This is a genomic window from Paenibacillus elgii NBRC 100335 (genome assembly GCF_004000865.1).
Taxonomy (GTDB): Bacteria; Bacillota; Bacilli; order Paenibacillales; family NBRC-103111; genus Paenibacillus_G; species Paenibacillus_G elgii.
The window spans coordinates 1-57671 of sequence record NZ_BIMB01000034.1 but is presented as its reverse complement, the minus strand read 5'-3'; the positions used below and the strand labels follow the sequence as shown (position 1 = coordinate 57671).

Below are 57671 nucleotides of genomic sequence, written 5' to 3'. Positions count from 1 at the left end.
TACGCACAGGAAATCCTGGGTAAAGTCCTCGTTACGCATCAAACCGGTCCGGAAGGCAAAGAAGTGAAGCGCCTCCTGATCGAGCAAGGCTGCGACATTAAGAAAGAATATTACATCGGTCTCGTAGTCGACCGCGCTACGGGCCGCGTCGTCATGATGGCTTCCGAAGAAGGCGGAACGGAGATCGAAGAAGTAGCCGCCCACACTCCGGAGAAAATCTTCAAAGAAGTAATCGATCCGGCTGTCGGTCTGCAAGCGTTTCAAGCGCGCAAGCTGGCTTATGCCATCAATATTCCGGGCGAGCTCGTAAGCAAAGCCGTTAAATTCATGACCGCTTTGTATACTGCTTTCGTCGAAAAAGATTGCTCCATCGCCGAAATCAACCCGCTCGTCGTTACGGGTGACGGCAACGTTATGGCGCTTGACGCGAAGCTGAACTTCGACTCCAACGCGCTGTTCCGTCATAAAGACATCCTTGAGCTGCGCGACTTGGACGAAGAGGATGCAAAAGAAATCGAAGCTTCCAAATTCGACCTGAGCTACATCGCGCTCGACGGCAATATCGGCTGCATGGTTAACGGTGCAGGTCTGGCTATGGCGACGATGGATATCATCAAATACTATGGCGGCGAACCGGCCAACTTCCTCGATGTAGGGGGCGGCGCTACGAAAGAGAAAGTAACCGAAGCGTTCAAAATCATCCTGTCCGACGAGAATGTAAAAGGAATTTTCGTTAACATTTTCGGCGGCATCATGAAGTGCGACATTATCGCTGAAGGCGTTGTAGCTGCAGCGAAGGAACTGGGTCTGGACCGTCCGCTTGTCGTACGTCTGGAAGGCACGAACGTGGATCTCGGCAAAAAGATTTTGAACGAATCCGGTTTGAACATCGTAGCAGCCGATTCGATGGCCGACGGCGCGCAAAAAATCGTTGCGCTGGTGAAGTAATTTCTCTTTCCGAAGCAGCACCTTTCTTCTTCCATACTATTAGAGGATGTGAATTTTAACCATGTCTATTTTGGTTGATAAAAATACAAAGGTCATCACTCAGAACATGACAGGTAAGACAGGCATGTTCCATACGCTGGGTGGCCTGGAATACGGCACGCAAATGGTAGCCGGCGCGGTTCCGGGCAAAGGCGGCACGAATGTTGATTTCACGCTGGAAAACGGTACGACTGTAACTCTTCCGGTATACAACACCGTACTGGAAGCAAAAAATGCGACCGGCGCTACCGCTTCGGTTATCTACGTTCCGCCGGCTTTCGCTGCGGATTCGATCATGGAAGCCGTTGACGCTGAGCTCGATCTCGTTATCTGCATCACGGAAGGCATTCCGGTGTTGGATATGGTCAAAGTCAGCCGTTACATGGAAGGTAAAAAGACCCGTTTGATTGGGCCGAACTGCCCAGGCGTCATCACTCCGGGCGAATGCAAAATCGGCATCATGCCGGGCTACATCCATACGCCGGGTCATGTTGGCGTCGTATCCCGAAGCGGAACGCTGACTTACGAAGCGGTACATCAGCTGACGACTCGCGGCATCGGCCAATCGTCTGCCGTAGGTATCGGCGGCGACCCGGTAAAAGGCTCCGAGTTTATCGATATCTTGAAGCTGTTTAACGAAGACCCGGATACTTATGCCGTCATCATGATCGGTGAAATCGGCGGTTCCGCGGAAGAAGAAGCGGCAGAGTGGATCGCAGCGAACATGACGAAGCCGGTTGTCGGCTTCATCGGCGGTCAAACGGCGCCTCCAGGAAAACGGATGGGCCACGCGGGCGCCATCATTTCCGGCGGCAAAGGAACGGCAGCGGAGAAAGTCGCAACGATGGAACGCTGCGGTATCAAAGTAGCGCCGACACCTTCCGAAATGGGCTCCACTCTGGTGAGCGTATTGGAAGAAAAAGGCCTGCTCGAAAAGTGCATCACCAAGAAGTAAGACGCCTTTCGCATCAATGATGAGATGGCAAGCAGCCTCTCAAATCCGTATGGAGTACGGGTTTGAGAGGCTTTTTTGTTTTTTGGCTATACCTTACAAATGAAGAAAGTTGTTTCTGACTAAAGGAGTGAGCTATACTATATGGACAACCGAAGCATGCTATTTGCCTTGCATCATATGGAAGGTGTCGGTTCCAGGACGATTGGCCGGCTGGTGCGGCAGTTTCCGCAGTTATGCGATATCATTTCGCTCAGCTATGCCGATTGGCTTGAATTTGGCCTGACCCCGGTCCGGGCCGAACAAATGGTTAGAGGACTCGGCCAGTTAACCGAAGCTCAATTGGCCGCCAAGCGATCCCGTTACGAGGAGCTTCATATCGAGTGGGTGGTCCTTGGGGATGACCGTTATCCGGAAATGCTCTTGGAGACGGCCGACCCGCCTTGGATTTTGTATTACCGGGGGCAACTGGATATCGTAAACCGCCCGTGCATTGCCATGGTCGGCACGCGCACTCCGACCGCTTACGGAAAAATGACGGCCGAGCGTCTGGCCGAATCGTTATCCGCAGCAGGCGTATGCGTGGTAAGCGGGCTCGCCCGGGGCATTGACAGCGCAGCCCACGAAGGAGCTTTGCGCAGTCACGGAAGCACAGCAGCCGTGCTGGGCTGCAGTATCGAGACGGTGTATCCGCCCGAAAACAAAGCTTTATACCGTAAAATTTCCGAATGCGGGCTGCTTCTTTCCGAATATCCGCTCGGCACCAGGCCGCATCCCGGCTTGTTTCCGCAGCGCAACCGCATTATTGCCGGCCTTAGCCTCGGAGTTGTCGTGGTTGAAGCGGCGCTGAGAAGCGGCTCCCTGATTACGGTGGACCAAGCGCTGGAAGCTTCGCGCGACGTGTTTGCCGTTCCCGGCCCGATCTCCTCTCCCAAGAGCGAAGGCACGCTATCCCTGCTGAAGCAGGGCGCCAAGCTGATCACCGGAGCGGCAGACATCTTGGAGGAATACGCAGGCCGGATATCCTTGGAGCAAAAGGCATACATTATGAATACAACGGAAGCAAAGCCTGTCCTGTCTGAAGACGAGCAAAAAATAGTTGACATGCTTCAGTTCCGTCCGCTTACGATCGACGAATTGCTTACGCAAAGCCAATTTACCTTTGGACATTTGCATTCAGTTCTGATAAATTTACTAATGACGCGCAGGATCGTCGAACTACCGGGTTCGGTATACGCCGTACCTTGATGGTCATACATATTTCCATTGTCGAAGGGGGCAAGACCCTATGGCCGATTCGTTAGTCATTGTGGAGTCACCCGCAAAAGCCAAAACGATCAGCAAATATTTAGGAAGCAAATATATTGTAAAAGCATCGATGGGGCACATTCGGGATTTGCCGAAAAGCCAGATCGGAGTCGAAGTCAAGAAAAACTTTGAACCGAAATATATTACGATCCGGGGCAAAGGCTCCGTACTCAAAGAGCTTAAAGACGCAAGCAAGCGCGTAAAAAAAGTATATCTCGCAGCGGACCCTGATCGCGAAGGCGAGGCGATTGCCTGGCATTTGGCTCATTATCTTGAGCTCTCCGATCAGGACGCGTGCCGCGTCGTATTTAACGAGATCACGAAACAGGCGGTCAAGGATGCTTTTAAGACCCCTCGCAAAATCAATCAGGATCTGGTCAACGCGCAGCAGGCCCGGCGCATATTAGACCGGCTGGTAGGCTACAAAATCAGCCCGCTGCTCTGGAAGAAGGTCAAGAAAGGGCTATCCGCCGGCCGGGTGCAATCCGTGGCTGTAAAGCTGATCTATGACCGCGAGAATGAGATAAAAGCGTTCGTCCCTGAAGAGTATTGGACCATCACGGCCAAGCTGTCCTCGGGAAAAGCGGATTTTGAAGCGAAGTTTTACAGCGTAGACGGCGAAAAGAAAGAGCTGAAGAACGAAGCGGAAGTGAACGAGGTCCTGGCTGCGCTTCAGAAGGCCGAATTTATTGTAAGCGAAGTCAAGGAAAAGGAACGTCTCCGCAATCCGTCCCCTCCGTTCATTACGAGCTCGCTTCAGCAGGAGGCGGCCCGGAAATTAAACTTTCGTGCGGCCAAGACGATGTCCGTTGCACAGCAATTATATGAAGGAATCGATCTGGGCAGCGAAGGCACGGTCGGCTTGATCACGTATATGCGTACCGATTCGACCCGGATTTCCCCTGTAGCTCAGGAAGAAGCGAAAGACTATATCGTGCAAAAATTCGGGGAGTCCTTTTATCCCGAGACGCCGCGCGTTTATGTGAAGAAGAATTCGAACGCGCAGGATGCGCACGAAGCGATTCGTCCGAGCTCGGTGCTGCGCGAGCCGGATCAGATCAAGGAGCACTTGAGCCGCGATCAATTTCGCCTCTACAAGCTCGTTTGGGAGCGCTTCGTTGCGAGCCAGATGGCTTCCGCGGTACTGGATACGATGACTGTCGATTTAACGGCCGCCAGCACGATTTTCCGGGCCGTCGGTTCGAAGGTGAAGTTCCACGGCTTTATGAAGGTATATGTGGAAGGGAACGACGATGCTGCGGCAGATACAGGGGATGACGATAAGCTGCTCCCGCCTCTGAAAGAAGGGGACAAGGTAAAAAAGCAGCAGATCGATCCGAAGCAGCATTTTACGCAGCCTCCGCCGCGTTTTACGGAAGCGCGTCTGGTTAAAGCGTTGGAAGAGATGGGCATTGGACGTCCGAGCACCTACGCTCCGACCCTCGAAACGATCCAAAAGCGCGGTTATGTGGCGATTGAGGAAAAGAAATTTGTGCCGACCGAGCTTGGCGAGCTGGTTATACAGCTGATGATCGAATTTTTTCCGGAAATTCTGGACGTCGATTTCACCGCCCACATGGAAGAGGGACTGGACCACATCGAGGAAGGGAAAGAAGATTGGGTCCGCGTGCTGAGCGAGTTTTACGAGTCGTTCGAGAAACGGCTTGAAGTGGCTGAGGAAGAGATGGAGAAAGTCGAGATTCAGGACGAGGTTTCCGATGAGATTTGCGAGAAATGCGGCCGTCACTTCGTCTATAAGATGGGACGCTTCGGCAAGTTTCTGGCCTGCTCCGGTTTCCCGGATTGTCGCAATACGAAGCCGATTGTCAAAGATACCGGCGTCACCTGTCCGAATTGTCACGAAGGGAAAATCATCGAACGGCGAAGCAAAAAAGGGCGCATCTTCTATGGATGCGACCGCTATCCGGAATGCGATTTCGTCTCGTGGGATAAACCTGTGGGGCATCCGTGTCCGAAGTGCGGCGCAATGCTCGTCGAAAAGCGTAACAAATCAGGAACGTTCACCCAATGCGTATCCTGCGACTTTAGAGAAGAAGCGAAAGAAGAGCAAGATCAGGACTAACTTGTCATCTGGCTTCATATAGGAGGAACGGAAGTTGACTGTTTTACCGAAAGTGACTGTCATCGGCGCGGGCTTGGCTGGCAGCGAAGCTGCGTGGCAAATCGCAAGCCAAGGCGTGCCGGTTGTTTTATATGAAATGCGTCCCGTGAAAAAAACGCCGGCGCACATTTCCGATCAATTTGCCGAGCTTGTTTGCAGCAATTCGCTGCGGGCGAACGGATTGACGAATGCAGTAGGCGTATTAAAGGAAGAAATGCGCATCCTGAACTCGTTAATATTGCGCGCAGCCGACAAGCATGCCGTTCCGGCCGGCGGGGCGCTTGCCGTCGACCGGGACGGCTTCTCGGGCGAAGTGACGTCCCTGCTGCGCAACCATCCGCTGATCGAGGTGCGCAACGAGGAGCTGGAGTCGCTTCCCGAAGGAATTGTCGTCGTTGCGACCGGACCGCTGACTTCGCCTGCGCTTTCCAAGCATTTGCAGGAGCTGACGGGCGAGGAGTACCTATACTTCTATGATGCGGCAGCGCCGATTGTGGAAAAAGAATCGATCGATATGAGCAAGGTTTACCTTGCCTCCCGTTATGATAAGGGGGAGGCGGCCTATTTGAACTGTCCGATGACCGAAGAGGAATTCACGACGTTCTATGAGGCCCTAATCTCTGCGGAAACGGCGCCGATGAAGGAGTTCGAGAAAGAGATTTATTTCGAAGGCTGCATGCCGATCGAAGTGATGGTGAAGCGCGGCCGGCAAACCGTTTTATTCGGTCCGATGAAGCCGGTTGGTCTAATCAATCCGCATACCGGCGAATTGCCTTATGCAGTCGTTCAGCTGCGTCAGGATAACGCGGCGGGCACGCTTTATAATTTAGTAGGCTTTCAGACCCACTTGAAGTGGGGCGAACAGAAGCGGGTCTTTTCCCTTATTCCCGGATTGGAAAACGCGGAGTTTGTCCGGTACGGGGTTATGCACCGCAATACGTTCATCAATTCGCCGAGGCTGCTGCGCCCTACGTACCAGTTCAGAGACCGGGACAGCCTGTTCTTTGCGGGACAGATGACCGGCGTCGAAGGATACGTCGAATCGGCCGCTTCGGGCCTCCTTGCAGGGATAAACGCGGCGCGTTACGCCAAAGGCGAAGAATTGGTCGTACTGCCACCGGATACCGCGCTCGGCAGCATGGCGCAATACATCACGACGGCCGATTTCAAGCATTTTCAGCCGATGAACGCCAATTTCGGGCTGTTTGCGCCGCTTGATGAGAAGATCAAGAACAAGAAGCTCAAATACGAAAAAATCGCTATGCGAGCAATTGAGAAAATTCAGAATTTTTCACAAAACCTATACAATTCGCCTTGTAAATAAAACATGTACTGTGTTACGATAGATCACGAATATAATCTTGCTCCGTCACAGCGCGGAGCCTTCGCCAAACTAAGCTTGAAACAGCTTAGTTTTCGTCTTGTTGACAACTAATTTATGCAGCATCTGCGAAGTTCCGGAAGCCCGCAGCAAGTGCTATTGTGGGCGGAAAAGCGCTTAATCCGAAGCTTTTCTTTACAATGAGGAGGATATCGGGCCCATGGAGCAATTTCACGCCACGACGATTTTTGCCGTCCGCCATCAAGGCAAGGGTGCTATTGCGGGGGACGGACAAGTGACCTTCGGCAACAGCATGGTCATGAAAAGTCAAGCCAAAAAAGTGAGAAGATTGTATCGCGGCAATGTCATAGCCGGGTTTGCCGGTTCAGTCGCCGATGCGATTACATTATTCGAGAAGTTCGAGGCGAAGCTGGAAGAGCATCATGGCAATTTGCAGCGGTCTGCCGTCGAACTGACCAAAGATTGGCGCCAGGATCGCGTGCTGCGCAGACTGGAAGCGATGATGATCGTGATGGACCGAAGCGGTCTGCTGCTTTTATCCGGTAACGGGGAAATCATCGAGCCGGATGACGGCATCCTGGCGATCGGTTCCGGGGGCAGCTTTGCGCTCGCCGCCGGCCGGGCGTTGCACCGTTATGCGCCGCAGATGAGTGCGAAGGAAATCGCCCATGCCGCGCTTACGATGGCGGCCGAGATTTGCGTGTTTACGAATCATAATATCATTGTTGAAGAAATCGAATGATCCAGGAGGTTATGACGTTGAAGCAAATAGCCTTAACCCCCAGAGAAATCGTAGCCGAATTGGATAAGTATATCGTCGGACAGAAGCAGGCCAAGAAGTCCGTCGCTGTCGCGCTGCGCAACCGGTACCGCCGAAGCCTGCTTGAAGAATCGCTCCGCGACGAGATCGCGCCGAAGAACCTGTTAATGATCGGGCCAACTGGCGTCGGCAAAACGGAAATCGCGCGCCGCATGGCTAAGCTGGTCAATGCGCCGTTTATCAAAGTCGAGGCGACCAAATTTACGGAAGTCGGATATGTCGGACGCGATGTCGAGTCGATGGTCCGGGACTTGGTGGAAACGTCGATCCGCATGGTAAAAGCAGAGAAAACCGATAAGCTTAAGGACCGTGCGGAGCAAATGGTGCACGACCGGATCGTATCCATCCTTGTACCTAGTCCTTCCAAGCACCGGGGTCAGCGCAATCCGCTGGAAATGCTGTTTGGCCAGCAGAACGCGGGCCATACGGATACGGAGCCGGAAACGGATTCGTCGATTGCGTCCCAGAGGCAGGAAGTTAAGGAACGCCTTCTGCGCGGCGAGCTTGAGAATCAAGTGATCGAAATTGAGGTGGAGGATAGCTCTCCTTCGATGTTCGATATGCTGGCGGGACAGGGCAACGATCAAGCGGGCATGAATATGCAGGAGCTGTTCGGAAGCCTGATGCCGAAGCGCACGAAAAAGCGCAAGCTCCCGATCAAAGAAGCGCGCAAAGTGCTGCTTCAAGAGGAAGCCCAAAAGCTTCTGGATATGGACGAAGTGATTCAGGAAGCGGTGAAGCGGGCCGAGCAGGGGGGCATCATTTTCATCGACGAGATCGATAAGATATGCAGCTCCAGCCGCGGCAGTGGGCCGGACGTCTCACGTGAAGGTGTGCAGCGGGACATTTTACCTATTGTCGAGGGATCGACCGTCATGACCAAGTACGGCCCTGTAAAAACGGATTATATCCTGTTTGTGGCGGCAGGGGCATTCCATATCGCGAAACCGTCGGATTTGATTCCCGAGCTTCAGGGGCGTTTTCCCATTCGGGTCGAGCTGAGCAGTTTATCGGAGCAGGACTTTGTGCTCATATTAAAAGAGCCGAAAAATGCTTTGACAAAACAATATACGGCACTACTGGAAACTGAAGGAATACGTGTCGAGTTTTCTGACGAAGCGATTCTGGAAATTGCCCGGATTGCCGCTGACGTGAATCAGAATACAGACAACATCGGCGCCCGCCGTTTGCATACCATTTTAGAGAAATTACTGGAAGATTTGTCCTTCGAGGCCCCGGAAATCACGCTTGAGCAAATCATAATCTCACCGGAGTATGTCAGGGAAAAGCTGTCCGGTATCGTGCAGAACCGGGATCTCAGCCAATACATTTTGTAATCGTCAACTTTGGAGGCAAGACTAATGACACTTTTGATGAAAACGAGAAGGCTGAATAAACTGCTGCAAAAGGAAGCGGGGAACCCGGTCAGTTTTATGGACATGGCCGCGGTGCTGAGCGATATTTTGCAGGCGGATATATTTGTCGTCAGTCGGAGAGGAAAGGTGCTGGGGAGCGCGTTCACAACGCACGTATTCGAGGCTGGCGTGAACGAAACGGTGTTACAGGAAAACCGGTTTCCGTCCGAATATAACCAGCTTTTACTCAAGGTAGAGGAGACGTCCTCCAACCTGGAGCCAGGCAGCGAATTCGATATCTTTCAACAAATTTCGCATGATTCAGGCTTTTACATGACGATTGTTCCGATTATCGGCGGCGGCGAACGTTTGGGAACGCTTGTTCTCACAAAACGCAACGGCATGTTTATCGATGACGATCTAATTTTGGCGGAATATGGTTCTACTGTTGTGGCAATGGAGATTTTGCGTGAAAAAGCGGAGCAGATTGAGATCGAAGCCCGGGGGAAAGCAGTCGTTCAGGTGGCGGTCGGTTCGTTATCCTTCAGCGAGCTGGAAGCAGTCGAACATATATTCGAGCAGCTTGAAGGGTCGGAAGGCCTACTTGTGGCCAGCAAAATTGCGGATCGCGTAGGGATTACCCGTTCGGTGATTGTCAATGCCCTGCGTAAGCTGGAAAGCGCCGGTGTCATTGAAACGCGTTCGCTTGGCATGAAGGGAACATACATTCGTGTTTTGAACGATCAATTGATGGCTGGAATCCAAAGTGTGAAAGCGTAGTCAACATTCTCAAAAACGTGAAATATTTAACATTTAGGGCTCTATATGCAAATATAGGGCTTTTTTCATATTGTATTCACTTCCAAGATCTCTCAATATAGATGTAGTTCTCGTTTACTACATTTTACGACAAACTGTATTGTATTTTTTTTATGTTTAGATGTCGAAGGAAGGAGGATATTACGTTATCTTGTTGAATAACTAGATTCAGAATCATCCATCTGGAAAGTGGGAGTCAACGCATGAATATTTTAAGCAAACCCTCATTTCAAACGCTGGAGCGTGCCCTGGATGCCGCCGCACTTAGGCAAAAAGTGATTGCCGACAATGTGGCAAATGTCGACACGCCCTTTTTCAAACGGTCGGAAGTTCGTTTTGAAGAACTGCTGCAGCAGGAAATGAACGGAGCCGGGATTGAAGGGTATCGGACCGACCCGAGACATTTTTATATCGGCCGCCCGCCAAAGCCGGAACCGCAAATCGTTCGTGACAACCAGTCGATGATTAACAACAACTTGAATAACGTCGATATCGATTACGAAATGGCGCTCATGGCCAAAAACCAGCTTCGATACAACGTAATGGTCCAACAAGTTAGCGGCGATATCAAAAAAATCAGAACAGCTATCGGCGGGAGAGTGTAACGGATGAAACTTACAAACGGATTTGACATCAGTTCTTCCGCACTAACGGCGCAGCGCTTTCGGATGGACGTCATTTCGTCCAACATCGCCAATGCGGATTCGACAAGAGCGCGAATGGTAAACGGCAAATGGGTTCCGTATTCGCGCAAATTGGTGTCTTTCGAACCAAAACAGCAAAATTTCGCCGATTCGCTTGCCAATGCCATGTCCGGTAAAAATTCGGGAGCCGGTGACGGCGTACGGGTAACTCAAGTGATAGATGATCCTTCTCCTTTTAGGCAGCATTACGACCCGACGCATCCGGATGCGGACGAGAACGGCATGGTACTTTTGCCCAACGTGGACGTTTTGAAAGAAATGGTCGATATGATCTCGGCTACCCGGTCCTACGAAGCCAACGTCACCGCATTGAACGCTTCCAAAGCTTTGATCGGGAAAGCGTTGGAAATCGGGAAATAGTTAACGAAAAGGAGTAATAATTATGATCGAATCCCTGAAATTGCAGCAGCCGCAGCAGATTGCCGGCGCCGTTCAGCCTAAAGTAACAAGCGCAGCTGAAGTTACGGACCAGTTCGGAAAATTTTTGAGCGATGCGATCGCCGACCTGAATACCCAACAGTCCACTTCCGATGTCATGAAGGAACAGTTTGTCAAAGGAGAAATTTCCGACGTGCATCAACTGATGATCGCCTCTGAAAAAGCGTCCTTGGGATTAGAGCTCACGGTTCAAGTGCGAAACAAAGTCATCGAGGCTTATCAAGAAATCATGAGAACGCAAATCTAATCTTCAAACGTACCTGACGAGGGTTCATCAGATGGGGTGAAAGAGTGAACGAAAATGTGCTCCAATATTGGAACCGAACGAAGCAATATTGGAATCAATTCAGCAAAACGCAAAAGTGGACTGTTATCGCAACTGTGATTTTAGTCATACTGACGGTAGGTATTATTAGTTATAATTTTTCTAAAACCGAGTACGCCTTGGCTTACACGAACTTGCAGCCAAGCGATGCAGCGGCCATCAAAACGTACTTGGACGGCGCCAAAATCCCGTACCAGCTCAGCGAAGACGGAAAAAGCATCGGCGTACCGCGCAGTCAAGTCGCCAGCGTCAAGCTTGCCGTCGAATCGCAAGGCTTGAACAAAAACGGCAACGTCGGCTATGGCGCCTTCAGCCAAAGCAGCACCTTCGGCACCACGGACAGAGAGTTCGATGTCAAATACGTGAACGCTGTTCAAGGCGAGCTGCAGCAGCTCATTAACTCGAACAATGCGATTGCAAGCTCGAAAGTATTGATCAGCTTGCCACAGGAAAGCTTGTTCTTGCGGAAGGGGGAGCAACCGGAGAAAGCATCGGCCTCCGTCGTGCTTGATGTCAAGCCAGGCTACACGCTTGATCAGGCCAAGGTCGATACGATGTATAACTTGGTTTCCCACAGCATCAAAGGGCTGCCGGTCGAGAACATTACGATTTCCGATCAAAACGGTGATCTGCTTGAGTACTCCAAGGCGAGCGGTAAAGTGAACGGAGCTTCCAATCTCGCTTTGCAGCAGTTCGAAATCAACAACAAGTTCAGAAACGACGTGCAGCGTAACGTGCAGCAAATGCTCGGCTCCATTCTCGGCCGGGACAAAGTGATCGTAAGTGTGTTCTCTACAATGAACTTCGATCAGACGAGACGCAAAGAGCAGCTGGTGACTGCGCCGAATACGGTAGACCAAACCGGACTCGATATTTCGATTCAAGAGATCCAAAAGAACTATACGAGCGACGGCAGCGGAGGGACGTCCGGCGTACCGGGAACGGGCGCGACGGATGTGCCAGGATACCCGGGAAGCAGCAACAACGGAAAGACGAATTCCGAAGAGGTGCAAAAAACGGTAAACCGGGAAGTCAACCGGATCACGAACGAAATTGAGATGACGCCCTACATAGTAAAAGATTTAAGCATTAACGTCGGCATTGAACCACCCGATCCGCAAAATCCGGCCTCGCTTACGCCAGAGACGGTGAATGAGATCCGGAACATGCTCGTCAACGTAGTGCGTGCAGGCTTGGCCGATAACAAGCCACAGATAACGGACGCGGAGCTACTTAAAAAAGTAACTGTGTTTCCGCACACGTTCGCTAGAACGAACGAAAGCCAGGGAACGAGCACGAATTCGATGCTGCTCTACGGTGCGCTCGGCGGACTGGCCCTTGCATTGCTTGGCGGAGGCGCCTACTGGTTTATGCGCAGACGCAAGGCGCAGCAAGAGGAAGAAGAAGAAATTCTGGACGAGTCGCCGCGAGTGGAATTCCCGACCATCGATATCGATAACTTGAACAATGAAAATCAAGTGCGCAAGCAGCTGGAACAGCTTGCTAAGAAAAAGCCGGAAGAGTTTGTTAATCTGCTCCGCACTTGGTTAGTAGACGAATAGAGGTGTGCAACACTTGGCTAAAGTACAGCAACCGGGTTTAACGGGGCGACAAAAAGCCGCAATACTTTTGATTAGTTTGGGTCCGGAAGTGTCCGCTCAAATTTTTAAACATCTGCGTGACGAAGAAATTGAGCAGCTCACTTTGGAAATAGCCAATGTCAGGAAAGTTGACAACGCCGAAAAAGAAGCGATCTTGGCAGAGTTCCATCAAATTTGCTTAGCCCAAGAATTCATATCGCAAGGCGGTATCACTTATGCGAAAGAGATTTTGGAGAAAGCGCTCGGATCTCAAAAAGCATTGGATATCATCAATCGGTTGACGGCGACGCTTCAAGTGAGACCTTTCGATTTTGCCCGGAAAGCCGATCCTGCTCAAATCTTGAACTTTATTCAGAATGAAAATTCACAAACCATTGCTCTGGTTCTCGCGTACCTGCAGCCGGAGCAAGCCTCCATCATCCTGTCTTCGCTTCCTCAGGAGAAGCAGGCGGATGTGGCGAAACGGGTTGCCTTGATGGACAGCACGTCGCCGGAGGTCATCAGCCAAGTCGAGCGGGTACTTGAGCAGAAGCTTTCCGCCACAGTTACGCAGGACTATACGAATGCCGGCGGGATTTCGGCCGTCGTTCAAATTTTGAACGGCGTCGACCGCGGGACAGAGCGTACGATCCTCGACTCGCTCGAGATTCAGGATCCTGAGCTTGCCGAGGAAATCAAGAAGCGGATGTTCGTATTTGAAGACATCGTCAACATCGACAACCGTTCGATCCAACGGATTATCCGCGACATCGAGAATGCCGACCTCCAACTGGCGCTTAAAGTGGCCAGCGAAGAAGTTCGGGAAGCCATTTTCAAAAACATGTCCAAGCGGATGGCCGAAACGTTCCGGGAAGAAATGGAATACATGGGTCCGGTTCGACTGCGTGACGTCGAAGAAGCACAAACACGCATCGTAGCTACGATCAGGCGTTTGGAAGAAGCCGGTGAAATCATCATCGCCCGTGGCGGAGGAGATGATATTATTGTCTAATGTCATCAAATCGTTTCAATATGTAGCTATGGAAGACAGCAAGCTTGTCGAGCTTCCGGCCCCTCCCGTTCTTAAACAAGAACAGCTGCAAGACGGCGAACTGACGGAGGAACAACAGCTTGAGCTCGACAATCTGATGCAGATGAAGGACCAGATTCTTCAAGACGCCGAATCGTTTGCTGAAGAACAAGTACGCGCCGCCATGGATGAGGCCGCAGCCATCAGACAGCAGACCCAAGCCGAGATTGAAGCTTGGTGGGACGAGCGTAGACAATTGGATCAGGAAACGATCGAGCAAGCGATGGACCGGGGCTTCGAGCAAGGCTACCAGGAAGGGTTGGCCAGAGCCGAAGCGGAGCTTCGCCAGCAGTACGACAGCATGCTGCAGGAAGCGTCGCAAATCTTGGAACAATCGTACGTACTAAAGCAGCAGATCATTCAAGAATCCGAACCGTTCTTAATCGAGCTCAGCTGCTCGATTGCCGAGAAAATCGTCGACCGCCAGCTGACGCTGGAATCCGAATGGGTCATCGAACTGATCCAAAAGGTACTTTCGCGGCGAAGAGAAAAGGGAATTATTGCGCTTTGCGTATCGCCTTCTCAATTCTCCTATATACAAGACGCACGAGAAGAACTTTTGTTGCACTTAGATTCGCAAGCGGAGCTACAAATTATTCCGGATGCTTCGGTACAAGATCGCGGATGCGTCATTCGGTCCTCCTTCGGAAGCATCGACGCCCGCATCGACACGCAGCTGAACGAAATCAAGAATGCGCTTCGGCAAGTGGCGCTGCGAAGCGAGGGATCTTAGATCATGCAGGTGCCATCCGCGCAGAAATACATAGAACATTTAAGTCAAGTCGACCCGGTGCGCGTAAACGGAAAAGTCACTCAGGTCATTGGATTAACGGTCGAATCGGAGGGACCGGATGCGAGCATCGGCGACGTATGCTACATCTATCCGCTCAAATCGAACCAGCCGCTCAAAGCGGAAGTTGTCGGCTTTAAGAACAACAAGGTTATTCTTATGCCGCTCGGTGAACTTCATGCGATCGGTCCGGGCTGCGATGTAGTCGGAACGGGCAAGCCGTTGACGGTGCAGGTGGGGCACGAACTGCTCGGCAAAGTGCTGGACGGGCTCGGGCAACCGCTCGACGGGACGTTTTTGCCATCGCGCATGACACAATATTCTACTAATAATATACCTAACAATCCGTTAAAACGGCCGCGCGTTCTAGAGCCGATAAGCGTCGGCGTACGATGCATCGACGGTCTGCTGACGATAGGCAAGGGACAGCGCGTAGGTATTTTCGCCGGGTCCGGCGTCGGCAAAAGTACGCTGATGGGAATGGTCGCCCGCAACACGTCAGCTGATGTGAATGTAATTGCGCTAATCGGAGAACGCGGCAGAGAGGTACTCGATTTTATCGAACGCGATCTCGGTCCCGAAGGGCTGGCCCGTTCGGTTGTCATTGTGGCAACATCGGATCAACCGGCGCTCATCCGGATCAAGGGCGCGTTAATCGCTACGACGATCGCCGAATTTTTTCGCGATCGCGGGATGAACGTGATGATGATGATGGACTCGGTGACCCGGTTTGCCATGGCACAGCGTGAAGTTGGCTTGGCGGTAGGTGAGCCTCCTGCAACTCGCGGCTATACGCCTTCCGTATTTGCAACGCTTCCCAAGCTATTGGAGCGGTCGGGCACCGGACCTAAGGGTTCTATTACGGCCTTTTACACGGTTCTTGTCGACGGGGATGATATGAATGAGCCGATTGCGGATGCTGTACGGGGAATACTGGATGGTCATATCGTGTTGAACCGTAACATAGCTAACCGCGGGCACTACCCCGCTATCGACGTTCTTGCTAGCGTTAGCCGGGTGATGAAAGAAATTGTTCCTAACGAGCAACAGCTTGCGGCCGAGAACATGAAAAGATTGCTATCTGTGTATAAAGATTCGGAGGATCTGATCAATATCGGGGCGTACCAGCGAGGATCAAATTCCGAAATTGATCAATCTCTCGACTCGATACAAGCGATATGGGATTATACGCGACAGCGCGTCACGGAGAAGCTGACATACGCGGAAGCGCAGGAAAGGCTAATTCGAGAATTTTACAGGGGATGAGAAGGAGCATGCGGTTTCGATACGCTTTTCAAAAAATCGTTGATTTGAAGATGAACGAGAAAACGCAAGCGGAATGGATGCTGTCCGAAGCCATTGGTAAAATGCATGCGGAGGAATCCTCTCTGGCCGAGCTGGAGAAAGCCAAGCATGAGATGCAGGAGGAGCTGCATAAGTCTTCGAGCCAAGTGACAACGGTATCCAACCTGCTCATGATGCAAAGTTACGTGAACCATATTGACGGCCGCATTCAGCTCAAGCATCGGGATGTGCAAGCAGCCAAAACGATCGTGCAGCTCAAGCAGGATGATTTAACCGGTAAGATGATTGAAGAAAAGGTTTGGACGAAGGCAAAGGAAAGAGCGTTTCAGCAATTTTCCAGCGAAGTTTTGAAGAAAGAACAAAATCAATTGGACGAAATGGCGACGAATCGTTTTAAACGGCTGTCGTAATTCATGAACATGCGGGGAGGTGAGGAAGTGGCAAACACAGATACGGAGCAGTCCTCCTCTTACGGAGCTATGGAGCGGTTTCTAATATGGTTCCTGATCCCTTTTGTTTTTACAGCTGTACTGCTCGGCGTTCTGTTGACGATTTTCGATTATGACGTGATGAACAACGTCCTTCGGGCGGCCAATAAAATTCCTATCGTGAACAGCATCATCCCTGATCCGAAAACGAAGGAAACGGCAAACAAGCCGGAAACGGCTCAACCCGCCGGGACCGAGTCGTCCGCTCCGGCACAGGATAATGCGAATGCCGGCACGACGGCCAAGCTTCAGGAAATGGAGCAGGCGCTGAAAAAGGCGGAAGCCTCGCTGCAGCAGCGGGATGAGACGATTAAGGAATTGCAGCTCAAGAACAGTACATTGGAAGAAAGCGCAAAAAGCAAGACTTTGAGCGACGAGGAGTATGCGCATCAAATTCAACAGCTTGCTACCATGTATGCGAAGATGTCGCCGAGCAAATCGGCGCCGATTATGGAGAACTTAACCTCCAAAGAATTGGTTCTGGTGCTGGGGATGATGAAGCCGGACGAGCGCGTCAAGGTGCTGGAGAAAATGGACCCGAAGAAGGCTGCTGACGCCTCGATTCTGCTGAAGGACCAAACGAACGTAAGGGATACGGAAATTGCAGCCCTGCAGGAACGCTTGAAAGAATTGGCGTCGCAGAGCAAGCAGCCTGCAGATAAGCTGAGCAAAGACGATTTGGGCAGCACGTTTTCGAATATGACGCCCAAAAGTGCGGCTACTGTCCTGATGGAAATGCAGAAATCGAATCCCGACAAAGTGATCTCCATCTTGAGTTCTATGGATAGCGGCGGGCGTTCCAGAATTTTAGCGGCTATATCGGATCAGTCCAAAGAAACCGCAGCACTGATTTCGGCCCGACTGGTTCAATAATCATAATGGAAAGGAGGTGAAAAAAGATGGAAATTTCGACACAAACTTCTGTGGCCGCATCTGCCGGAACATCCGTTGCCGGATCGAACGCTTCAGGCAGTACGGGGAACGCGGCCGGAGGGACTGGATCCTTCTCGTCGGCGCTAACCGGTATGATGACTGGCGATGCTTCTGGATCTGGGGCTACCACTGCAGGAAACGCCGGTTTGTCGGCACTTGCTCAGCTGATTGCTCCTTTAATTGCTGCGCTTCCGCAGACGGCGGATCAGGCGCAGGCTCAAACGGCTCAACAAATCGACGGCTTAATCCAACTGCTCGACTCGGCTAAGGGCGAGGATGCGAATGCGCTGATGAACAATCCGGATTTGCAAGCTTGGTTGCTGCAGCTTCAAGCGCTGCTGGCGGCACTTCCCTTGAATCAGGCGGAAACCGGTCAGGCGACTGCTCCAACAGGCGAAGGAAACAAACCGGAAGAGCATGTAGATGCGCTTAATCCGCTGCTGTTTATTCCTTTGACACCTGCTGTGGATCCAACTGCGGAGACGAAAAACGATGAGCTTGGTGCGATTCAGCAGCCCAAAGCGCTGACGGCGCAGGAAGCCGCCGCAATTTTGAAGCAGTTGAAGGATCTGGTAGCGGAAGGGAAAGTTGATGCGAAGCTTCAGCAAACCGTGAAAGAGTTGCCGGCTGTTCTGATGTCGGCTGCGTCCAAATTAAGCGAGTTGCAAAAGCCTGGCGCCGATCAACGACGTGTTTCTTCTACTATACAGACTGCAGCGACAGCGGAAGCAGCTCCGTCTTCGGATGCCGGGAAGCTTGTCCAAGTGGTCTCCAGCCCGGTGCAAAAGCTCGAAGCGCTTACAGCCAAGGCTGCGATGGTTCAGCTTCATCTGGACCCGCCGAAAGCAGACGAAGGGCCTCTGTTTGAACCGCTGAACGCGGGAATGGCAGACGGAACGGAAGGCCAGCCGATGCCGCTGCAGGAATACATCAAGCAGCAGGGCAATCATGCGCAGATAAAAGCGCCTGTTGTGCAGATGCAGGCAGCTACGTTTTCGGAGGACATGACGCAGTTTGTCGTTCGTTCCATATTTATGGGAACTTCGGCAGACGGGATGACCGAGGCTAAAATTTCGTTGTACCCTCAGCATCTCGGACATGTCGAAGTTAAATTGACCATGCATAACGGACAACTGATTGCCCAGTTCGTAGCGGACAGCTTGGCCGGTAAGGAAATGCTGGAGAGTCAGTTATCGCAGTTGAGAACGACACTGCAAAGTCAGGGCATCCAGGTGGAGAAGCTTGAAGTAAGCCAAAGCCAGAACTACCAGTCCGGCATGTTCCAGGAAGGACGCCAACAGCAGCAGTCCGGACAATCCTCCAAGCAGCAGAAAGCCGCCAGCGGCCGAATTGCCGCGATGGAAGATGAGCTGAAGGAAGAAGCGAAGGCTTCGAGCACCGCAGACAGTCTGGGAACCGGATCGATTGACGTTACGGCCTAAGTAAGCTTACACCGATGGAGCAGGGGGTGAAACCGTGCCCGATTCAAATGTCAGCACCAGGAATATATGGCCGTATTACGCCAAAGGAAATATTCAGAACGCCGGCAAAGCCGAGGAAAAAGGGAAATTGGGACAAGACGAATTCCTTAAAATTCTGATGACCCAATTGCAAAACCAGGATCCGACGCAGCCGCTGCAGGATAAAGAATTCATCGCTCAAATGGCTCAATTTACATCTGTGGAGCAATTGACCAAAATGAGCTCGGAAATGAAAATGCTTCGGCAGTCGCTAGGATTTGCATCCAGTTTGATTGGTAAAAAGGTTACCTACACCTACGTTGACAAGAACAATAAGTCTATCGTCAAAACCGGAACTGTGGAGTCCATCCTTATGAAGAAGGACGAGCAGTACGCAAAAATTAACGGCGACGAAGTGAAGATGGATCAGATCAGCCAGATTTCCAATCCGGAGGTAACTCCATGACGGATCGAATAACGGTTGGTCGTCTGTTTCCCAATCCCGTATCGCCGCAGCCCGTACGACGAACGGACCCGGAACCGCGGGCCCAGACAACCTCGTTCGATGCGATGCTGCAAAATCAACTCGTGCGCTTCAGTCATCACGCGGAAGAACGTTTGCGGCAGCGAGGCATTCAGCTGGCGCCCGAGCAGCTTGTCAAGCTCAACACTGCGATTGACAAAGCCGCGAGCAAAGGGGCAAAGGACTCGTTGATGCTGATCAACGATACCGCTCTGATCGTCAACATCAAGAACCGCACGGTAGTTACAGCCATGGACGGAGCATCGATGAAGGATAACGTATTTACCCAAATCGATTCGGCCATGATTATTTCGTAGCGATAGGCCGGCCCGAATTTCGGAGGCCGAGGTTGTGGACCGACTGAAACAACCGAAGAACGAATGCATTTTAGATTGCTGTAACTGACCCCATTCGAAAGCCCAATTACACATCATCATTGACAACTGTTTTCATCCATCGATGCGCAGTTGCAATATGGGAGGATAACTATCGATGTTAAGATCGCTTTATTCCGGCGTTTCGGGTATGAGAGGCTTTCAAACGAAGCTTGACGTCATCGGCAACAACATTGCAAACGTGAATACGTACGGCTTCAAAGCCGGACGGGTAGCGTTCAAAGACATCATGAGCCAAAAGATTTCAGGCGTAACGGCACCGACGGATACTGTGGGCGGCGTTAATGCCAAACAAATCGGACTTGGCGTGACAGTTGGCGCTATCGATACTCTCCACACACCGGGCAGCGCCCAGACGACGAATAAAATAACGGATTTGCGTATTGACGGAGACGGGTTCTTCCTTATATCTCCGACTCCAGATGTAAACGGGCAGCCGCTTCTTACACGTGCCGGCAATTTTGATCTGGATGCCCAACGTCGTCTCGTTACGGCGGACGGCATGTTCGTTCTGAATACTACCGGTGTAGGTGTGCAGTTGGACGAAGCTGTTACCGCATTCTCGATTTCGCAGTCTGGTGAAATTATCGCGATCGGAGCTGACGGAGCTGCAACGCCGACCAATCAATTCATCGCTGTCGCCAAAGTAACAAATCCGGGCGGATTGGAGAAAATTGGCGGAAACCTGTACCGGACGACGCCAAACTCGAATACGGAAGAAATCACTCCCGATACGTCCTTGGCCAACAACCCGACTACGGGAACCGGCGCTATCGTTTCCGGACAGCTTGAAATGTCCAACGTAGATTTAACGTCCGAGTTTACGGAAATGATCATCGCACAGCGCGGATTCCAGTCCAACTCGAGAATTATTACCACATCTGACGAAGTGCTTCAAGAAGTCGTCAATCTGAAACGATAGTTTGATTCAAGGGGGAGAAGTTCTCCCCCGACTTTATCCTTTCGGAGGTAACCGATGGTCCGCCTGACACGGCTTAATGGGAAAGCAATCGTTCTGAACGCGCTTTTGATCGAATCAATTGAAGAAACGCCGGACACGATGATCACGCTGGTGACCGGTAAAAAAATCATGGTGCTCGAGCCGGTGACGGAAGTAATGGACACCGTACATCGCTTTTTGCAAACCGTAGGTCTTGTCGGCGGTACGGTTAAGAGCCTGAATTCGGAGGGGTCGTAAGTTGTTTAAAAGCAGAATTTTCATAATGGTTGTTGCTATTCTTATTGCGATTACATTGATATTGACGGCTGCATTCGTCCTGTGGAACTATATGGATAAAGCCAATCAGAACCCTCAAGAGCAGGCGCAAAGTTCTGCCCGCGACGTAAAACAAGCCAAAAAGCTGACCCCGGATGAGGTCAAGCAAAATACAGTCATCATGAAAGACGTGCTTACCAATTTGGCCGGGGGCAATGGCAAATTCGTTAAATTGAGCTTTGCCTTTGAACTGGAAAATAAGAAGGCCAAGGAAGAGTTTGAGAAGCTGGACAGCCAAATGAAGGCCATTGTCATTCAAACGCTATCCGATATGACACCGGAGCAAGTATCGGGAAGCAAAGGCTTCGACAATCTTACTTCCGCCCTTATGAATAAAATGAACCCGCTTCTCCAATCGGGAAAAATGAATCAAATCTTGATTACGGATTTCGTACTCCAATAACTACATAAGCATACTGCAGCAGTTCAAAGGAGGTGACGCTAATGGTTGATGTTCTTTCACAGAATGAGATTGACGCCCTGCTAGCGGCGCTTTCTTCAGGGGAAATGGATGCGGAGGAGCTTAAAAAGGAAGAGACGCAGAAAAAAATACGGGTGTACGACTTTAAACGTGCCGTGCGTTTCTCCAAGGATCATATCCGAAGCTTAACCCGAATTCATGAAAACTTTGCCCGATATTTGACGACATATTTTTCCGCTCAGCTTAGAACCTTTGTCCAGATTAACGTAGTGCAGGTCGAACAGCTGCCTTATGATGAATTCATCCGCTCCATTCCGAAGATGACGATTCTCAACATCTTCGAAGCGGAGCCGCTGGAAGGCCGCATGGTGCTTGAGGTTCACCCGAACGTAGCCTTTGCGATGCTGGATCGGCTGTTAGGCGGAGCGGGGACATCGCCAACGAAGATCAATGCGTTGACCGAGATCGAGACCATTGTCATCGAACGGATTTTCAGCCGGGCCTTCGACAGTTTGCAAGAGGCTTGGAAGACGATTATCGATTTGTCTCCGCGGCTGGAGGCGTTAGAGACGAATCCGCAGTTTATGCAGATCGTATCGCCTAACGAAACGATCGCGTTAATCTCGCTCAGCACCAAAATCGGCGACACGACCGGGATGATCAACCTGTGTATCCCGCATGTCGTCATCGAACCGATTATGCCGAGATTGTCAGTGCACCATTGGTTCGTTTCCCAGAAAAAAACAAGCGCGCCGGAGGAACTGACGGCTCTGCAGTCCAGGCTGCATAAAGCGAAACTGCCGATTATCGCGGAGCTGGGCTCTTCCCAAATTTCCGTGAGGGAGTTTTTGAACCTCAACGCCGGGGATGTCATTACGCTTGGCAAATCCGTGAATGAGCCGTTGGATATTCGTATAGGGGAAAAGTTGAAGTTTTACGGCAGTCCCGGAACGACGCGAGGCAAGCTGGCTGTCCAAATCAGCGAGATTGTCCAAGAAGAAGGAGTGGAAGAGAATGACGAATAACAAGGATTATTTGTCTCAAGAAGAGATCGATGCGCTATTGAGACAATCGGGCGATGGCGAATCCTCCGCTATTTCCGAGTTTGTTCCTCAAGTAGAAGATTATTTGTCTTCTTTGGAGCAAGATGCGCTTGGCGAAATCGGAAACATTACATTCGGGAGCGCGGCTACTGCACTTTCCACCCTGCTTGGCAAAAAGGTGGATATTACGACTCCGAAAGTATCCATTATCGCTCATTCTGAACTCGCCGACGAGTTTCCAAAGCCACACGTGGCTGTCCATGTAAACTACGTCGACGGCTTTCATGGGATCAACCTTCTGGTGATCAAAACCCGGGATGCCCAGGTCATCGCCGATTTGATGATGGGCGGAGACGGAACGGGACAAACGGAAGAACTCAGCGAAATTCACATCAGCGCGGTTCAGGAAGCGATGAACCAAATGATGGGCTCGTCCGCTACATCGATGTCGACGATCTTCAACCGGTTTGTCAATATCTCGCCGCCGGGAATCGACATATTAAATTTAGCGTCTGGGGAAGGAACTGCCTCCCTGCCTCGAGAAGATGTATTTATCAAAATCTCTTTCCGACTGACGATCGGCGACCTGATTGATTCGACAATCATGCAGCTGCTGCCGGTCCCTTTCGCCCGAGAGATGGTGTCTACTTTAATGGGAGGTGGAGACGCAATAGAGGAACCTGCACCGGCGCCTGCACAATCCGCGCCCGTTTCCCAACCGGTATTGGAGCAGCCAGCCCATACCGCGCCAAGCGCTTACGGACAAGATCCTTATTCGCAGCCTCCTGTAGGGCATCAAGCGCCGCCGCAGCACGGTTATCAGCAGCCGCCGATGGCTCCGCCTGCAGCGCAAGCTTATCCGCCGCAGCCGGCCAACTACGGTGTTCCGACGGCACGGGGAGTGAACGTCCAGCCGGCTCAATTTGCCAATTTCAGTCACCCGCAGCTGTCTCCTGCAGAAGATACGAACTTGAATCTGCTGCTCGATATCCCGCTTAAAGTGACGGTTGAGCTGGGGCGTACGCATAAGGTCATTAAGGACATTCTCGAATTGTCTCAAGGATCGATCATCGAACTGGACAAGCTGGCCGGGGAACCTGTCGATATTTTAGTCAATAACAAATTGATCGCCAAAGGCGAAGTCGTCGTCATTGACGAAAACTTCGGTGTCCGCGTGACGGATATTGTGAATCAATGGGATCGGATTCAAAAATTACAATAAGAAAATAACCAACAAGATTACTTAAGCACCCTATAGGAGGAATGGTTACCCATGGCAAACCGTATTTTGATTGTAGATGACGCAGCATTTATGAGAATGATGATTCGCGATATTTTATCGAAAAATGGCTATGAAGTTGTCGGAGAAGCGAACGACGGCGCACAAGCGATTGAAAAATTTAAAGAGCTCCGCCCCGATCTGGTTACGATGGATATCACGATGCCGGAAATGGACGGTATCCATGCACTTAAAGAAATTAAGAAGCTTGATGGAAATGCCAAGGTCATTATGTGCTCCGCTATGGGGCAGCAGGCTATGGTTATCGATGCGATCCAGGCAGGCGCCAAAGATTTCATCGTGAAGCCGTTTCAGGCGGATCGTGTTATTGAAGCGATTAAGAAAACCTTGGGATAATTTCAACCAGGGGTTAAACGATGGGTCTTGCGCAAATTGAAAGGAAAGTGAAAAGTTGAGAAGACTCATAGCCATGTTATCGTCCGGTGTTGCTATGGTTTGGATGCAAACAGCAGTATGGCCTGCTGCTGTTTGTTTCGCGGAATCGGAAAAACCAGCCCCTTCCGGGGCGGGAATGCTGGGAACACCGGATCGGCTTGTAACGGAAGGCAGTTCAGGGGGCACGTTCTGGATGATCTTCCAAGTCCTTTTTTTTCTTTTACTTATTATCGGAATTTTTCTGTTCATCGTGAAGATGATTTCGCAGAAAAATAAATTTTTATCCGGGCGGTCAATTCGATCCTTAGGCGGATTACCGCTCGGACAAAATAAATCGATTCAAGTAGTCGAAATCGGCCGTTCGCTTTATATCGTCGGAGTAGGGGAGAACATTCAGCTGCTCGAAAAGATCGAGGATGAAACCGAGGTCGCTTTGATTACGGAACTGATGTCCTCCGGTCCGACGTTTGCAGGTCCAACCTTCGATTCTATCGGAGGCTGGCTCAAAAAGCTTCGCAATAAGCCGGCAGTCGAAGAAGACATGGAAGTGACAGCCTCGTTCCAAGAGGTGTTTCACACGAAAATCCAGCATATGTCGGATCAGAAGAAACAAATGGAGCAGCTGCTCAAGCAAGACACTAATTCAGATCGGTTGAATGATAAATGATGAAATTCAATAAGAGGCTCATTTTCCTGCTGATTCTTCTTGTTCTGTGCGGTTCGTTCGCAAGCTCTGCCTATGCGGCCGATCCGATTCCCGGAATCAATATCGATATCGGGACATCCGACAACCCGCAGGGGGCTTCGAGCGCCATTACCATCGTGCTGCTGATTACCATTCTCAGCATCGCTCCGGCCATTCTGATTCTGATGACCAGCTTTACCCGAATCGTCATCGTGCTCGGCTTTGTCCGGACGTCGCTCGGTACGCAGCAAATGCCGCCGAACCAAATGCTGATCGGTCTTGCGTTATTTCTGACCTTTTTCATCATGGCGCCAACGCTTGGGGACATTAACCAAACGGCTTTGCAGCCATATCTTAAGGGAGAGCTGACCCAGACGGCAGCGCTGGAGAAAGCATCCGTTTCGATCAAGAAGTTCATGTTTCAGCATACCCGGGAAAAAGACTTAAAGCTGTTCCTGGACTACACCAAGGCGCCAAGGCCCAGCGGAGTGGAAGATACGCCGATTACGGCACTTGTTCCCGCTTATGCGATTAGCGAGTTAAAGACGGCGTTTCAGATGGGCTTTATGATCTTTATTCCGTTTTTGGTCATTGATATGGTCATTGCCAGTACGCTGATGGCGATGGGGATGATGATGCTGCCGCCGGTAATGATTTCGTTGCCGTTCAAAATATTGCTGTTCATTCTTGTGGACGGTTGGTATCTCGTCGTTCGTTCGCTTCTGCTCAGTTACAATACATAGATGGACCAGCCGGGAGGAGAGCGCATTGAGCTCGGAATTTGTAATCAAATTGGCCGGAGAAGCGGTATACACCACGCTTAAAGCCAGCGCTCCGATGATGGTGCTGGCGCTGACGGTCGGCTTGATCATCAGTGTGTTTCAAGCGACGACGCAAATCCAGGAGCAGACCCTGGCCTTTGTTCCGAAAATCGTCGTTGTGCTGCTTGCGATACTTATATTCGGTCCTTGGATACTGACGACACTCGTTGATTTTACCTATAATCTTTTGAATAACCTGTATAAATACGTGGGATAGGTTGTGGGTGAAATGGAGTGGGTTTTGCAGTATCTTCCCGGATTTTTGTTGTTTTTTTGTCGGATTTCTTCGTTTTTTGTCGTCGCACCCGTATTTGCGGCTCGTAATGTGCCGATGCAGTTCAAGGTGGGGCTCTCGTTTTTCGTTGCTTTTATAACGTTCTTCAGCATCGGGCTGACGACGCCGGTGGCTATGGATTCGCTGTATATTCTTTCCGTTTTCCGGGAAGTGTTTGTGGGACTAAGCCTCGGTTTCATAGCGTATATGTTCTTTCAGGTCGTTCAAATCTCCGGTGCGTTCATCGACCTTCAAATGGGGTTCGGTATAGCGAACGTCATCGATCCGCTGACAGGAGCGCAAAGTCCGATTCTGGGCAACCTGAAGTACATGATCGCCATGTTGTTATTTTTAAGTTTCAACGGCCATCATTACCTGCTCGAAGGAATTATGCGAAGCTACGAATGGATTCCTTTGAATAACGAATTGTTTGTTAAAAATTATAACGGTCAGCTTTCGGACTTTATGCTGAAGACGTTCTCTCAAGTCTTTGCCATAAGCTTTCAAATGGCGGCGCCGCTTGTCGTCGCGATGTTTCTGACCGATGTCGGTCTTGGGCTTCTCGCTCGGGTAGCCCCGCAGTTCAACATTTTCGTCATTGGAATTCCGGTGAAGATTATCGTTGGTTTTATTCTGCTGCTTCTCTTGTTTCCAGGATACGAATTGATCTACAAAGAGAAATTCTCAACCATGCTGGAAACGATGGCCAAGTTTTTCGGATTGTTCGCTGGCAGTTAGCGTGTGAGGAGGCAGGCCGTGGCTGCACTACGTTTAAAGCTGGATTTGCAATTGTTCTCGGGAGAGAAAACGGAAGCGGCGACGCCTAAGAAAAAACAAGAAGCCCGCAAAAAAGGGCAAGTGGCCAAAAGCATGGAAGTGCCGGCCGCCTTCATCTTGTTTTTCTCCTTCTTATCGTTTTTCTTATTCGGAGGCTACATGAAAGAGCGACTCGTCGGTTTGTTTCGCTCGATCTTCATCGACTTTCTCAATATGAACGTCACCATGGATAACAGTATGGTGTTATTCGAAAAGATCGCTACACAGATGTTTTTGATTCTCGGTCCGATTTTTTTAATCTCGATGGTCATTGGCGTTGTCGGAAATTATGTGCAGATCGGCTTTTTGTTTACGGGCGAGCCGCTCATGATGAAGTTTAGCAAAATTAACCCTCTCGAAGGGGCAAAGCGGTTGTTCTCTATGCGGGCCGTCGTCGATTTTCTCAAATCGGTGCTCAAGATGACGGTCATCGGCGTTGTTGTGTATTCGACGCTAATGGCGGAAAAGGACAACATACTGCAGCTCGCGCGGCTGCCGCTCGAAGAAATCATCGCTTTCACGGCCTCCTTGACACTGCAGTTGGGGATAAAAATCGGATTGATTTTGATCGTCATGGCAATTTTGGATTATATATATCAGCGTTACGAGCATGAGAAGAGCTTGCGGATGTCCAAGCAGGATATTAAAGACGAATATAAGAAAACGGAAGGGGATCCGCTGATTAAAGGGAAAATCCGCGAGAAGCAGCGCCGCATGGCACTGCAGCGGATGATGCAGGACGTTCCTAAAGCGGACGTCGTCATCACGAACCCGACGCACTTTGCCGTCGCGCTTCAATACGATGCCTCCAAAATGCAGGCGCCTACCGTTATCGCCAAGGGGACCGATTACATCGCCTTGAAGATAAGGCAGATTGCCAAGGATAACGGCATCATAACGATGGAAAACAAACCGCTCGCCCGCGCGTTATACGCACAGGTTGAGATCGGAGAATCGATACCGGCCGATATGTTTCAGGCCGTAGCCGAGGTGCTGGCATACGTATACAAAGTTAAAGGAAAAGCGAACTAATTCCGGAAGGGAGGACACCCTGCAATGAAAGCAAAAGACCTGGTCGTGCTGATCGGCGTGATCGGCATCGTTCTGATGATGGTCGTCCCGCTGCCGATATGGTTGCTGGATGTCCTGCTGATTATTAACATATCGGCGGCTCTCATGATCATTTTGATCGGCATGAACACACAGGACGCGCTTCAGTTCTCCATCTTTCCGTCGCTCCTGCTCATCACCACCTTGTTCCGGCTTGCGCTGAACGTATCGACGACCAGAAACATTTTGGCCCATGGGGACGCGGGCAACGTAGTCAGCACCTTCGGGTCGTTCGTTGCTCAGGGCAACATTGTCGTCGGCTTCGTAGTCTTTATCATTTTGGTGCTGGTACAGTTTATCGTCATTACCAAAGGTTCCGAGCGGGTTGCTGAGGTGGCCGCACGGTTTACGCTCGATGCGATGCCGGGGAAACAGATGAGTATCGACGCGGATTTAAACGCAGGGCTAATTAACGAACAGCAGGCCCGAGAACGACGCGAGAAAATTTCGCGCGAGGCGGACTTTTACGGCGCGATGGACGGTGCGAGTAAATTCGTCAAAGGCGATGCGATCGCCGGCATTATCATGCTGCTGATCAATATCATCGGCGGCTTAATTATCGGAATGGCGATGAAAGGGATGTCGCTTAAGGACGCGGGATCGCTGTATTCGATCCTGACGATCGGGGACGGTCTCGTCAGCCAAATTCCGGCGCTGCTGATCTCTACCGCAGCGGGGATTATCGTGACGAGGGCGGCGTCCGAAGGAAACTTGGCGCACGACTTGACATCGCAAATCTTTTCGTATCCAAAGCTGCTTTATATTGTAGCGGGAACGATTACGGCGCTGGGCATTTTCACGCCGATCCATCTGATCACTACATTGCCGATCGCTGCCGTACTGGCATTCGCGGCTTATAAGATGCAGCAGACGATGAACCGCAAGCAAGCCGCTGAAGTCCAGCTCGAGGAGGAACAGCAAATCGAAGAAGTACGAAGCCCCGAAAGCGTTATCGGCTTGCTGCAGGTCGATCCGATCGAGTTCGAATTCGGCTACGGGCTCATCCCGCTGGCCGATACGCAGCAGGGCGGCGACTTGCTCGATCGCGTCATTCTCATCCGCAGACAGTGTGCACTTGAGCTCGGAATCGTCGTGCCGGTAATCCGGATTCGCGATAACATTCAACTGCGCCCGAACGAATATGTCATTAAGATTAAAGGCAACACGGTCGCACGCGGCGACTTGCTTCTCGGCCATTATTTGGCAATGAGCCCGGGAATCGACGACGATTCGATTACGGGAATCGATACGCTGGAGCCGGCCTTCGGGCTGCCGGCGCTATGGATTGACGAACAGACCAAGGAACGGGCCGAGCTTTCCGGCTACACGGTCGTCGATCCGCCATCCGTCGTCGCGACGCATTTGACGGAAATTATTAAGAAGCATGCTCACGAGCTGCTGGGCCGCCAGGAAACGAAGGCGCTTATCGAGAACGTCAAGGAGCATCACCCGGCGCTGGTCGACGATTTAATCCCGAACGTACTGTCGATCGGCGACGTGCAAAAAGTGCTGGTCAAGCTGCTTCGCGAAAAAATATCCGTCCGCGATCTCGTCACCATTCTGGAGACGCTGGCCGATTACGGCACATATACGAAGGACCCGGAAGTGCTGACGGAATATGTCCGACAGGGCTTATCCAGACAAATTACGCAGCAGTATACGATCGGCGGCGAGTCGCTGAAAGTCATTACCGTCGGGCCGACGCTCGAGAAAAAAATTGCGGAATCGGTACAGCAATCGGATCAGGGCAGCTATCTCGCACTCGATCCGACGTCCAGCCAAGTGATCTATCAGAAGGTAACCGATCAAGTAACCAAGCTGCTTCAAGCCGGTCAGCAGCCGATCGTTCTCACCTCGCCCACCATTCGGATGTACTTGAGGCAGCTGCTTGAACGTACGATGCAGGATATTCCGGTTTTATCTTACAGCGAGCTTGAACCGAGCGTTGAAATTCAGAGCATGGGGGTTGTTAATCTGTGAGAGTGAAGCGGTATGTCGTAGACTCCATGCCGGATGCCCTGCAAAAAATTCGCACGGACCTCGGGAAAGACGCTGTCATCATCAATACGAAAGAAATTCGTTCCGGCGGATTTCTCGGCATGTTTTCGAAGAAAAAGATCGAAGTGATCGCTGCCACAGATTCCGCAGCCGGAAGCGGACAGCCGGCTTCCGGCAAGTCGGCGACCGCTACGTTAGCGAAGCCGGTCGCCCCGGCGGCGACTTCGCTTGTGAACAGTCCGGCTGCGGCTACCGCTTACGGGATGCAGCGGGACCGGGAGCGGGAAGCGCAGCCGGCGCTGTCGTTTCCCGAAGTGCCGGACGTGCTCCCGCCAAGCCCGCCTCCTCAGGCTGCTGCACCTGCTGGGGCACAGCCGGCTTCCGTAAGCGGCAGAGCGAAGGAAGACACGCTTCTTGAAGAGATCAAGCAGATGAAGGAAATGATGCAGAAGCTTTCTTCACAGCGTATGCCGGAGGCAGCCCAAGATCCGGTCTTCATGGAACTGGAGCGGCGGCTGCTCGATCAGGAGATCGACTCGCAGATGGTCCAAGAGCTTTTGGCCCGGGTAGCGGAGGAAGCCGAAGCCGAAGACGTACCGGTCACGGAAGAATTCGCACTTCAATCTCTCCGGGCGCAGCTTTTAACGCTCCTTCAGCCGCAGGACGGCAAAGGGATCGCTTCCGATACCCGAATCGCTCATTTTGTCGGGCCTACGGGCGTTGGCAAGACGACGACGATTGCAAAACTGGCTGCCGAACAAGTGCTGAAGCACCGTCGCAAGGTCGGGTTCATCACCTCGGATACGTACCGCATCGCGGCGGTGGAGCAGCTCAAGACGTACGCTACCATTTTGAACGTGCCGCTTGAGGTTGTCTTTTCTCCGCTGGATTTGAACAAAGCGCTTGAAAATTTGAAAGACTGCGATCTTATTTTTATGGATACGGCCGGTCGAAACTTCCGCAACGAGATGTATGTTTCGGAGCTGAATGCGCTGCTTCAATCCGAAGGGAAGAGCGAGACGTTTCTGGTGCTCAGCTTAACGACCAAGTATAAAGATATGAAGGCCATTACATACAACTTCAGCAAGTTCAAATTAGATAAAGTATTGTTTACGAAAAAGGACGAGACCGATTCGTACGGCGCCGTCGTTAACCTAATCCGCGATTTCGGATTGCAGACTTCTTATATCGCCAACGGGCAGAGCGTTCCCGACGATATCGAGGAGTTGAACGAGGGGCAGCTGATCGATTGGATTCTGGAGGATAACAACCATGAATGATCAGGCACAAGAGCTTCGGAATCTGATCAGGCATCGAGCCAACTCCGCAGAAAAGCCGACACGCATCCTCGCCGTTACGAGCGGTAAGGGCGGGGTCGGCAAATCGAACTTTACACTTAATTTTGCTCTTACGCTTCAAAAAAAAGGCTTTAAGGTACTCGTTTTCGACGCCGATATCGGTCTGGCCAATATCGACGTGCTCATGGGTATTTCACCGAAGTACAATTTGTATCATTTGTTGAAAAAAGAAAAGACGATTTGGGACATTATTCATAAGGGCTATAACGATTTGCAATTTATTGCAGGAGGCTCGGGTTTCAACGACCTGATCCGGCTGTCCGAGGAACAATTGGATTATTTTCAAGAGCAAATCGGCCAGTTGAACGGACATGCGGACTTTATCATTTTCGATACGGGGGCCGGGTTGTCCAAAGAAACGCTCAAATTTATCGTTGCCGCACAAGAAACGATCGTGGTGACGACGCCGGAGCCGACCTCGATTACCGATGCGTATGCCATTATAAAAATGGTCAATTCGATGGATTATGACATTCGTTTCCGGCTGGTCGTCAACCGGGTGACCGATTGGCGGGAGGGCAGGCAAACCGCCGAGAAGATCAGTATGGTCGCCAAGCAATTTTTGAATCTGGACATTCCAACCATCGGCTACGTGCTTGATGATGCTGCGGTGTCCAAAGCCGTAAAAAAGCAGGTGCCTTTTACCGTAGCTTTTCCGTCGAGCGGCGCATCGAAATCGATCTATGATCTGACCGATGATTTTATTGCGAACCAAAGGCCGGCGGATATGAGCTCGGGGGCGGTCAAAGGCTTCTTGAACCGAATGATTAAGCTGCTTAAATAAAAGGGAACGTCCTCCGACCTTCAGAATCAGACACAACGCAGAGGAGTGAAACGTATGCAGCCTTACGATGTGCTTGTGGTGGATGATTCGGTCTTTATGAGAAAAATCATCACCGACCTAATATCGGGGGACCCGGCGCTGCGGGTAGTAGGAACCGCAAAAAACGGCAAGGAAGCCGTCGAGCTGGTCAAAAAATTGAACCCCCATGCTGTCACCATGGACATTGAGATGCCGGAAATGAACGGGTTGGATGCGCTTCGCGCGATCATGAATGAGCACCCTGTTCCGGTCATTATGTTAAGTAGTCTGACCCAGGAAGGCGCGGTGGAGACCATCAAAGCGCTCGAATGGGGGGCTGTCGATTTCGTCGGAAAACCGTCGGGTTCGATTTCACTCGATTTGCATAAAGTCAAGCATTTACTGCTCGAAAAACTGCACATCGCGGTAAAAACGAACATGCGCAAGCTGTCTCGTTCCGCGTTGAGCAAACCGTCGCCTAAAGCGCCGGAGGTGCCGAAAGATCCGCGGCCGTTCTCGGAACCGGCCTCAAGAATGGAACGGCGCCCCGCTACAGGTGCGGCTGGATTCGAACATATCGTCGCCATCGGCACCTCAACTGGGGGGCCTCGGGCGCTGCATCAGGTGTTGTCCGATTTCCCGGAGTACTTTCCCGCTCCCGTCGTTATCGTCCAGCATATGCCTCCTAACTTTACCAAGTCGCTGGCACAGCGGCTAGATTCCGTTTCGAGGCTGCGGGTGGTTGAGGCGGAAGCCGGCATGATTCTGGAGAGCGGTACCGCTTATGTGGCCCCTGGCGGCTATCATATGACCGTAGCCCGCAATGGGAACCATTCTTACAAGATCCATCTGACAAAGGAAGATCCGCGTGGCGGACACCGGCCGTCGGTGGACGTGCTTTTCGAATCGCTGCTGCCGATGAGGGAGCTTAAACGCCACATCGTGCTCATGACCGGAATGGGCTCCGACGGAGCCAAAGGGATGCTGGCGCTAAAGCAATCCGGAGCCGTAACGACGATTGCCGAATCGGAGGATACCTGCATCGTTTACGGGATGCCCCGTGCGGCGGTGGAGCTGAAATGCGTAACGCATGTGCTCCCCCAGCAGGAAATTACCGCGAAGCTGGTACAAGCCGTCGCCCGCGAGCCCTGACTTCCGGGTAAGCCTTGATAGAGCAATTACCATGATGGAGGTGTAGATATGGAAATGAATCAATACCTCTCGATGTTTATCGATGAGTCGAGAGATCACTTGCAAGCGATGAACGAACAGATCCTCAGTCTGGAGAGCAGCCCGGAAGACATTACGATCGTGCAAAATATTTTTCGGTCGGCGCATACGTTGAAAGGCATGTCGGCGACGATGGGATTCGAGGATCTGGCGTCGCTGACTCACGAGATGGAGAATGTGTTGGACCTCGTCCGCAACCATAAGCTGAAGATGGATTCGTTTATTTTCGACTGCCTGTTCAAAAGTTTGGATTCCTTGGAATCCATGGTGGAGGACATCATTCAAGGCGGCACAGGTCAAGCGGACGTAACCGAAATCGTCACTGCGCTGAAGTCCATCGTTTCCGGCGATTACACCAAGGGTGGTGCAGCCAGAGGCACGACGGCGAAAGCGGCGCAGGTAACTGTCGCCGGGGGAGAGCTTGACGAATTTCAATATTCGATTCTTCAACAGTCCATCGAAGCGGGCATTCCAGTGCTCCGCCTCGAAGTAACCGTTCGCCAAGATTGCGTGTTAAAAGCGGCGCGCGCTTATATGGTATTCAACGTGCTCGAGCAGAACGGGGAGGTCATCAAATCGAACCCTTCTGTGGAAGATATCGAGCAGGAGCGATTCGATCAATCGTTTGTCGTTTATTACATATCTCAAATCGATACCGACGAGTTGCATAAGCAAGTCGCGAGCGTATCCGAAATCGATAAAGTGGACGTTATCGTTTTGGATCAGGCCAAGCTGACGGAGCTCATGAGTCCGCCTTCCGGGTCTGGCGCAGCGGCCGCACAGGCACAGGCTCAAGCCGAGACAGCAGTCGCATCGACGCAGGAAGCGCCGAAGCAGGAAGCTAAAAAAGCGCCTGCCGCTGGCGGTGCTCCTGTTGCCGGACGAACGATCCGCGTCGACATCGAGCGGCTTGATACGCTAATGAACCTGTTCAGCGAGCTGCTGATCGATCGGGTACGATTGGAGCAGCTTGCGAGTGAAATTCGCCGCAGCGAGCTGACGGAAACCGTCGAGCATATGTCCAGGGTCAGCAGCGATTTGCAAAATATCGTACTAAAGCTGCGCATGGTCCCAATCGATACCGTCTTCAACCGTTTCCCGCGCATGATCCGGGATGTCGCGAAGACGCTGGATAAAAAGGTAGATCTGATTATTACCGGCGCCGATACCGAATTGGATCGGACGGTCATCGACGAAATCGGCGATCCTTTGGTGCATTTGCTTCGGAATGCCGTCGACCACGGCGTGGAGCCGTCTGCCGAGCGCCTTGCCCTCGGAAAGCCCGAGACCGGAACGATTCATCTTCGCGCGTATCATAGCGGAAATCATGTATTTATCGAGATCGAGGAAGACGGACGTGGCATTAACCGGGACAAAGTCCTGAAAAAGGCTCTGGAAAACAACGTTTTGACCAAGGAGCAAGCCGCACGCATTACGGATGACGAGGTCAATCAGTTGATTTTTGCCTCCGGCTTCAGCACGGCGGATAAAATATCGGACATTTCCGGGCGCGGGGTCGGACTTGATGTCGTGAAGACGAAGATTCAAAGTCTCGGCGGACAAGTCCAAGTCGATTCGGCATGGGGGAGAGGCTCTAAATTTTCCGTTCAGCTGCCGTTGACGCTGTCGATTATCTCGGCGATGCTGATCCGGCTCAATAACGAGAAATATGCTATTCCGCTTTCTTCCATTGTGGAAACGATGGCTGTCCGTCAAGAACAGATCCGCTCGGTTCACGGCAATCGCATGGTCGAGTACCGTACCGGGGTCATCCCGCTCGTATCCTTGGCCGATCTGTTCGATGTGCCGGGAGGAACGAATATTTCCGAGAACGAAACGCAAGTGGTCATCATACGCAAAGGCGACAAAATGGCCGCGCTCGTCGTCGACGAATTTATCGGCCAGCAGGAAATCGTGCTGAAGACGCTCGGCAAATATTTGACCAAGCTGTTTGCGATTTCCGGCGCAACCATTCTAGGAGACGGACAAGTCGCGTTAATTATCGATACGAATGCCTTGATTAAATAGCGGGACGCAAAGACGGCTACATTCACGCGATAACTTAAGGAGGCTGCGAGCATGGGAGAAGAATTGAAAGTCATCGTGTTTACTTTAGGAAAGGAAGAATACGGGGTAGAGGTCGAGAAGGTCCGCACCATTGAACGGATGCAGCCGATGACCCGGGTTCCGAAAACGCCTGAATTTGTCAAAGGCGTTATCAATTTGCGCGGCGTTGTTACGCCCGTCATCGATCTGCGCGGCCGCTTCGGATTTCCGGAGAGCGAGTATACCGACAACTCGCGGATCATTATCGTTGCCGTCGGCGACATCGAAGTCGGCCTGATCGTCGATTCGGCCAACGACGTCATCGATGTGGATTCGGACCATATCGACGATCCGCCGGAAATCGTAGGCGGCATTAAGGCCAAGTACCTTCGCGGGATTGCCAAAGTAGGCGAAAGCCGGCTGCTTGTGCTGCTGAACCTGCAGGAAGTATTGAGCAAGAGCGAGATCATTCAACTGGAGAATGTAGAGGAGTAGGCCTAGTGGAAGCATTTAATTCTTTTGCCGATTTTCAAATGGACGTGCTGAAGGAAGTCGGAAATATCGGTGCCGGACATGCGGCTACTGCGCTCTCGCAACTGCTCGATAAACCTGTAGATATGCTTGTGCCGAAAGTACGAATGGTTCCTTTCGAAGAAATCGCCGACAGCGTAGGAGGAGCCGAGCAAGCCGTTATCGCTATATTTCTGAGGGTCGAAGGGGAAACGCCGGGAAATTTATTCTTTATTCTGAAGTTCGAGCCGGCCAAGAAGCTTCTTCGCAACTTGGTTGGAATGGACGCGGTGGAGGGCGAAGAGTACTCCGAAATGGAGTTGTCCGCACTTAACGAGATCGGGAACATTCTGGCGGGCTCGTACTTATCGTCGCTGGCGGATTTCACACAGCTGAACATGCAGCCCACCGTTCCGTCGCTTGCGATTGATATGGCGGGAGCGATTCTGAGCTACGGCCTGCTCCAATTCGGTCAAATGGGAGACCAGGCGCTCTTGATCGACACGAAGTTTCTCGACGGAAGCGACGAGGTGGAAGGGCATTTCTTCCTCATCCCGGACCCGGAATCCTTCGAACGTATTTTCGTTGCTTTGGGAGTGCATACTCCATGATCCAAGACAACCTGATTAAAGTAGGAATGGCCGACCTGAACGTCGCTCACTTGACCGGTGTGCTCAAAACGACGGGGCTCGGTTCTTGCGTGGGCGTTACCTTGTTCGATGCCAGGGCCAAAGTAGCCGGAATGGCCCACGTCATGCTGCCGACCTCGGATATTGCCAGAGAAGGAAAGCTGAACATCGCGAAATATGCCGATACGGCAATCCCCGAAATGATTCGCCTGATGGAGGATCTTGGGGCTCAAGTGAAGCACATGGTTGCCAAAATGGCCGGAGGCGCACAAATGTTCGCGTTCGGCTCCCAATCGGACACGATGCGGATCGGACCGCGGAATGTCGAGTCCTGCAAGGAAATGCTCGGCCGTTACAAGATCCCGATTATTGCTGAAGATACCGGCGGCAATTACGGACGAACCATCGAATTCGACTGCGAATCCGGTATGCTTATGATTCGCAGCGTACAACACGGAGTGAAGGAATTGTAAACCTATGATCGGATCGATACGTTGGAACTTTATTGTAGGAGCCGCGGCTTTCGTCATTACCTTTGCCTTGTCGATAACCGACAATATTTGGCTGACTACCTTGATTCGCAGCTTCTACAGCTTTGTCCTGATATTTGTAATCGTATTTTTGTTCCGTTGGCTGCTTGGCACGGTTGCCGGATTCGCGGGCGCTCCGATTCCTGAGCATTCGGAAGAAGAGGATGAGCTTAAAGGGACGGCGGTCGATGTTGTAACGCCCGATCAGGATGCGGAGCTGCATCAGATGTTGAAACCGTCGCCGGGTCCGAAGGACGCTGCTGATACCGATTTTTCCCCGCTGAATCCGCCGAAGCTGTCAACGAAGATCCAAGGGAGTCCTGACGAATTGGCACAGGCGGTTCGCCGAATGTCTGAAGAATAAGGATGGTGACTATCTGTCATGATCGCGCAAAAATCCCATTTGGCGAATATCGATGTTTGGAAGCAATGGAGAGAAGACAGACAGTTGAAAGCGAAGCAGGCACTCATCGAAACGTATTTGCCGCTCGTAGATTACGTTTCGGGTCGTCTTTCCATTGGTCTGCCTAAAAACGTTTCGAAAGAAGATTTATCCAGCTGCGGTATTATGGGCTTGATCGATGCCATCGAAAAGTTCGACTACGAGCGGGGACTGCAATTTGAAACGTATGCCTCCTGGCGCATTCGCGGGGCGATGATCGACGGGCTCCGTCAAGGGGACTGGGTTCCCCGTTCCGTAAGGGAAAAGGCCAAGAAGATCGAGGACGCTTATCAAAAGCTCGAACAGCAATACTTGCGTTCCGTAACCGATAGCGAAATCAGCTCTTATCTGGATGTCAGCGAGCAGGAGTTTCAACAGATGGTCCAGGAAATCGCGGTGACGACCGTCTGTTCAATCGACGATCCTATCCGGGAGGAAGATTCGGAGACACGGCTTTCCTTGTTAATTGACGAAAAGGCGAAAAGTCCGGAATCCAAAGTAAATGAAGTCTATTTAAAGGAAACGTTAGCTAAAGCTATCGAACGGTTGACGGAAAAAGAGCGGACTGTCGTATCCCTCTTTTACTACGAAGAATTGTCTTTAAGCGAGATCGCCGAAGTCATGAATCTTTCCCCATCCAGAATATCACAGCTGCACTCAAAAGCGATTCTGCGGTTAAAAGGTTCTTTGAGCCGTCATAAGTCGCAGCTATTTTATGACTAAGGGGTCGGAAAGTGGGGAGAATGATGGCCGATCTGGCGATGCCGCTCAGCTATTATATGGATATTTCGTTGTCCGACGACAAGCAGTTCGCTTACCTCAAGTTTGCGAATTGCGAGGATTCGTTCCGCGTCTCCAAAGGACAGCTTATGGAATTGATCGCCTCGTATCACATCGTATACGGTATAGATGAGGAGAAAATCGCCGCGATCGTAGACGATCCGAAGGCGTTCTTTTTCGCTCAGACGGTAATCGCCAAAGGTGATGCGCCGAAGAACGGCCAGGACGGGCGTGTCCAGTTGATGTATGATTTGGACGATAAATCCAAACGCCCCGCTGAGCTGGAGGACGGCAAGGTCGATTATAAAGAAGTGACAACGATCCATAACGTGAAAAAGGGACAGTTGATCGCCCAAAAAATTCCGGCCGCTTTAGGCGTCCCGGGACGCGCGGTAACCGGAGAAACGCTTTTTGCGAAGGACGGGAAGGATGCGCGTTTGAAGCTCGGCAAAAATGTCGTGACCGATCCGGAGCAGACGGCCATTTATGCTGCCATTGACGGAATGGTTACCAAGACGGACCGGGATAAAATCAATGTTTTTCCGATCTTTGAAGTGAACGGGGATGTCGACTATAATGTCGGAAATATTGATTTTGTCGGGTCCGTCGTCATTCGCGGCAACGTTCTGCCGGGCTTTCGCATCAAAGCGGCGGGAGATATCCGCATTACGGGCAGCGTGGACGCCGCAGACCTGGAGGCAGATGGTTCCATCGAGATCAGTGCAGGGATCCTTGGGCATAACAAAGGAACGATCCGTGCCGGAAAACGGGTAAAAAGCTCTTTTATCCAAGATGCCAACATCTATGCGGGTGAGGAAGTGCTGGTCAGCCAGAGCATTATGCACTCCCAGGTGCGTGCCGGCAAACAAGTTGTATGCAAAGGCACCAAGGGACTGATTGTCGGAGGAATGATTCAAGCGGGCGACGTGGTTATTGCCCGAACGATCGGCAACTCCATGTCGACGGCCACGGTCATCGAAGTCGGCGTCCTGCCGGAGCTCCGCAACGAGCTTCAGCAACTTCGCATCCAACAAAGAGCCTTGAGCGAGAACTTGGACAAAACGGACAAAGCGCTCGTGCTGCTCGACCAATTGGCGGCTGCCGGGCAGCTTGGGCCGGACAAAGTGGCGATGCGGGTTAAGCTGAACCACACCAAGAAACAGGTGACGGAAGAAATTGCGAGCTCCAGAGAGCGCATGCTGGAAATTGAGAAATCGCTGGAGGACTCGGAAAAAGCAAAGGTCGAAGTCATTTCCAACGCCTACAGCGGAACGAAAATCGTGATCGGCCGATATACCAAATTCATAAAAGATACTTCTCCCCGCGTTAGGTTTCAATTGATTGACGGAGATATCGCGATGCTTCCTATCGTATAAAGGCTGACGTACGCGTATAGCTCGAAGGAGGGGATGCCGGTGAGCATGAAACCGGTTGAAATGCAGTTTGCGCTTCATAAGAACGACGAAGCAGGTCTGAAGCAGCATCAAATGGTGCAAAAGCGAGTGGAAGACCAGGCCATGCTGAACAGCTCCAACGAGAAGTCGACGATAAAAGAACGTCAGGTCAGCGCCAAAACGGAGGAGGCCAGTCAAGCTTCGATCAAAGACGATCAGTCGGGCCGTTCGGGCGAAAGGGAACCCCGAGGCAACGGCGGGGCGAAAAAGTCGGCCGAAGAAGCCAAACAGGCTCCCGGCGACACCGCACCGGAGCATCCGTTCAAAGGGCATCATATCGACTTGACCCTATAACTATTTTGCTGTGAAACTAGGTGAATGCAATTGGACCAACCTTGGGTATACATCGTGCTGGTCGGGCTTCTAATCGTGGTCTATGCAAAGATTATCCCGCGAAAATCCGAAGGAGCGGCCAAGCCCGAAGGCGCCATCGTAAAAGAGATGGAGCAGGCGATGGATCACTTGGCCATGGAGCTTGAGGAGCAGAACAAAGCGCTGATCGAGCTGTTCTCCGGGACGAAACAAACTTACGAGGAGCATACGGCTAAACTGACCTCGCGTGTGGAAACGCTTGAAAAGCAATGTCAGGAGCTGCGGCACGAACTGGGCCGGCTGACGTTCTCGGAGGAACAGCGGCGCCTGTCCCTTCAAGCGGACGCGTCGAAGCCGGGAGAGGCGTTGGGAGCAGGCGCTGGGGCTGCTGCGGTATCGTCGGCCTATACGGAGTCTTCCGCACCTGACAAGCAGCCGGAAGCGGCGAACAAAGCTCCGATGAATATGAAAGAGCGTTACGGCGAGCTGTTCGGACTGTACGAGTCCGGCAAATCGACGGACTATATCGCCAAGAAGCTGGGCATGAACAAAGGGGAAATCAGTCTGATCCTGCAGCTTGCCAAACAGGAGGAACGGTCGAATGCTTAAGAACAAATCGCTTCTGTACGGGCTCGGCACCGGTTTGATTTTGGGTGCCGTTCTGCTTCAGCTGATGAATGCGGTTGCTCCGTCCAGCAGCGCCGCTTCCAAGCAGCCCGCGGCAGGACAGGCGCCCGAGGAGATGGACCGCGTCCGGCTTAAGGAAGTTGCTTCTACCTATTTTAACGTGTATGACAAAAGTCAAAAGCTGTACGACCAGCCGCAGGTCGATGCCATGATCGCGCAGAAGCTGAAAGAAGAGAGAGACAAGCAAGCCGCACAGCCGCAGTCTGCCGCACCAGATAAGGAAACATACATTTATGTCTCCAAAGGTATGACTGCGGCCCAGGTTGCCGATTTGCTGCAGCAGAGCGGCGTTATTGCCGACAAGGCCACCTTTGTAGATACGATGAAGCAAAAGCAGATGAACGATAAGATCATCTCCGGCTTGCATGTATTCAAGGGGGCTCAAGAGCTGCCGCAAGTTATCGCCAATTTAACGACACCCTAAAACGATCAGACTCCGGCGGGCGGGGTCTGACTTTGTCTTTTTTCATCGAACTGCCGCGGGTGTTGCATACGGTTGTCAGTTATGGTATAGTAATTTTCGGTGTTAAAAACCACACGTCGATTAATTCCGGTAATGGTGCTCCCACTGGCTTCGACAGATGCTTTTTTAAGCGTCTTGGTCAAGGAGTTTTACCGGGAGATGCGATCGGCGGAGGAAACCACAAAAACCAATTTAGAGGAGGTGCGTGAGGATGGCAGTTATCTCCATGAAACAGCTGCTCGAAGCTGGGGTACACTTCGGTCACCAAACCCGTCGTTGGAACCCGAAAATGGATCGATACATCTTCACCGAAAGAAACGGAATTTACATCATCGACCTGCAAAAAACGGTCAAAAAAGTTGAGGAAGCTTATAACTTCGTCAAGTCCGTAGCCGCAGAAAACGGCACGATCTTGTTCGTAGGTACGAAAAAGCAAGCTCAGGATTCGGTTAAAGAAGAAGCTGAGCGTTGCGGAATGTACTACATCAACCAACGTTGGCTCGGCGGTACGCTGACTAACTTCCAAACGATCCAAAAACGGATCAACCGTTTGCACGAACTGGAAAAATGGGAACAAGACGGCACGTTCGAAGTGCTGCCGAAAAAAGAAGTTATCATTCTTCGCAAAGAAAAAGATCGTCTTGAGAAGTTCTTGGGCGGTATCTCTCATATGAAAGGTCTGCCAAGCGCACTGTTCGTCATCGACCCGCGCAAAGAGCGCATCGCTGTTGCGGAAGCACGCAAGCTTGGTATTCCGATCGTCGGTATCGTAGACACAAACTGCGATCCGGACGAAATCGACTACGTGATCCCTGGTAACGACGACGCAATCCGTGCCGTGAAATTGCTGACGGCTAAAATTGCTGACGCAGTTATCGAAGCTCACCAAGGCGAAGAAACTTCAGCTTAATGCATTGAATACGAGAAAGGGTGGTTTAAAGGTGCAAAATCCTTTCACCGCCCTTTTTTTGGGAATACATATCACATTCCAAGGAGGCCAAATCATGGCAGTTAGTGCAGCATCGGTAAAAGAATTGCGTGAAAAAACAGGAGCAGGCATGCTCGATTGTAAAAAAGCATTGGAAGAAGCAAACGGCGACTTGACCAAAGCTGCCGAAATTTTGCGTGAAAAAGGTCTTTCCGCAGCAGCTAACAAAGCAGGACGCGTTGCAACGGAAGGCATGATCGAGTCCTACATTCACGCTGGCGGCAAAATCGGCGTATTGGTTGAAGTAAACAGCGAAACTGACTTCGTTGCGAAAAACGAGCAGTTCAGAACGTTTGTTCGCGATGTTGCTCTGCACATCGCAGCTTCCAACCCGAAATTCCTTCGCCGTGATGAAGTTCCGCAAGAAGCTCTGGACAAAGAGCGCGAAATCTTGACGAACCAAGCGCTGAACGAAGGCAAGCCGGAAAAAATCGTCGAGAAAATCGTCGAAGGCCGTCTGGCGAAATACTACGAGGAATACTGCTTGCTTGAGCAGCCTTTCGTAAAAGACCCGGACAAAACCGTAGAAGAAGTGCTGAAAGAAAACATCGCAACGATCGGCGAAAACTTGTCGATCCGCCGCTTCGTTCGTTTTGAGCTCGGAGAAGGCCTGGAGAAGAAACAAGAAAACTTCGCGGAAGAAGTTATGTCCCAAGTTAAACTGTAATTTAACAATATAAATGCAAGGTAACGAGGAACACGCTGTGTTCCTTGTTTTTTAAAAGAAAGCTTTAGCGGTCTGATCGAAATGGAGGGGTTGGAGCTTGGAACGTCCGATTTATAAAAGAGTCATTTTGAAATTAAGCGGAGAAGCGTTAGCCGGACAGCAAGGTTACGGCATCGACTCCGAGATGATTTCGTCCATCGCCCAGCAGGTGAAGGAAGTAGTGGATCTTCAGGTGGAGGTCGCCATCGTCGTTGGTGGCGGCAACATCTGGCGCGGTATTGCCGGAAGTGCAAAAGGCATTGACCGGGCAACCGCAGACTACATGGGTATGCTGGCTACGGTGATGAACTCGCTGGCGCTGCAGGATGCGCTGGAAACGATCGGCGTACCGACACGAGTACAAACGTCCATCACGATGCAGCAGGTTGCAGAACCGTACATCCGCAGAAGAGCGATCCGCCACTTGGAAAAGGGCAGGGTTGTCATTTTCGCGGCAGGAACGGGCAATCCGTATTTCTCGACGGATACGACCGCAGCGCTTAGAGCAGCCGAAATCGAAGCGGAAGTCATCTTGATGGCGAAAAACAAAGTGGACGGCGTCTACACGGCCGATCCGTTTAAAGACGCTTCCGCGCAAAAATTCGAAACGCTGACCTACCTCGAAGTGCTGAACAAAAACCTTGGCGTTATGGACTCGACCGCATCCTCCTTATGTATGGACAACAATATTCCGCTGGTCGTCTTCTCGATTACGGAGAGCGGTAATATCAAGCGCGTCGTAGTTGGGGAGAAGATTGGCACGATCGTAAAAGGGAGTGTGTAATCTATGCCGCAATCCATTAAAAAAAGTGCGGAAGAACGCATGGAGAAAGCGATCGTCGCATTGAAGAAGGAGCTGGCTTCGCTTCGTGCGGGGCGGGCTACCCCTGCTCTGCTGGATCGCGTTCAAGTCGAATATTACGGTTCTATGACACCGGTAAACCAGCTGGCGAACATCAATACGCCGGATTCCCGTACGCTGATGATTCAGCCGTGGGACAAAAGCTCGGTTGCCGCTATCGAAAAAGCGATTATGAAATCCGATCTCGGATTGACGCCTTCCAACGACGGCAGCGCGATTCGTATCGTCATTCCGGCTTTGACGGAAGAGCGCCGTTCCGAGCTCGTCAAAATGACGCGTAAGTACGGCGAAGAAGCGAAAGTGGCGATCCGCAACATCCGCCGCGACGCGAACGACGATATCAAAAAGCTGGAGAAGACGGGCATATCGGAAGACGAGTCCCGCCGTCATCAGGACGACATCCAGAAGTTTACGGACAAGCATATCGCGGAAGTCGACAAAGTATTGGCTGCCAAAGAAAAAGAAATCATGGAAGTGTAACCGGTAAAGACCCCCTTATTCGAGGGGGCTTTTAGTCTTTCCTGATGGGGGATTCAGACATGATGTCATTCAGAAAATGGTTTGGAAGCAAACCGGAAGGAGAGCAAGCCGCTCTCAAGCTGGATGCGGACAACATTCCGAACCATGTGGCCGTCATCATGGACGGTAATGGCCGATGGGCCCAGAAGCGGGGACTGCCGCGGGTGGCAGGCCACCATTCAGGTATGAAAAACGTAAAAAAAATTACGATGGCCGCAAACAGCATCGGTGTGAAGGTGCTGACGATGTACGCTTTTTCCACGGAAAATTGGAAAAGACCGAAGGAAGAAGTCGACTATTTGATGAAGCTGCCGATGGAATTTTTTCCGAAAGAAATCGACGAACTGATTGCCAATAACGTCCAGATCCGTATGACGGGCTGGCCGGAAGGATTGCCTAATTACACGCTGAAAGCGGTTCAGGACGCGATCGATCAAACGAAACATAATACCGGCCTTATTTTGAACTTTGCGCTAAATTACGGAAGCCGCAAAGAAATGCTCAACGGCATTCAGCGGCTCGCACAGGATATGAAAGAAAATAAAGTGGCCGCGGACGAAGTGGACGAGGCGCTTTTCTCCAAATATTTGTTAACCGATCCGCTCCCGGACCCCGATCTTCTGATACGCACCAGCGGAGAGCTTCGGATCAGCAACTTTATGCTCTGGCAGTTGGCCTATTCGGAGCTTTATTTTACGGATTTGTGCTGGCCTGAATTTACAGAGCCGCATTTCTACGAGGCTGTCGGGGAATACCAACGCCGCGCCAGAAGATACGGCGGTTTATAGCGGCAGTTGACAACAGGTAGGGGCAGTTGGGTTACGTCCGTCTGCCAGCATAAACGATGGAGGAATCGATTTGAAGCAGCGAATTGTCACAGGAGTCGTGGCAGGGCTCGCCTTTTTCATCCTGTTGTATTTGGGAAGCTATTGGTTTGCCGGGTTAATCCTGGTGTTGTCGCTGATCGGATACGACGAGTTTTTACGGATGAACGGTCTTAACAAGAACAAAACAATCTCGATTTTAGGTTCTCTAGGAGTAATTGGCCTTGTCGTACCGTGGCAGGAGGCAGGAATTTCGATAGAGCGTTTGATTTGGTTGTTTATGTTTGTATTGCTGGCCGTTACCGTTATTTCGAAGAACAAAATTACGATCGATCATGTGACAACGGCATTTTTGGGCATGGTGTACGTCGGTATCGGCTTTCATTACATGGTGGAGACGCGCTGGTTGGCCGAAAACGGGCTTTATTGGACGCTGCTCGTATTTTTGTGCATTTGGTCAACAGATTCCGGGGCGTATTTTACCGGATCGATGATCGGAAAAACACCGCTCTGGCCTACCATTAGTCCAAAGAAGTCCGTCGAGGGAGCTATCGGCGGCACAGCGTTGTCCGTTGTCGTCGCACTTGGCTTTGCTTGGTATCGTCCGGACCTGCTTAGCTTTGCACAAGCGATTTGGATCGGGCTCGTTATTGCGATTGTCGGTCAAATGGGCGACTTGATTCAATCCGCTTACAAGCGGGTGAAGGGTATCAAGGATACGGGAACGATTCTGCCGGGACATGGTGGCGTGCTAGATCGGACCGACAGCTGGCTGATCGTGTTTCCGTTCCTTCATTTGGCGGCTTTGCTCCCGCACGTATAACTATTGCCCCGAGGTGAACGTTGGTGAAAAAAGTCAGTATTCTGGGGTCAACCGGTTCCGTCGGAACCCAGACCTTGGATGTCATATCGCATTACCCGGAACGTTTCGAGGTGGAAGGGCTCGCCGGCGGTTATAATATCCCGCTCCTGCTGGAGCAAATCGAGCGCTTTCGTCCCCGCAAGTTATCCGTTGCGACGAAGGAAGCGGCGGAGCAGCTGCGTGCGGCAACGAAATCGGACGTTCAGGTGCTATACGGGGAAGAGGGGCTGCACGAAATTGCGGCAGGCACCGATGCCGAACTGGTCGTGACCGCGATTGTCGGCAGCCAAGGACTTAAGCCGACGCTGGCCGCCATCGACGCAGGCAAGCATATCGGTCTTGCCAACAAGGAGACGTTGGTTAGCGCAGGCCATCTTGTGACGGAATTGGCGCAAAGGCGCGGCGTCGCTTTGCTTCCGGTTGATAGCGAGCATTCCGCTATATTCCAGTGCTTGAACGGAGAATCACGGGACCGTATACATAAAATTACGCTAACCGCTTCCGGGGGATCGTTTCGTGACCGCACTCGGGAAGAGCTTGCTGATGTAACGGTTGAAGATGCGCTCAAGCATCCGAATTGGTCGATGGGCGCGAAAATCACGATCGACTCGGCAACGATGGCGAACAAAGGGCTGGAAGTGATCGAAGCCCACTGGCTGTTCGGTTTGCCGTACGACCAGATTGACGTGCTGATTCACCCTGAAAGCATTATCCATTCATTCGTCGAGTATGTAGACTACAGCATCATCGCTCAATTGGGGATGCCGGATATGCGGGTGCCGATTCAATACGCGCTGACTTATCCGGACCGGATGGCGACGCCTTCGGAACGTTTGCGTTTATCCGATGTCGGAAAGCTGCAGTTTCGCGAAATGGATTTCGACCGGTATCCGTGTCTGCGGATGGCGTACGAAAGCGGACGGACGGGCGGCTCCATGCCTGCCGTGTACAATGCGGCCAACGAAGTTGCGGTCGAACGGTTCTTAAAAGGGGAAATTTCATTCCTGGCCATCGAAGAGGTGATTGCCAAGGTCATGGACAAGCATTCCCCGGTCCCGGCCCCGGATTTATCCGCCATTTTGGAAATCGATCAATGGGCCAGGGAAGAAGCGCGGAGCTTGGACTAAACTGAGCCGTTTAAAGATGCGACGCCAGGGCATCTTTCGGCGAAGCCGCTCATATGTTCATATCATGAGTCCCGGCTTGTATTCCCTTTGAGAATAATGTTAATCTTAAAGGAAGGCTTCGGACGATTTTTCATGCAGCCAATAACATTTGCCCATAACTTGGATATGAACATTTGCGACTTAAGGAGGCCGTACACCCATTGGCTAACATCCAGAACGTATTTCAAATTGTTCTTTTGTTTTTTGTTCTAGTCACGATTCATGAATGGGGACATTTTTACTTTGCCAAGCGAGCGGGCATTCTCGTTCGCGAGTTCGCGATCGGCTTCGGTCCCAAGCTGCTCTCCTTCAAGCGCGGAGAAACCCGGTATACGCTCAGACTTCTTCCGATCGGCGGCTTCGTCCGCATGGCCGGAGAAGATCCGGAAATCGTTCAGATTAACCAGGGCCAACGCATCGCCGTGCAGTTGGAGGACAATCAGGTTACGCACATTTACCTGGACGAGTTCGAAAGCCGCCGGGATGCGATTGAAGGCGTCGTCGAGCAGATCGATCTGGAAAAAGATTTGTTCGTCCGCCTGGATGTCGACGGGGAAATCGAACGCTATTCGATTCATCCTCAAGCCATGATGGTATCCAAGGAAAAGGAAACGCAGATTGCCCCGTGGGACCGCCAGTTCGGGAGCAAGACGGTAGGTCAGCGGGCGATGGCTATTTTTGCCGGACCGCTGATGAATTTTATTCTTGCATTGGCGCTTTTTGTAACCTTCATATTCGTTGCAGGAGTGCCCAACCGGGTGAAAATTCAGGAAACCGTTCCGGCGTCCGCTGCAGAGAAAGCTGGGCTGCAGTCCGGCGATATTATCCTTCAGGTGGATCATGTGCAAGTCGGCTCCGACCGCAGCAAGCTGACGAACTTAATTCAACAATCTCCGAATAAACCGATGGTTTGGATCATTGAGCGCAACAAGGAGCAGATCCGCAAAGAAGTGACTCCGCTCATGGACAAGGACGGCGTGATTCGCGTCGGAGTCTCGCTTCTGACCGAGACGCGACCTGCCACAGTTCTGGAAGGTTTTACGGGAGGCTGGAAAAGTCTAGTTTCCGCAACGACCATTATCATGGACGGTTTTGGTAAGCTGGCGACGCTTCAGGTAAAAATGGACGATTTGGGCGGTCCGGTAAGGATCGTCGAATTTACAAGCGAGCAGGCCAGCGCAGGGTTTGCCCAATACATCTCATGGATGGCCATTATGAGTCTTTATTTGGGACTGTTCAACCTGCTGCCGATCCCGGCGCTGGACGGAAGCAGACTGGTGTTTTTGCTTCTGGAGGCGCTCCGCGGCAAGCCGGTCGATCCGAGCCGGGAAAGTATGGTGCATTTTGTCGGCTTTGCGATGCTGATGCTGCTTATGATAGCCGTCACTTATAACGATATTTTACGTTTGATTAAAGGATAACGAATTGCCGTCCGTAGGGGGAAAACAGAACGATGTCGAACCAAAAGCAAGACAAACAGTTTGTGAAAGAGATTACGCCGCAGGGCGAGGATTTCTCCCGCTGGTATATTGATGTCATTAAAAAGGCCGACCTCATGAGCTACTCGCCGGTCCGGGGATGCATCGTATTTAAACCGGACGGGTACGAGCTTTGGGAAAATATTCAGCGGGAGCTGGATCGCCGCTTTAAGGAAACAGGACACCGTAACGCTTATTTCCCGCTGTTCATTCCCGAGAGCTTTTTTCAAAAAGAAAAAGAGCACGTGGAAGGGTTCAACCCGGAGCTCCCGTGGGTAACGGAAGCAGGGGGGGAGAAGCTTGAAGAGCGCTTGGCGATTCGTCCGACATCCGAGACGATGATCGGCCATATGTACGCGGAGTGGATTAATTCCTACCGCGACCTGCCGCTCTTGATCAACCAGTGGGCTAACGTGGTCCGTTGGGAAAAGCGGACGCTGCCGTTCTTGCGCACAAGCGAGTTTTTATGGCAGGAAGGCCATACGGCTCATGAGGACGAAGCCGATGCACGTAAAGAAACGATGCAGATGCTGGAAATTTATCGTTCTTTCGCCGAAGAGTTCTTAGCGATTCCAGTTATCATGGGCCAAAAGACGCCTTCCGAGAAGTTTGCGGGGGCTGTTGATACGTATTCGATCGAAGCGATGATGAAGGACGGCAAAGCGGTACAAGCGGGAACTTCCCACTATTTGGGCACGAACTTCGCCGTGGCGTTCGATATTAAATATTTGGACCGCGAGAACCAGCATCAGTTCTGCCATACGACCTCCTGGGGTGTAAGTACCCGTCTCATCGGAGCTTTGATCATGGTCCACGGCGACGACCGCGGTTTAGCTTTGCCACCGAAGATCGCGCCGACGCAAGTCATCATGATTCCGATCGGTCCTCCGAAGACGAGAGAGCAGGTTGTTGGCCGCGTCGACGAGCTGTATGCCCAGTTGAAGCAGGCTGGCGTACGCGCAAAAGTGGACGATCGTCAGGACCAAAGCCCGGGCTGGAAGTTTAACGAATACGAAATGCGTGGCGTACCGGTTCGCGTCGAACTGGGACCTCGGGATATGGAAAACGGGCAAGTGGTCTTGGTATCCCGGATTACCGGGGAGAAGCGTGTCGTCCAGCAGGACCAATTTGTGGAAGAAGTGCAAAAATTGTTGACGGAGACGCAGCAGGAAATGTATGATCGAGCCAAGCGGTTCCGCGACGAAAGCATGACTGAAGCGGATACGGTGGACGAGCTGAAATCGTTTCTCGAGCAAAAGCGCGGCTTCGCATTGTCGGGCTGGTGCGGATCTGCCGCTTGCGAAGCGCAAGTCAAGGAAGAGGCAGGCGCAACGAGCCGTAACATTCCGTTCGAGCCGGGCGTATCCAAGCCGAAGTGCCTCGTCTGCGGCGAAGACGCCAAGCACACCGTCGTCTTCGGCAAATCGTATTAACACTATTTTTTACTAACGGCATGTAATTAGGAGTTTGTGTTTGCTTTTGACTTTAAAGTATTGTTCTACTAGCCCCAGGAAAAGTGTTGCCACGGAAAGTGAAACGGCCGCCTTTGAAATCAAGTTGCTACCTTGCAGGTTTTTATAAGATAGGGCAACTTGATTTCAAGAGCGGTGGAGTGGCAATACTTTTCCGCTCGGCCGGTAGAAACAAACTTTCCACTTAGCTAAACAAACGCCTAACCTTTTACATAAGGGGCAACGGGAAAGCAACACTCCTTTTGCCCCTTTCATCGTTTTACGGGGGAGGAGCACCATGAGCAATGACAGTACGGCGCTGAAACGGGACCGCTTTGAAATGCTGATGCAGCAGGCCAGTGTACCGGCGGACGTGGTTCGGTCTTTTTTTTCGGACGGGTATATCGATAAAGTGGAAACGAGCCGCAAAAACAGGGAATGGACGTTTCATATCGTCAAAACTCAAGTGGTGCCGCAAGATATTTACCGTTCCTTCTGCAAAATGATCCGGGACAAATTCTCGCACATCGCTGCCATTCGTTTCGTACTCCAATACACGCCGGACGTGAAGCCGGAAGAAGTGGCACATGAATACTGGAGCATGTTTCTCGAATGGGTGCAGCGGGAAGCGGCGTCGATTAACGGCTGGATGACCAAGGCCAAAATTGAAACGAACGGGAACGTGCTTACGCTTTATTTGCTCGACACGATCGGTCTGGAGTTGGCGAAGAAAAAAAATATCGGCGGACTGATTCAGCGGTATTTCAGCGGATTTTTCGGCGTCGATTTTCATGTGAAGTACGCGGTTAGCGATTCCCGGCAAGAAGAGCTGGAGAGGTTCTCGAAGCAGATCGAGCAGGAAGAGAAAGAAGTGACGATCAATATCCTGACGGCTGTAGAGGCGGAGAACGAAGCGGATGCGCAGCAGGATGCGGAGCTGAAGCTGATGGTCGGCTATGACATTAAAGATCCGGCCGTTCCGCTGCAGGACGTCAGGGACGAAGAGAAGAAAGTTACGGTACAAGGTACGGTCTTCGGCCTGGACACGAAAGAGCTTAAAAATGGCAGCACGCTGTTCATGTTCAACGTTACCGACTTTTCCGATTCGATTATGGTCAAGGCGTTTGCCAAGACGAAAGAAGATGTCAAAATTTACAGCCTCATCACGAACGGCAAGTGGTTGAAGCTGCGCGGCCGGGTTGAATACGACCGGTTTATGCAAATCCCCGAGCTCGTGATGATTCCATCCGACGTCAATGAAATCGTGGCCCCGCCGGACCGGAAGGACGATGCGGAAGAGAAGCGGGTGGAGTTTCACCTTCATACTGCAATGTCCACAATGGACGGAATCACGCCGGTCGACCAATACATCAAGACCGCTGCGAAATGGGGTCATAAAGCGATTGCGGTGACTGACCACAGCGGCATTCAATGCTTCCCGGAGGCGTATAAGGCCGCGAAGAAAAACGGGATCAAGGTCATCTACGGTTTGGAAGCCAACGTTGTGGACGATTCTGTACAGGTCGTTATGAATGCGACGGAGATTGACCTCGCCGATGCGGAATATGTTATTTTCGACATCGAGACTACAGGGTTGTCTGTCACCAGCAACAAAATTATCGAGCTTGCCGGCGTCCGGATGAAGGAAGGTAAAGAAATCGATCGTTTTGCCACGTTCATCGATCCGCATGAGCGGATTCCATATAACATTCAGCAGCTCACCAACATTACGGACGACATGGTCAAAGGTGCGCCCGAGCTGGAGGAGATGCTGCCCAAGTTTATCGAGTTCGTAGGAGACAGCGTTCTGGTAGCGCACAATGCACGATTCGATATCGGGTTCATTCAAGCGAACTGCAAACGGCTCGGTTTACCCGAAGTGACCAATCCCGTGCTGGATACGCTTGAGCTTGCCCGGCTGCTGTTCCCGACACTTAAAAATCACCGGCTGAACACGCTCTCCGACAAGTTCAAGGTCAGCTTGGACAACCATCACCGGGCGATTGACGACTCGATTGCGCTCGGACATGTGCTTTTTCATCTGTTGAAAGAAGCGGGGGACCGCGGCTATAAGCAGCTGTCCCGTTTGAACGACGAGGTCGGTAAAAACCTCAAAACGCAGCGGCCGTTCCATTGCTGCATTTACGCCAAAGATATGGTCGGCAAAAAAAATCTGTTCAGTCTCGTATCGCTTTCGCACACGGAGTATTTTCATCGGGTGGCCTGCATTCCGAAGAGCAAGCTGAAGGAAATGCGTGAAGGCCTGATCATCGCTTCGGGCTGCGAAAAGGGCGAGTTTTACGAAACGGTGCTAAACAAATCGGTCGAAGAAGCGGAAATGGTCGCAGAATTTTACGACGTGCTCGAAATTCAGCCGATTGGCGTAAACATGCATTTGGTGGACAAAGGCTTGGTCGGCAGCCCGGCACTGCTGGAGGATGCCAATCGCAAAATTGTCCAAATCGGCCGCAAGCTCGGCAAGCCTGTTATTGCGACGGGCAACGTGCATTATCTGCATCCGCGGGAAAAAATATACCGTGACATCACCATTCACGGGATTACCGGGTTCAGCCCGCTTAAGGATATCCGCAAACCGGACGTGCACCTTCGCACAACGAAAGAAATGCTTGCAGAGTTTGAATATTTGGGGAAAGAAACGGCTTACGAGGTCGTCGTGAAAAACACATCGGAGCTTGCCGACCGGTTCGAGGAGTTGGAGCTGTTTCCGACCAAGCTGTTTACGCCGATTATCGAAGGAGCGGACGACGAGATCCGCAACACTTGCTACGAAACGGCAAAGCAGATTTATGGAGACCCGCTGCCGGAGGTTATTGTAGCGCGACTGGAGAAGGAGCTTGTGCCGATTATCAAGTACGGTTTCTCGGCGAACTATCTCATCTCCGAGCGGCTCGTAAAGAAGTCGAACGCCGACGGCTATCTCGTCGGTTCGCGGGGCTCGGTCGGTTCCTCGGTCGTAGCGACGTTCCTCGGCATTTCCGAGGTTAATCCGCTGCCGCCGCATTACATTTGCAAGTCGTGCAAACACAGCGAATGGATTCTCGACGGATCGATCCCCAGCGGCTTCGACCTGCCGGATAAAAACTGCCCGAATTGCGGGGAAAAGCTGAAAGGCGAAGGCCAGGACATTCCGTTCGAAACGTTCCTCGGCTTCAAGGGCGACAAGGTTCCCGATATCGATTTGAACTTTTCGGGCGAATACCAGCCGCAAGCGCACAACTACACCAAAGTGCTGTTTGGCGAGAAAAACGTGTTCCGGGCGGGTACGATCGGTACGGTTGCGGAAAAAACGGCATTCGGTTTTGTAAAAAAATATGAAGAAGAGCATGGCAAAAAGTGGCGCGGCGCGGAGTTAAACCGGCTGGCTTCCGGCTGCACGGGCGTAAAGCGAAGCACCGGGCAGCATCCCGGCGGGATCGTAGTCGTACCGGATTACATCGAGGTCGACGATATCACTCCGGTACAATATCCGGCCGACGATACGAGCGCCGAGTGGAAAACGACGCACTTCGATTATCACGCCTTCGACGCCAACCTGCTGAAGCTCGATATTCTGGGACACGATGATCCGACGATGATGCGGATGCTGCAGGATTTGACCGGCGTCGACCCGACGACCATTCCGATGAACGATCCGAAAGTTATGAGCATGTTTAACTCCGTGGACGCGCTTGGCGTAACACCAGAGAAGATCCGGACGCCGGTGGCGACCTACGGGGTGCCGGAGATGGGGACGAAGTTCGTGCGTCAGATGCTTGAGGAAGCGAAGCCGTCCAGCTTTGCGGACTTGCTGCAAATTTCGGGTCTTTCCCACGGAACCGGCGTTTGGCTGGGCAATGCGCAGGAGCTAATCCGGAAAGGTATCTGCACGATTAAAACGGTGATCGGGTGCCGCGACGATATCATGCTGTATTTAATCTACAAAGCGGGTATGGACGCGGGACTGGCATTTAAAATTACCGAGAGCGTGCGGAAGGGCAAAGGGCTCACCGACGAGTGGAAAGAAGATATGAAGAAGCATAACGTTCCCCTGTGGTACATCGATTCGTGCGAAAAGATCGAGTACATGTTCCCGAAGGCGCATGCTTCCGCTTACGTCATTTCCGCGGTGCGCACCGCTTACTTTAAGCTTTATCACCCTATTGCTTACTATGCGACTTATTTTTCCGTCCGTGCGCAGGATTTCGAGATCGAGCTGCTGTGCCAAGGCTACGACGCAATTTTGCGCAAGCTGATCGAAATTGAGGAAAAAGGGTTCCAGGCGACGCCGAAAGAGAAGAGTATGATCTCCATTCTCGAAATGGCGCTGGAGATGACGGCCCGCGGCTTTTCGTTTAAGCCGATCGATTTGTACAAATCGGACGCGACAAAGTTTCTTATCGAGGACGACTCGCTTATACCGCCGTTTTCCGCCATTGCGGGGATCGGGGAGAACGCGGCGAAGAACATCGCAGCCGCCAAAAACGACGGACCGTTCTTATCGATTGAGGACTTCCAGACCCGAAGCAAGGCATCGAAGACGATCGTCGAAATTCTTAACGGCATGGGCTGCTTCCGCGGCCTTCCGGAGACGAACCAGCTTTCGCTGTTTTAGAACTTCCGAAGAAGTCTTCCTTGCTTCCTCAGGCGCCTTTTTACGCCTTATTGCATGATCTCTGCACTTATGGTATAATCTTCTTCGGTAGCAATGTAATATCTCGTGACCAAAGAGTGGGGAAACCCACTCTTTACATTTTGTATAAGGCCCCGAAGCGAGTGAAGCGTTAGTTCGGCGCAGATGTGCGCTAAGCGTTCAGCCGTTTAAGCTGGCCCGGACGTGAAGTGAAGACGTTGGGTTGAACGGCCTTTGCTTAACAACCAACTACTGTCAATCGCTTTTTACCAGATTAAGGAGGAACGCACGTTTGAGCACAAACATCAAATCCACTGTGGAAGAGCTGGTTCGCCCCTTTTTGGACGAAAACGGATTTGAGCTGGTCGACATCGAATATGTAAAAGAAGGCGGCAACTGGTTTTTGCGGGTATATGTGGATAAAGAAGGCGGCATCGACATCGATGACTGCGGCCGCATCAGCGAATACCTCAGCGCCAAGCTGGACGAGAAGGACCCCATCGAATCGGCTTACTTCCTGGAAGTGTCTTCGCCCGGGGCGGAGCGTCCGCTCAAGAAGCCTCAGGACTATCGTAAAGCGATTGGCGAGCACGTCTTCGTGACGACGTACGAACCGGTAAACGGTTTGAAGGAATTCGAGGGCACGCTCGTATCGTACGACGAACAAACGGTTGTCATCGAAATCGGCAAGAAAAAGCATGAAATCCCGGTTGACAAAGTGGCCGGCGCCAGGCTCGCCATCAAATTTTAGGCTCGATCTGGCAAAGCGTCGGGCGGCTCGCATTTTATGAGAGGGGGAACTCCATTCAAATGAACATGGATTTTATCGAAGCGCTAAACGAAATCGAAAAGGAGAAAGGCATCGCCAAAGACGTGCTGATCGACGCGATTGAGGCAGCGCTGATTTCGAGCTATAAGCGCAATTTCAATACCGCGCAAAACGTGCGCGTCGACATCAACCGGCATACGGGTCTCATTAAAGTATACGCCCGCAAAACGGTTGTCGACGATGTGCTTGATCCGCGGCTGGAAATTTCGCTCTTCGCTGCAAGAGAAATGAACCAAAATTATCAGTTGAACGACATCGTCGAGCTTGAGGTTACTCCTCGCGATTTCGGCCGGATTGCGGCTCAGACGGCGAAGCAGGTCGTCACGCAGCGGATCCGCGAAGCGGAGCGCGGCCTGATCTACAATGCCTATGTCGATAAAGAGGAAGACATCGTCAACGGTATCGTGCAGCGTCAAGACACGCGCAACCTGTATATCGATTTGGGTAAAATTGAAGCGGTCATGCCGCTGAATGAGCTGATGCCCACCGACAAATTCAAGCACGGGGACCGCATTAAAGCGTATATCACCAAGGTCGAAAATACGACCAAAGGGCCGCAGATCATTTTGTCCCGTACGCACCCAGGGCTGTTGAAACGGTTGTTCGAGCTGGAAGTTCCGGAAATTTTTCAAGGGGTTGTCGAAATTCGTTCCGTCGCCCGCGAAGCTGGTTTCCGTTCCAAGATTGCGGTATACTCCCGTAATCCGGAAGTCGATCCGGTCGGTTCTTGCGTCGGGCCGAAGGGCATGCGCGTGCAAACGATCGTCGGCGAGCTAAAGGGCGAGAAAATTGACATCGTCCGCTGGATGGAAAGCGTGGAGGAGTATGTCGCCAACGCGCTTAGCCCGTCTAAGGTGCTGGAGGTGCAAGTGTTCGAAGCCGAGAAAATGGCCCGGGTTATCGTGCCGGACTATCAGCTGTCGCTTGCCATTGGCATTAAAGGGCAGAATGCGCGGCTGGCCGCAAAATTGACCGGCTGGAAGATCGACATTAAGAGTGAGACGCAAGCCGAGCAGGAATATGGCCGACCGAAGACATATGCTGAAGAAATGCACCAGGATTCCGTCAGTATCGATTAATTCGCAGACATCGGTCTGACGGCCATGCGGGAGGGGGATGGATCCAATGAAACAAAGAAAAATACCTCTGCGTAAATGCGTAGCCTGCCAGCAGATGATGCCTAAGAAAGAACTAATCCGCGTGGTGAAAACGCCGAATGATGAATTGCTCATCGATTTGACGGGAAAAAAAGCCGGACGCGGCGCCTATTTGTGCGGAAAACTATCCTGCTTCAAGCTGGCCAAGAAATCACGTGCGCTGGATCGCGCACTGAAATCGTCGGTCAGTCCGGATATTTACGACGCTCTCGAGCAGGATTTTATTAAAGTGGAAGACGAATTTATTGCCGGAAAAGACGCGGTGGATGATGAACAAGAATAGTGACAAATTTTTCTCGAATCTGGGGCTCGCCATGCGGGCGGGAAAACTGGTTACCGGCGAAGACATGGTGATCGAATCGGTCCGAAGCGGCGAAGCGAAGCTTGTGATCGTGGCCGAGGACGCTTCCGCAGGCACCTTCAAGAAAGTGAACGATAAGTGCATTTATTATCAAGTTCCTATCCATCAGTACGGCCGTCGGGATCAGCTTGGAGCCAGTATCGGTAAAGAAGCGCGAGTCGTCATTGGTATAAACGATGCGGGATTTGCGCGGATGTTGTTGAAGCAGTTAGATCGTACGGAGGTGGACGGTATTGACCAAACAAGACAACAATAAAGACAAACTCAGAGTGTACGAGTATGCCAAATCTTTAAATATGAGCAGTAAAGAGATCATCACAATTTTAAAAAGACTGGATATTCCGGTCAACAATCATATGAGCGTAATGGAGAATGATGCGGTGTCGAGTGTAGAGAAATTTTTCAGAGATGTTAAAGCCAATGCAGCAGCAAAACGGGGCGAAGGCGGAGCCAAAACAGGGGATAAGCCATCCAATCGTCCGGAGTCCAAACAAGAAACCGTAGCGTCGCAGCCGAAACCGGAACAGCGCCCACAAACGGCGCAAGTACAATCGGCTGCACCTAAACAAAACAGCGATCAGGGTCAAAACAGCGATCAGGGACAAAACAGACCGCAAGGTCAGGGCGGCGAAGGCCGTCAAGGCCAAGGCCAGTCCCGCCAAGGACAAGATCGCAATCGTGGCGGCCAAGGAGGTCAAGGCGGCGGCTATCGCGGCGGTCAAGGTCAGGGTCAAGGAGGC

At 51.6% G+C, this 57671-nt stretch carries 60 protein-coding genes (1 of these 60 running past the window's edge); all 60 read left to right on the top strand.

Annotation, left to right across the window (positions count from 1 at the left end; translation table 11 throughout):
- A protein-coding gene (gene sucC / locus PEL01S_RS22575; protein WP_063186328.1) for an ADP-forming succinate--CoA ligase subunit beta crosses the window boundary here: on the top strand, positions 1 to 948 show its 3' portion. 213 nt of this gene lie to the left of the window's left edge; 948 of the gene's 1161 nt are visible here — the last part of the coding sequence; the start codon falls outside the window, past its left edge; its stop codon occupies positions 946 to 948.
- A gap of 61 nt (positions 949 to 1009) precedes the next feature.
- Complete coding sequence (gene sucD / locus PEL01S_RS22570; RefSeq protein WP_063186330.1) at positions 1010 to 1942, top strand: succinate--CoA ligase subunit alpha; 933 nt, start codon at positions 1010 to 1012, stop codon at positions 1940 to 1942.
- A gap of 141 nt (positions 1943 to 2083) precedes the next feature.
- The gene (gene dprA / locus PEL01S_RS22565; RefSeq protein ID WP_127461916.1) at positions 2084 to 3187 is read left to right on the top strand and encodes a DNA-processing protein DprA; all 1104 of its coding nucleotides are present in this window, start codon (positions 2084 to 2086) and stop codon (positions 3185 to 3187) included.
- Positions 3188 to 3227: 40 nt separating this feature from the next.
- The gene (gene topA / locus PEL01S_RS22560; RefSeq protein WP_063186334.1) at positions 3228 to 5330 is read left to right on the top strand and encodes a type I DNA topoisomerase; all 2103 of its coding nucleotides are present in this window, start codon (positions 3228 to 3230) and stop codon (positions 5328 to 5330) included.
- Positions 5331 to 5364: 34 nt separating this feature from the next.
- Positions 5365 to 6693, top strand: coding sequence for an FADH(2)-oxidizing methylenetetrahydrofolate--tRNA-(uracil(54)-C(5))-methyltransferase TrmFO (gene trmFO / locus PEL01S_RS22555; protein ID WP_063186336.1), 1329 nt, complete (start codon positions 5365 to 5367; stop codon positions 6691 to 6693).
- A gap of 217 nt (positions 6694 to 6910) precedes the next feature.
- The gene (gene hslV / locus PEL01S_RS22550; protein ID WP_010491321.1) at positions 6911 to 7453 is read left to right on the top strand and encodes an ATP-dependent protease subunit HslV; all 543 of its coding nucleotides are present in this window, start codon (positions 6911 to 6913) and stop codon (positions 7451 to 7453) included.
- 11 nt (positions 7454 to 7464) lie between these two features.
- Positions 7465 to 8868 carry an ATP-dependent protease ATPase subunit HslU gene (gene hslU / locus PEL01S_RS22545; protein ID WP_174806990.1) on the top strand — a complete coding sequence of 468 codons (1404 nt, stop codon included), beginning with the start codon at positions 7465 to 7467 and terminating at the stop codon, positions 8866 to 8868.
- Between the two features lie 24 nt (positions 8869 to 8892).
- Positions 8893 to 9666, top strand: a complete 774-nt coding sequence (gene codY / locus PEL01S_RS22540) for a GTP-sensing pleiotropic transcriptional regulator CodY (RefSeq protein WP_063186340.1) — start codon at positions 8893 to 8895, stop codon at positions 9664 to 9666.
- Positions 9667 to 9908: 242 nt separating this feature from the next.
- The gene (gene flgB / locus PEL01S_RS22535; protein ID WP_063186342.1) at positions 9909 to 10310 is read left to right on the top strand and encodes a flagellar basal body rod protein FlgB; all 402 of its coding nucleotides are present in this window, start codon (positions 9909 to 9911) and stop codon (positions 10308 to 10310) included.
- Positions 10311 to 10313: 3 nt separating this feature from the next.
- Entirely contained in the window at positions 10314 to 10769 is a 456-nt protein-coding gene (gene flgC, locus PEL01S_RS22530) for a flagellar basal body rod protein FlgC (protein ID WP_063186344.1), read from the top strand.
- Positions 10770 to 10791: 22 nt separating this feature from the next.
- Positions 10792 to 11094: a flagellar hook-basal body complex protein FliE gene (fliE, locus tag PEL01S_RS22525; protein WP_108533918.1), complete on the top strand. Its 303-nt coding sequence runs from the start codon at positions 10792 to 10794 to the stop codon at positions 11092 to 11094.
- A 44-nt stretch (positions 11095 to 11138) separates the two neighbouring features.
- Entirely contained in the window at positions 11139 to 12734 is a 1596-nt protein-coding gene (gene fliF, locus PEL01S_RS22520) for a flagellar basal-body MS-ring/collar protein FliF (protein WP_063186348.1), read from the top strand.
- Between the two features lie 13 nt (positions 12735 to 12747).
- Positions 12748 to 13764, top strand: coding sequence for a flagellar motor switch protein FliG (gene fliG, locus PEL01S_RS22515; protein ID WP_025850755.1), 1017 nt, complete (start codon positions 12748 to 12750; stop codon positions 13762 to 13764).
- Positions 13757 to 14575 (top strand): FliH/SctL family protein, encoded by an 819-nt coding sequence (locus PEL01S_RS22510; protein WP_127461915.1) that lies wholly within the window; start codon positions 13757 to 13759, stop codon positions 14573 to 14575. The genes fliG and PEL01S_RS22510 overlap by 8 nt, the downstream gene beginning before the upstream one ends.
- 3 nt (positions 14576 to 14578) lie before the next feature.
- The gene (fliI, locus tag PEL01S_RS22505) at positions 14579 to 15898 is read left to right on the top strand and encodes a flagellar protein export ATPase FliI (RefSeq protein ID WP_127461914.1); all 1320 of its coding nucleotides are present in this window, start codon (positions 14579 to 14581) and stop codon (positions 15896 to 15898) included.
- An 8-nt stretch (positions 15899 to 15906) separates the two neighbouring features.
- A complete protein-coding gene (gene fliJ / locus PEL01S_RS22500) occupies positions 15907 to 16347 on the top strand; it encodes a flagellar export protein FliJ (protein WP_127461913.1) in 441 nt (146 codons plus the stop codon).
- Positions 16348 to 16374: 27 nt separating this feature from the next.
- Positions 16375 to 17298 carry a magnesium transporter MgtE N-terminal domain-containing protein gene (locus tag PEL01S_RS22495; protein WP_063186355.1) on the top strand — a complete coding sequence of 308 codons (924 nt, stop codon included), beginning with the start codon at positions 16375 to 16377 and terminating at the stop codon, positions 17296 to 17298.
- A gap of 26 nt (positions 17299 to 17324) precedes the next feature.
- Positions 17325 to 18800: a flagellar hook-length control protein FliK gene (locus tag PEL01S_RS22490; RefSeq protein ID WP_127461912.1), complete on the top strand. Its 1476-nt coding sequence runs from the start codon at positions 17325 to 17327 to the stop codon at positions 18798 to 18800.
- A gap of 34 nt (positions 18801 to 18834) precedes the next feature.
- Positions 18835 to 19284 (top strand): flagellar hook capping FlgD N-terminal domain-containing protein, encoded by a 450-nt coding sequence (locus tag PEL01S_RS22485; RefSeq protein WP_010491300.1) that lies wholly within the window; start codon positions 18835 to 18837, stop codon positions 19282 to 19284.
- Positions 19281 to 19658: a TIGR02530 family flagellar biosynthesis protein gene (locus PEL01S_RS22480; RefSeq protein WP_127461911.1), complete on the top strand. Its 378-nt coding sequence runs from the start codon at positions 19281 to 19283 to the stop codon at positions 19656 to 19658. Before PEL01S_RS22485 ends, PEL01S_RS22480 begins: the two co-directional genes overlap by 4 nt.
- A gap of 175 nt (positions 19659 to 19833) precedes the next feature.
- On the top strand, positions 19834 to 20658 hold the full coding sequence (flgG, locus tag PEL01S_RS22475; RefSeq protein ID WP_127461910.1) for a flagellar basal body rod protein FlgG: 825 nt from the start codon (positions 19834 to 19836) through the stop codon (positions 20656 to 20658).
- 54 nt (positions 20659 to 20712) lie between these two features.
- Positions 20713 to 20934, top strand: coding sequence for a flagellar FlbD family protein (locus tag PEL01S_RS22470; protein ID WP_010491294.1), 222 nt, complete (start codon positions 20713 to 20715; stop codon positions 20932 to 20934).
- A gap of 1 nt (position 20935) precedes the next feature.
- Positions 20936 to 21415 (top strand): flagellar basal body-associated FliL family protein, encoded by a 480-nt coding sequence (locus PEL01S_RS22465; RefSeq protein ID WP_029191230.1) that lies wholly within the window; start codon positions 20936 to 20938, stop codon positions 21413 to 21415.
- 41 nt (positions 21416 to 21456) lie between these two features.
- Positions 21457 to 22458, top strand: coding sequence for a flagellar motor switch protein FliM (gene fliM, locus PEL01S_RS22460; protein ID WP_063186358.1), 1002 nt, complete (start codon positions 21457 to 21459; stop codon positions 22456 to 22458).
- Positions 22448 to 23698, top strand: coding sequence for a flagellar motor switch phosphatase FliY (gene fliY, locus PEL01S_RS22455; RefSeq protein WP_063186360.1), 1251 nt, complete (start codon positions 22448 to 22450; stop codon positions 23696 to 23698). The genes fliM and fliY overlap by 11 nt, the downstream gene beginning before the upstream one ends.
- Before the next feature lie 51 nt (positions 23699 to 23749).
- On the top strand, positions 23750 to 24112 hold the full coding sequence (locus PEL01S_RS22450) for a response regulator (RefSeq protein WP_063186362.1): 363 nt from the start codon (positions 23750 to 23752) through the stop codon (positions 24110 to 24112).
- Between the two features lie 232 nt (positions 24113 to 24344).
- Positions 24345 to 24818, top strand: coding sequence for a flagellar biosynthetic protein FliO (locus tag PEL01S_RS22445; protein WP_239551458.1), 474 nt, complete (start codon positions 24345 to 24347; stop codon positions 24816 to 24818).
- Entirely contained in the window at positions 24815 to 25579 is a 765-nt protein-coding gene (gene fliP / locus PEL01S_RS22440) for a flagellar type III secretion system pore protein FliP (protein ID WP_063186366.1), read from the top strand. The genes PEL01S_RS22445 and fliP overlap by 4 nt, the downstream gene beginning before the upstream one ends.
- Before the next feature lie 25 nt (positions 25580 to 25604).
- Complete coding sequence (gene fliQ / locus PEL01S_RS22435) at positions 25605 to 25874, top strand: flagellar biosynthesis protein FliQ (protein WP_088833250.1); 270 nt, start codon at positions 25605 to 25607, stop codon at positions 25872 to 25874.
- A 12-nt stretch (positions 25875 to 25886) separates the two neighbouring features.
- Complete coding sequence (gene fliR / locus PEL01S_RS22430; protein ID WP_108533911.1) at positions 25887 to 26669, top strand: flagellar biosynthetic protein FliR; 783 nt, start codon at positions 25887 to 25889, stop codon at positions 26667 to 26669.
- Positions 26670 to 26687: 18 nt separating this feature from the next.
- Positions 26688 to 27779, top strand: coding sequence for a flagellar biosynthesis protein FlhB (gene flhB / locus PEL01S_RS22425; RefSeq protein WP_036676421.1), 1092 nt, complete (start codon positions 26688 to 26690; stop codon positions 27777 to 27779).
- 24 nt (positions 27780 to 27803) lie between these two features.
- Complete coding sequence (gene flhA / locus PEL01S_RS22420) at positions 27804 to 29837, top strand: flagellar biosynthesis protein FlhA (RefSeq protein ID WP_063186369.1); 2034 nt, start codon at positions 27804 to 27806, stop codon at positions 29835 to 29837.
- On the top strand, positions 29834 to 31135 hold the full coding sequence (gene flhF, locus PEL01S_RS22415; protein ID WP_127461909.1) for a flagellar biosynthesis GTPase FlhF: 1302 nt from the start codon (positions 29834 to 29836) through the stop codon (positions 31133 to 31135). The genes flhA and flhF overlap by 4 nt, the downstream gene beginning before the upstream one ends.
- Positions 31128 to 31997, top strand: a complete 870-nt coding sequence (locus tag PEL01S_RS22410) for a MinD/ParA family protein (protein ID WP_063186373.1) — start codon at positions 31128 to 31130, stop codon at positions 31995 to 31997. The genes flhF and PEL01S_RS22410 overlap by 8 nt, the downstream gene beginning before the upstream one ends.
- Before the next feature lie 54 nt (positions 31998 to 32051).
- Entirely contained in the window at positions 32052 to 33167 is a 1116-nt protein-coding gene (locus tag PEL01S_RS22405) for a protein-glutamate methylesterase/protein-glutamine glutaminase (RefSeq protein ID WP_127461908.1), read from the top strand.
- A 48-nt stretch (positions 33168 to 33215) separates the two neighbouring features.
- On the top strand, positions 33216 to 35273 hold the full coding sequence (locus PEL01S_RS22400; protein ID WP_127461907.1) for a chemotaxis protein CheA: 2058 nt from the start codon (positions 33216 to 33218) through the stop codon (positions 35271 to 35273).
- 51 nt (positions 35274 to 35324) lie between these two features.
- Positions 35325 to 35786 carry a chemotaxis protein CheW gene (locus tag PEL01S_RS22395; protein WP_063186379.1) on the top strand — a complete coding sequence of 154 codons (462 nt, stop codon included), beginning with the start codon at positions 35325 to 35327 and terminating at the stop codon, positions 35784 to 35786.
- A 5-nt stretch (positions 35787 to 35791) separates the two neighbouring features.
- Positions 35792 to 36412 carry a chemotaxis protein CheC gene (locus PEL01S_RS22390; protein ID WP_010491272.1) on the top strand — a complete coding sequence of 207 codons (621 nt, stop codon included), beginning with the start codon at positions 35792 to 35794 and terminating at the stop codon, positions 36410 to 36412.
- Positions 36409 to 36903 (top strand): chemotaxis protein CheD, encoded by a 495-nt coding sequence (locus tag PEL01S_RS22385; RefSeq protein WP_063186381.1) that lies wholly within the window; start codon positions 36409 to 36411, stop codon positions 36901 to 36903. Before PEL01S_RS22390 ends, PEL01S_RS22385 begins: the two co-directional genes overlap by 4 nt.
- Positions 36904 to 36907: 4 nt before the next feature.
- Entirely contained in the window at positions 36908 to 37324 is a 417-nt protein-coding gene (locus tag PEL01S_RS22380; protein WP_063186383.1) for a hypothetical protein, read from the top strand.
- 18 nt (positions 37325 to 37342) lie between these two features.
- Positions 37343 to 38125, top strand: a complete 783-nt coding sequence (locus tag PEL01S_RS22375) for a FliA/WhiG family RNA polymerase sigma factor (protein WP_054972313.1) — start codon at positions 37343 to 37345, stop codon at positions 38123 to 38125.
- A gap of 23 nt (positions 38126 to 38148) precedes the next feature.
- On the top strand, positions 38149 to 39558 hold the full coding sequence (locus tag PEL01S_RS22370; protein WP_063186384.1) for a flagellar assembly protein A: 1410 nt from the start codon (positions 38149 to 38151) through the stop codon (positions 39556 to 39558).
- A gap of 45 nt (positions 39559 to 39603) precedes the next feature.
- The gene (locus tag PEL01S_RS22365; RefSeq protein WP_223275769.1) at positions 39604 to 39930 is read left to right on the top strand and encodes a hypothetical protein; all 327 of its coding nucleotides are present in this window, start codon (positions 39604 to 39606) and stop codon (positions 39928 to 39930) included.
- A 30-nt stretch (positions 39931 to 39960) separates the two neighbouring features.
- Positions 39961 to 40557 (top strand): hypothetical protein, encoded by a 597-nt coding sequence (locus PEL01S_RS22360; protein ID WP_223275768.1) that lies wholly within the window; start codon positions 39961 to 39963, stop codon positions 40555 to 40557.
- Entirely contained in the window at positions 40550 to 41059 is a 510-nt protein-coding gene (locus PEL01S_RS22355) for a hypothetical protein (protein ID WP_063186390.1), read from the top strand. The genes PEL01S_RS22360 and PEL01S_RS22355 overlap by 8 nt, the downstream gene beginning before the upstream one ends.
- Positions 41060 to 41309: 250 nt before the next feature.
- Positions 41310 to 42008: a 30S ribosomal protein S2 gene (gene rpsB, locus PEL01S_RS22350; RefSeq protein WP_025850723.1), complete on the top strand. Its 699-nt coding sequence runs from the start codon at positions 41310 to 41312 to the stop codon at positions 42006 to 42008.
- Positions 42009 to 42102: 94 nt separating this feature from the next.
- The gene (gene tsf, locus PEL01S_RS22345; RefSeq protein WP_063186392.1) at positions 42103 to 42753 is read left to right on the top strand and encodes a translation elongation factor Ts; all 651 of its coding nucleotides are present in this window, start codon (positions 42103 to 42105) and stop codon (positions 42751 to 42753) included.
- Positions 42754 to 42850: 97 nt separating this feature from the next.
- Positions 42851 to 43576: a UMP kinase gene (gene pyrH / locus PEL01S_RS22340; RefSeq protein WP_063186394.1), complete on the top strand. Its 726-nt coding sequence runs from the start codon at positions 42851 to 42853 to the stop codon at positions 43574 to 43576.
- A 3-nt stretch (positions 43577 to 43579) separates the two neighbouring features.
- Complete coding sequence (frr, locus tag PEL01S_RS22335; RefSeq protein ID WP_063186396.1) at positions 43580 to 44134, top strand: ribosome recycling factor; 555 nt, start codon at positions 43580 to 43582, stop codon at positions 44132 to 44134.
- Positions 44135 to 44193: 59 nt separating this feature from the next.
- Positions 44194 to 44961 (top strand): undecaprenyl pyrophosphate synthase, encoded by a 768-nt coding sequence (uppS, locus tag PEL01S_RS22330; RefSeq protein ID WP_127461906.1) that lies wholly within the window; start codon positions 44194 to 44196, stop codon positions 44959 to 44961.
- 70 nt (positions 44962 to 45031) lie between these two features.
- A complete protein-coding gene (locus tag PEL01S_RS22325) occupies positions 45032 to 45820 on the top strand; it encodes a phosphatidate cytidylyltransferase (RefSeq protein WP_127461905.1) in 789 nt (262 codons plus the stop codon).
- 23 nt (positions 45821 to 45843) lie between these two features.
- The gene (locus tag PEL01S_RS22320) at positions 45844 to 46986 is read left to right on the top strand and encodes a 1-deoxy-D-xylulose-5-phosphate reductoisomerase (protein WP_127461904.1); all 1143 of its coding nucleotides are present in this window, start codon (positions 45844 to 45846) and stop codon (positions 46984 to 46986) included.
- Positions 46987 to 47186: 200 nt separating this feature from the next.
- On the top strand, positions 47187 to 48446 hold the full coding sequence (gene rseP, locus PEL01S_RS22315) for an RIP metalloprotease RseP (RefSeq protein WP_010491254.1): 1260 nt from the start codon (positions 47187 to 47189) through the stop codon (positions 48444 to 48446).
- A gap of 32 nt (positions 48447 to 48478) precedes the next feature.
- Entirely contained in the window at positions 48479 to 49936 is a 1458-nt protein-coding gene (gene proS, locus PEL01S_RS22310) for a proline--tRNA ligase (protein ID WP_127461903.1), read from the top strand.
- A 316-nt stretch (positions 49937 to 50252) separates the two neighbouring features.
- Entirely contained in the window at positions 50253 to 54566 is a 4314-nt protein-coding gene (locus PEL01S_RS22305) for a PolC-type DNA polymerase III (RefSeq protein WP_127461902.1), read from the top strand.
- Positions 54567 to 54876: 310 nt separating this feature from the next.
- The gene (gene rimP, locus PEL01S_RS22300; RefSeq protein WP_063186409.1) at positions 54877 to 55335 is read left to right on the top strand and encodes a ribosome maturation factor RimP; all 459 of its coding nucleotides are present in this window, start codon (positions 54877 to 54879) and stop codon (positions 55333 to 55335) included.
- A gap of 59 nt (positions 55336 to 55394) precedes the next feature.
- The gene (gene nusA / locus PEL01S_RS22295; protein WP_063186411.1) at positions 55395 to 56492 is read left to right on the top strand and encodes a transcription termination factor NusA; all 1098 of its coding nucleotides are present in this window, start codon (positions 55395 to 55397) and stop codon (positions 56490 to 56492) included.
- Positions 56493 to 56538: 46 nt separating this feature from the next.
- The gene (rnpM, locus tag PEL01S_RS22290; protein ID WP_010491249.1) at positions 56539 to 56853 is read left to right on the top strand and encodes an RNase P modulator RnpM; all 315 of its coding nucleotides are present in this window, start codon (positions 56539 to 56541) and stop codon (positions 56851 to 56853) included.
- Positions 56840 to 57187: a YlxQ family RNA-binding protein gene (locus PEL01S_RS22285; protein ID WP_063186417.1), complete on the top strand. Its 348-nt coding sequence runs from the start codon at positions 56840 to 56842 to the stop codon at positions 57185 to 57187. The genes rnpM and PEL01S_RS22285 overlap by 14 nt, the downstream gene beginning before the upstream one ends.
- On the top strand, positions 57165 to 57671 hold a 507-nt coding region (locus PEL01S_RS22280), incomplete at its 3' end, for a translation initiation factor IF-2 N-terminal domain-containing protein (protein ID WP_174806989.1). The genes PEL01S_RS22285 and PEL01S_RS22280, both read left to right, overlap by 23 nt.

Bases quoted from the DNA above. Each gene is read 5' to 3' on its own strand.
- sucD (WP_063186330.1), top strand. From the start codon at position 1,010: ATGTCTATTTTGGTTGATAAAAATACAAAGGTCATCACTCAGAACATG.
- dprA (WP_127461916.1), top strand. From the start codon at position 2,084: ATGGACAACCGAAGCATGCTATTTGCCTTGCATCATATGGAAGGTGTC.
- topA (WP_063186334.1), top strand. From the start codon at position 3,228: ATGGCCGATTCGTTAGTCATTGTGGAGTCACCCGCAAAAGCCAAAACG.
- hslV (WP_010491321.1), top strand. From the start codon at position 6,911: ATGGAGCAATTTCACGCCACGACGATTTTTGCCGTCCGCCATCAAGGC.
- hslU (WP_174806990.1), top strand. From the start codon at position 7,465: ATGACGTTGAAGCAAATAGCCTTAACCCCCAGAGAAATCGTAGCCGAA.
- codY (WP_063186340.1), top strand. From the start codon at position 8,893: ATGACACTTTTGATGAAAACGAGAAGGCTGAATAAACTGCTGCAAAAG.
- flgB (WP_063186342.1), top strand. From the start codon at position 9,909: ATGAATATTTTAAGCAAACCCTCATTTCAAACGCTGGAGCGTGCCCTG.
- flgC (WP_063186344.1), top strand. From the start codon at position 10,314: ATGAAACTTACAAACGGATTTGACATCAGTTCTTCCGCACTAACGGCG.
- fliE (WP_108533918.1), top strand. From the start codon at position 10,792: ATGATCGAATCCCTGAAATTGCAGCAGCCGCAGCAGATTGCCGGCGCC.
- fliI (WP_127461914.1), top strand. From the start codon at position 14,579: ATGCAGGTGCCATCCGCGCAGAAATACATAGAACATTTAAGTCAAGTC.
- fliJ (WP_127461913.1), top strand. From the start codon at position 15,907: ATGCGGTTTCGATACGCTTTTCAAAAAATCGTTGATTTGAAGATGAAC.
- PEL01S_RS22490 (WP_127461912.1), top strand. From the start codon at position 17,325: ATGGAAATTTCGACACAAACTTCTGTGGCCGCATCTGCCGGAACATCC.
- PEL01S_RS22480 (WP_127461911.1), top strand. From the start codon at position 19,281: ATGACGGATCGAATAACGGTTGGTCGTCTGTTTCCCAATCCCGTATCG.
- flgG (WP_127461910.1), top strand. From the start codon at position 19,834: ATGTTAAGATCGCTTTATTCCGGCGTTTCGGGTATGAGAGGCTTTCAA.
- PEL01S_RS22470 (WP_010491294.1), top strand. From the start codon at position 20,713: ATGGTCCGCCTGACACGGCTTAATGGGAAAGCAATCGTTCTGAACGCG.
- fliM (WP_063186358.1), top strand. From the start codon at position 21,457: ATGGTTGATGTTCTTTCACAGAATGAGATTGACGCCCTGCTAGCGGCG.
- fliY (WP_063186360.1), top strand. From the start codon at position 22,448: ATGACGAATAACAAGGATTATTTGTCTCAAGAAGAGATCGATGCGCTA.
- PEL01S_RS22450 (WP_063186362.1), top strand. From the start codon at position 23,750: ATGGCAAACCGTATTTTGATTGTAGATGACGCAGCATTTATGAGAATG.
- PEL01S_RS22445 (WP_239551458.1), top strand. From the start codon at position 24,345: ATGATCTTCCAAGTCCTTTTTTTTCTTTTACTTATTATCGGAATTTTT.
- fliP (WP_063186366.1), top strand. From the start codon at position 24,815: ATGATGAAATTCAATAAGAGGCTCATTTTCCTGCTGATTCTTCTTGTT.
- fliR (WP_108533911.1), top strand. From the start codon at position 25,887: ATGGAGTGGGTTTTGCAGTATCTTCCCGGATTTTTGTTGTTTTTTTGT.
- flhA (WP_063186369.1), top strand. From the start codon at position 27,804: ATGAAAGCAAAAGACCTGGTCGTGCTGATCGGCGTGATCGGCATCGTT.
- PEL01S_RS22410 (WP_063186373.1), top strand. From the start codon at position 31,128: ATGAATGATCAGGCACAAGAGCTTCGGAATCTGATCAGGCATCGAGCC.
- PEL01S_RS22405 (WP_127461908.1), top strand. From the start codon at position 32,052: ATGCAGCCTTACGATGTGCTTGTGGTGGATGATTCGGTCTTTATGAGA.
- PEL01S_RS22400 (WP_127461907.1), top strand. From the start codon at position 33,216: ATGGAAATGAATCAATACCTCTCGATGTTTATCGATGAGTCGAGAGAT.
- PEL01S_RS22395 (WP_063186379.1), top strand. From the start codon at position 35,325: ATGGGAGAAGAATTGAAAGTCATCGTGTTTACTTTAGGAAAGGAAGAA.
- PEL01S_RS22385 (WP_063186381.1), top strand. From the start codon at position 36,409: ATGATCCAAGACAACCTGATTAAAGTAGGAATGGCCGACCTGAACGTC.
- PEL01S_RS22380 (WP_063186383.1), top strand. From the start codon at position 36,908: ATGATCGGATCGATACGTTGGAACTTTATTGTAGGAGCCGCGGCTTTC.
- PEL01S_RS22375 (WP_054972313.1), top strand. From the start codon at position 37,343: ATGATCGCGCAAAAATCCCATTTGGCGAATATCGATGTTTGGAAGCAA.
- PEL01S_RS22370 (WP_063186384.1), top strand. From the start codon at position 38,149: ATGGCCGATCTGGCGATGCCGCTCAGCTATTATATGGATATTTCGTTG.
- PEL01S_RS22365 (WP_223275769.1), top strand. From the start codon at position 39,604: ATGAAACCGGTTGAAATGCAGTTTGCGCTTCATAAGAACGACGAAGCA.
- PEL01S_RS22355 (WP_063186390.1), top strand. From the start codon at position 40,550: ATGCTTAAGAACAAATCGCTTCTGTACGGGCTCGGCACCGGTTTGATT.
- rpsB (WP_025850723.1), top strand. From the start codon at position 41,310: ATGGCAGTTATCTCCATGAAACAGCTGCTCGAAGCTGGGGTACACTTC.
- tsf (WP_063186392.1), top strand. From the start codon at position 42,103: ATGGCAGTTAGTGCAGCATCGGTAAAAGAATTGCGTGAAAAAACAGGA.
- frr (WP_063186396.1), top strand. From the start codon at position 43,580: ATGCCGCAATCCATTAAAAAAAGTGCGGAAGAACGCATGGAGAAAGCG.
- uppS (WP_127461906.1), top strand. From the start codon at position 44,194: ATGATGTCATTCAGAAAATGGTTTGGAAGCAAACCGGAAGGAGAGCAA.
- proS (WP_127461903.1), top strand. From the start codon at position 48,479: ATGTCGAACCAAAAGCAAGACAAACAGTTTGTGAAAGAGATTACGCCG.
- PEL01S_RS22305 (WP_127461902.1), top strand. From the start codon at position 50,253: ATGAGCAATGACAGTACGGCGCTGAAACGGGACCGCTTTGAAATGCTG.
- nusA (WP_063186411.1), top strand. From the start codon at position 55,395: ATGAACATGGATTTTATCGAAGCGCTAAACGAAATCGAAAAGGAGAAA.
- rnpM (WP_010491249.1), top strand. From the start codon at position 56,539: ATGAAACAAAGAAAAATACCTCTGCGTAAATGCGTAGCCTGCCAGCAG.
- PEL01S_RS22285 (WP_063186417.1), top strand. From the start codon at position 56,840: ATGAACAAGAATAGTGACAAATTTTTCTCGAATCTGGGGCTCGCCATG.